This is a genomic window from Pseudomonas sp. xss_2 (genome assembly GCF_043104195.1).
GTDB lineage: Bacteria > Pseudomonadota > Gammaproteobacteria > Pseudomonadales > Pseudomonadaceae > Aquipseudomonas > Aquipseudomonas urmiensis.
Map to the genome: position 1 here is coordinate 1 of NZ_JBICKL010000102.1, position 42,829 is coordinate 42,829.

At 62.7% G+C, this 42,829-nt stretch carries 32 protein-coding genes; 20 read left to right on the forward strand and 12 right to left on the reverse strand.

Going from position 1 to position 42,829, the window contains the following annotated elements; genetic code table 11:
* Nucleotides 1-43: 43 nt before the first annotated feature.
* A complete protein-coding gene (locus tag ACF8K2_RS24145) occupies nt 44-1,084 on the reverse strand; it encodes a low specificity L-threonine aldolase (RefSeq protein WP_392468133.1) in 1,041 nt (346 codons plus the stop codon).
* Between the two features lie 328 nt (nt 1,085-1,412).
* Here ACF8K2_RS24145 and ACF8K2_RS24150 point away from each other — a divergent pair, with 328 nt between their 5' ends.
* From ACF8K2_RS24150 to fdhA, 7 genes are all read left to right on the forward strand, one after another.
* Nucleotides 1,413-2,666: a serine hydroxymethyltransferase gene (locus ACF8K2_RS24150; RefSeq protein WP_186552759.1), complete on the forward strand. Its 1,254-nt coding sequence runs from the start codon at nt 1,413-1,415 to the stop codon at nt 2,664-2,666.
* Between the two features lie 15 nt (nt 2,667-2,681).
* Nucleotides 2,682-3,932: a sarcosine oxidase subunit beta family protein gene (locus ACF8K2_RS24155; protein ID WP_186552758.1), complete on the forward strand. Its 1,251-nt coding sequence runs from the start codon at nt 2,682-2,684 to the stop codon at nt 3,930-3,932.
* A 15-nt stretch (nt 3,933-3,947) separates the two neighbouring features.
* On the forward strand, nt 3,948-4,283 hold the full coding sequence (locus tag ACF8K2_RS24160; protein ID WP_392468137.1) for a sarcosine oxidase subunit delta: 336 nt from the start codon (nt 3,948-3,950) through the stop codon (nt 4,281-4,283).
* A complete protein-coding gene (locus tag ACF8K2_RS24165) occupies nt 4,280-7,294 on the forward strand; it encodes a sarcosine oxidase subunit alpha (RefSeq protein WP_392468140.1) in 3,015 nt (1,004 codons plus the stop codon). Before ACF8K2_RS24160 ends, ACF8K2_RS24165 begins: the two co-directional genes overlap by 4 nt.
* Before the next feature lie 130 nt (nt 7,295-7,424).
* Complete coding sequence (locus tag ACF8K2_RS24170) at nt 7,425-8,057, forward strand: sarcosine oxidase subunit gamma (RefSeq protein ID WP_392468143.1); 633 nt, start codon at nt 7,425-7,427, stop codon at nt 8,055-8,057.
* Nucleotides 8,058-8,067: 10 nt separating this feature from the next.
* Entirely contained in the window at nt 8,068-8,925 is an 858-nt protein-coding gene (gene purU / locus ACF8K2_RS24175; RefSeq protein ID WP_264235296.1) for a formyltetrahydrofolate deformylase, read from the forward strand.
* A gap of 280 nt (nt 8,926-9,205) precedes the next feature.
* Nucleotides 9,206-10,405 carry a formaldehyde dehydrogenase, glutathione-independent gene (gene fdhA, locus ACF8K2_RS24180; RefSeq protein ID WP_368972245.1) on the forward strand — a complete coding sequence of 400 codons (1,200 nt, stop codon included), beginning with the start codon at nt 9,206-9,208 and terminating at the stop codon, nt 10,403-10,405.
* A 54-nt stretch (nt 10,406-10,459) separates the two neighbouring features.
* On the opposite strand, the gene ACF8K2_RS24185 is transcribed toward fdhA, so the two are convergent.
* Nucleotides 10,460-11,353, reverse strand: coding sequence for an RHS repeat-associated core domain-containing protein (locus tag ACF8K2_RS24185; protein WP_392468149.1), 894 nt, complete (start codon nt 11,351-11,353; stop codon nt 10,460-10,462).
* A gap of 240 nt (nt 11,354-11,593) precedes the next feature.
* Here ACF8K2_RS24185 and ACF8K2_RS24190 point away from each other — a divergent pair, with 240 nt between their 5' ends.
* Nucleotides 11,594-12,169, forward strand: a complete 576-nt coding sequence (locus ACF8K2_RS24190) for a DUF2780 domain-containing protein (RefSeq protein ID WP_392468152.1) — start codon at nt 11,594-11,596, stop codon at nt 12,167-12,169.
* A 120-nt stretch (nt 12,170-12,289) separates the two neighbouring features.
* Here the strand turns inward: ACF8K2_RS24190 and ACF8K2_RS24195 are convergent, their stop codons facing one another.
* Together ACF8K2_RS24195 and ACF8K2_RS24200 are read right to left on the reverse strand one after the other, a co-directional pair.
* Nucleotides 12,290-13,654, reverse strand: coding sequence for an APC family permease (locus ACF8K2_RS24195; RefSeq protein WP_392468155.1), 1,365 nt, complete (start codon nt 13,652-13,654; stop codon nt 12,290-12,292).
* A 232-nt stretch (nt 13,655-13,886) separates the two neighbouring features.
* The gene (locus tag ACF8K2_RS24200) at nt 13,887-14,774 is read right to left on the reverse strand and encodes an acyltransferase (RefSeq protein ID WP_392468158.1); all 888 of its coding nucleotides are present in this window, start codon (nt 14,772-14,774) and stop codon (nt 13,887-13,889) included.
* Between the two features lie 181 nt (nt 14,775-14,955).
* Between ACF8K2_RS24200 and ACF8K2_RS24205 the strand changes: the two genes are divergently transcribed.
* The 4 genes from ACF8K2_RS24205 (at nt 14,956) to creD (ending at nt 19,116) form a co-directional block, all read left to right on the forward strand.
* Nucleotides 14,956-15,462 carry an ATP-dependent zinc protease gene (locus ACF8K2_RS24205; RefSeq protein ID WP_186552749.1) on the forward strand — a complete coding sequence of 169 codons (507 nt, stop codon included), beginning with the start codon at nt 14,956-14,958 and terminating at the stop codon, nt 15,460-15,462.
* A gap of 109 nt (nt 15,463-15,571) precedes the next feature.
* On the forward strand, nt 15,572-16,252 hold the full coding sequence (creB, locus tag ACF8K2_RS24210; protein ID WP_392468162.1) for a two-component system response regulator CreB: 681 nt from the start codon (nt 15,572-15,574) through the stop codon (nt 16,250-16,252).
* A complete protein-coding gene (gene creC / locus ACF8K2_RS24215; protein ID WP_392468165.1) occupies nt 16,252-17,685 on the forward strand; it encodes a two-component system sensor histidine kinase CreC in 1,434 nt (477 codons plus the stop codon). Before creB ends, creC begins: the two co-directional genes overlap by 1 nt.
* A gap of 102 nt (nt 17,686-17,787) precedes the next feature.
* Entirely contained in the window at nt 17,788-19,116 is a 1,329-nt protein-coding gene (creD, locus tag ACF8K2_RS24220) for a cell envelope integrity protein CreD (protein ID WP_392468168.1), read from the forward strand.
* 137 nt (nt 19,117-19,253) lie between these two features.
* Here creD and ACF8K2_RS24225 read toward each other — a convergent pair whose 3' ends face one another.
* The 5 genes from ACF8K2_RS24225 to aceE form a co-directional block, all read right to left on the reverse strand.
* Nucleotides 19,254-19,877 (reverse strand): glutathione S-transferase, encoded by a 624-nt coding sequence (locus ACF8K2_RS24225; RefSeq protein ID WP_392468171.1) that lies wholly within the window; start codon nt 19,875-19,877, stop codon nt 19,254-19,256.
* A 9-nt stretch (nt 19,878-19,886) separates the two neighbouring features.
* On the reverse strand, nt 19,887-20,552 hold the full coding sequence (msrA, locus tag ACF8K2_RS24230) for a peptide-methionine (S)-S-oxide reductase MsrA (protein ID WP_392468174.1): 666 nt from the start codon (nt 20,550-20,552) through the stop codon (nt 19,887-19,889).
* 148 nt (nt 20,553-20,700) lie between these two features.
* Nucleotides 20,701-23,394: a bifunctional diguanylate cyclase/phosphodiesterase gene (locus ACF8K2_RS24235; protein ID WP_186552743.1), complete on the reverse strand. Its 2,694-nt coding sequence runs from the start codon at nt 23,392-23,394 to the stop codon at nt 20,701-20,703.
* Between the two features lie 274 nt (nt 23,395-23,668).
* Complete coding sequence (aceF, locus tag ACF8K2_RS24240; protein ID WP_392468177.1) at nt 23,669-25,312, reverse strand: dihydrolipoyllysine-residue acetyltransferase; 1,644 nt, start codon at nt 25,310-25,312, stop codon at nt 23,669-23,671.
* A 12-nt stretch (nt 25,313-25,324) separates the two neighbouring features.
* Nucleotides 25,325-27,970, reverse strand: coding sequence for a pyruvate dehydrogenase (acetyl-transferring), homodimeric type (aceE, locus tag ACF8K2_RS24245; RefSeq protein ID WP_186552741.1), 2,646 nt, complete (start codon nt 27,968-27,970; stop codon nt 25,325-25,327).
* A gap of 383 nt (nt 27,971-28,353) precedes the next feature.
* On the opposite strand from aceE, the gene glnE reads away from it, so the two are divergent.
* From glnE to ACF8K2_RS24285, 8 genes are all read left to right on the forward strand, one after another.
* The gene (gene glnE / locus ACF8K2_RS24250; RefSeq protein ID WP_392468180.1) at nt 28,354-31,287 is read left to right on the forward strand and encodes a bifunctional [glutamate--ammonia ligase]-adenylyl-L-tyrosine phosphorylase/[glutamate--ammonia-ligase] adenylyltransferase; all 2,934 of its coding nucleotides are present in this window, start codon (nt 28,354-28,356) and stop codon (nt 31,285-31,287) included.
* A 222-nt stretch (nt 31,288-31,509) separates the two neighbouring features.
* Entirely contained in the window at nt 31,510-32,559 is a 1,050-nt protein-coding gene (waaF, locus tag ACF8K2_RS24255; protein ID WP_392468182.1) for a lipopolysaccharide heptosyltransferase II, read from the forward strand.
* A complete protein-coding gene (waaC, locus tag ACF8K2_RS24260; RefSeq protein ID WP_392468184.1) occupies nt 32,560-33,618 on the forward strand; it encodes a lipopolysaccharide heptosyltransferase I in 1,059 nt (352 codons plus the stop codon). It begins immediately after the preceding gene.
* Nucleotides 33,618-34,742 (forward strand): glycosyltransferase family 4 protein, encoded by a 1,125-nt coding sequence (locus tag ACF8K2_RS24265; RefSeq protein WP_392468186.1) that lies wholly within the window; start codon nt 33,618-33,620, stop codon nt 34,740-34,742. Before waaC ends, ACF8K2_RS24265 begins: the two co-directional genes overlap by 1 nt.
* Nucleotides 34,739-35,545: a lipopolysaccharide core heptose(I) kinase RfaP gene (rfaP, locus tag ACF8K2_RS24270; RefSeq protein WP_392468188.1), complete on the forward strand. Its 807-nt coding sequence runs from the start codon at nt 34,739-34,741 to the stop codon at nt 35,543-35,545. The genes ACF8K2_RS24265 and rfaP overlap by 4 nt, the downstream gene beginning before the upstream one ends.
* Entirely contained in the window at nt 35,545-36,279 is a 735-nt protein-coding gene (locus ACF8K2_RS24275) for a lipopolysaccharide kinase InaA family protein (protein WP_392468190.1), read from the forward strand. The genes rfaP and ACF8K2_RS24275 overlap by 1 nt, the downstream gene beginning before the upstream one ends.
* The gene (locus ACF8K2_RS24280; protein WP_186552734.1) at nt 36,276-37,028 is read left to right on the forward strand and encodes a lipopolysaccharide kinase InaA family protein; all 753 of its coding nucleotides are present in this window, start codon (nt 36,276-36,278) and stop codon (nt 37,026-37,028) included. Before ACF8K2_RS24275 ends, ACF8K2_RS24280 begins: the two co-directional genes overlap by 4 nt.
* Nucleotides 37,028-38,470 (forward strand): lipopolysaccharide kinase InaA family protein, encoded by a 1,443-nt coding sequence (locus tag ACF8K2_RS24285; protein ID WP_392468193.1) that lies wholly within the window; start codon nt 37,028-37,030, stop codon nt 38,468-38,470. Before ACF8K2_RS24280 ends, ACF8K2_RS24285 begins: the two co-directional genes overlap by 1 nt.
* Here ACF8K2_RS24285 and ACF8K2_RS24290 read toward each other — a convergent pair.
* The 3 genes from ACF8K2_RS24290 to ACF8K2_RS24300 all read right to left on the reverse strand — a co-directional run bounded on the left by ACF8K2_RS24290 (nt 38,443) and on the right by ACF8K2_RS24300 (nt 42,805).
* On the reverse strand, nt 38,443-41,448 hold the full coding sequence (locus tag ACF8K2_RS24290; protein ID WP_392468194.1) for a dermonecrotic toxin domain-containing protein: 3,006 nt from the start codon (nt 41,446-41,448) through the stop codon (nt 38,443-38,445). The genes ACF8K2_RS24285 and ACF8K2_RS24290 overlap by 28 nt on opposite strands.
* A 71-nt stretch (nt 41,449-41,519) precedes the next feature.
* Nucleotides 41,520-41,696, reverse strand: coding sequence for a hypothetical protein (locus ACF8K2_RS24295; RefSeq protein ID WP_392468197.1), 177 nt, complete (start codon nt 41,694-41,696; stop codon nt 41,520-41,522).
* Entirely contained in the window at nt 41,693-42,805 is a 1,113-nt protein-coding gene (locus ACF8K2_RS24300; RefSeq protein WP_392468200.1) for a PepSY-associated TM helix domain-containing protein, read from the reverse strand. Before ACF8K2_RS24300 ends, ACF8K2_RS24295 begins: the two co-directional genes overlap by 4 nt.
* Nucleotides 42,806-42,829: the final 24 nt, after the last annotated feature.

Sequence of the window (42,829 nt, forward strand, 5' to 3'; positions counted from 1 at the left end):
GTTGGCAGGCGTGGGAGCGGGCTTGCCCCGCGATAGCGGTCGATCAACCAGCGATGATCGCGCGGATATCCGCTGCCAGTTCACGCACCCGCGCTTCCTGGGTATCCCACGAACACATGAACCGCGCGCCACCGCTGCCAATGAAGGTATAGAAACGCCAGCCCTTGTTACGCAGCGCTTCCAGCGCAGGTTCCGGCATCTGCAGGAACACGCCGTTGGCTTCCACCGGGAACATCAACTCTACGCCCGGCAGATCACTCACCAGCGACGCCAGCAACTGCGCGCAGTGGTTGGCGTGGTTGCCATGGCGCAGCCAGGCGCCATCTTCCAGCAAGCCCACCCACGGCGCTGACAAGAAGCGCATCTTAGACGCCAGTTGGCCGGCCTGTTTGCAGCGGTAATCGAAGTCTTCTGCCAGCTGGCGATTGAAGAACAGAATCGCCTCACCCACCGCCATGCCGTTCTTGGTGCCGCCAAAGCACAGCACATCGACGCCAGCCTTCCAGGTCAGCTCGGCTGGCGAGCAGCCGAGGAACGAACAGGCATTGGTGAAGCGGGCGCCGTCCATGTGCAGGTTCAGGCCCAACTCCTTGCAGGTGGCGCTGATTGCCTTGAGCTCGTCGGGGCGGTACACGGTGCCGACTTCGGTGGCCTGGGTCAGGGTCACCACGCGCGGCTTGGGGTAGTGGATGTCCTGGCGCTTGAGCGCGACTTCGCGGATCGACTCCGGGGTCAGCTTGCCATTGACGCTAGGCGCGGTGAGCAGCTTGGAGCCGTTGGAGAAGAACTCCGGCGCGCCGCATTCGTCGGTTTCGACGTGGGCGGTCTCCGAGCAGATCACGCTGTGGTAGCTCTGGCACAACGAGGCCAGGGCCAGCGAGTTGGCGGCGGTGCCGTTGAAGGCGAAGAACACTTCGCAGTCGGTTTCGAACAACTTGCGAAAGTATTCCGAGGCGCGCTCGGTCCACTGGTCGTCGCCGTAGGCGCGTTCGTGGCCCTGGTTGGCCTTGGCCATAGCGGCCCAGGCTTCGGGGCAGATACCGGAATAGTTGTCGCTGGCGAATTGTTGGCTGTTATCTGACATGACACGGTCCTGTGAACGACGCAGAGCAGCACTCTAAACCATGAGCCGAGGGGTTGCCTATACAACCGAGTAGCCCGAGCGCGGAGGCTACGTGGGAGCGGGCTTGCCCCGCGATAGCGCAAGCAAGACAGCCAGCGTTGGGCACGCCAACGCTATCGCGGGGCAAGCCCGCTCCCACGTTCCCACTCAACACCGTTTTCGCCAATGTCGTAAACGCGCCATTGCAAGGCGTGCGCAGGCATCTGACCGGCCCTTGCCAGTCATACCATCGCCACAAAGGGTCATCGAACCCTACTGACAAAAAATGATCGCTGCCGGGAGATACATGATGTTCAGCAAGCAAGACCAGATCCAGGGTTATGACGACGCACTGCTGGCGGCGATGAATGCCGAGGAACAGCGCCAGGAAGATCACATCGAGCTGATCGCCTCGGAGAACTACACCAGCAAGCGCGTGATGCAGGCCCAGGGCAGCGGCCTGACCAACAAATACGCCGAAGGCTATCCGGGCAAGCGCTACTACGGTGGCTGCGAGCACGTCGACAAGGTCGAGGCACTGGCTATCGAGCGCGCCAAGCAGCTGTTCGGCGCCGATTACGCCAACGTTCAGCCGCACTCCGGCTCTTCGGCCAACAGCGCCGTGTACCTGGCACTGCTGCAGGCCGGTGACACCATCCTGGGCATGAGCCTGGCCCATGGTGGTCACCTGACCCACGGCGCCAAGGTGTCGTCCTCGGGCAAGCTGTACAACGCTGTGCAATACGGTATCGACACCACGACCGGCCTGATCGACTACGACGAAGTCGAGCGCCTGGCGGTCGAGCACAAGCCGAAGATGATCGTCGCTGGCTTCTCGGCCTACTCCAAGACCCTCGACTTCCCGCGTTTTCGCGCCATTGCCGACAAGGTCGGGGCGCTGCTGTTCGTCGACATGGCCCACGTCGCCGGCCTGGTGGCTGCTGGCCTGTACCCTAACCCGATCCCCTTCGCTGACGTGGTCACCACCACCACCCACAAGACCCTGCGCGGTCCGCGTGGCGGCCTGATCCTGGCCAAGTCCAATGAAGAGATCGAGAAGAAACTCAACGCCGCGGTGTTCCCCGGCGCCCAGGGTGGCCCGCTGATGCACGTCATCGCTGGCAAGGCGGTGTGCTTCAAGGAAGCCCAGGAGCCGGAGTTCAAGAGCTACCAGAAGCAAGTCATCGAAAACGCCCAGGCTATGGCGCAGGTGTTCATCGAGCGGGGCTACGACGTGGTCTCCGGCGGCACCGACAACCACCTGTTCCTGGTCAGCCTGATCCGCCAGGGCCTGACCGGCAAGGACGCCGACGCAGCCCTGGGCCGCGCGCACATCACCGTCAACAAGAACGCCGTGCCTAACGACCCGCAGTCGCCGTTCGTCACCTCGGGCCTGCGCATCGGCACCCCGGCTGTCACCACGCGTGGTTTCAAGGTTGCCCAGTGCGTGGCACTGGCTGGCTGGATCTGCGATGTGCTGGACAACCTGGGCGACGCCGACGTCGAAGCCGACGTTGCCAAGAATGTCGCCGCGCTGTGCGCCGACTTCCCGGTCTACCGCTGAGTGGAGTAACACACCATGCAACGCTATTCGGGCTTCGGCCTCTTCAAACACTCCCTCAGCCACCACGAAAACTGGCAGCGCATGTGGCGCACGCCGACCCCTAAGAAGGTCTATGACGTGGTCATCGTTGGCGGTGGCGGCCACGGCCTGGCCACCGCTTACTACCTGGCCAAGGTCCACGGTATCACCAACGTGGCCGTGGTCGAGAAGGGCTGGCTGGGCGGCGGCAACACCGCCCGTAACACCACCATCGTGCGTTCCAACTACCTGTGGGACGAATCGGCCAAGCTCTACGAACACGCCATGAAGTTGTGGGAAGGCCTGTCGCAGGACATCAACTACAACGTGATGTTCTCCCAGCGCGGGGTCTACAACCTGTGCCACACCTTGCAGGACATTCGTGATTCCGAGCGTCGGGTCAGCGCCAACCGCCTCAATGGCGTCGATGGCGAGTTGCTCAACACCGACCAGGTCGCGGCCGAGATTCCGTACCTGGACTGCTCGAAGAACACCCGCTACCCGATCCTCGGCGCGACCGTTCAGCGCCGTGGCGGCGTGGCCCGTCACGATGCCGTGGCCTGGGGTTTCGCCCGTGCTGCTGACGCCCTCGGCGTCGACCTGATCCAGCAGACCGAAGTCATTGGTTTTCGCAAGGAAAACGGTGCAGTCATCGGCGTCGAGACCAACAAAGGCTTCATCGGCGCCAAGCGCGTTGGCGTGGTCACTGCCGGTAACTCCGGGCACATGGCGCGCCTGGCGGGCTTCCGCCTGCCGCTCGAATCGCACCCGCTGCAAGCGCTGGTGTCCGAGCCGATCAAGCCGATCATCGACAGCGTGATCATGTCCAACGCCGTACACGGCTACATCAGCCAGTCGGACAAAGGCGACCTGGTCATCGGTGCCGGTATCGACGGCTGGGTCGGCTACGGCCAGCGCGGTTCGTACCCGGTGATCGAACACACCCTGCAAGCGATCGTCGAGATGTTCCCGATCCTCTCGCGGGTGCGCATGAACCGCCAATGGGGCGGCATCGTCGACACCTGCCCGGACGCCTGCCCGATCATCTCCAAGACCCCGGTGAAGAACCTGTTCTTCAACTGCGGCTGGGGCACCGGCGGCTTCAAGGCCACCCCAGGTTCGGGCAACGTGTTCGCCGCGAGCCTGGCCAAAGGCGAGATGCACCCGCTGGCCGCGCCTTTCTCCATCGACCGTTTCTACAACGGTGCGCTGATCGACGAACACGGCGCCGCGGCCGTCGCCCACTAATCGGAGACAATCGTCATGTTGCATATTTTCTGTCCCCACTGCGGCGAGCTGCGCTCCGAAGAAGAGTTCCACGCCTCCGGTCAGGCGCACATCGCCCGCCCGCTCGACCCGGCTGCCTGCTCCGACGAGGAGTGGGGTACCTACATGTTCTTCCGCGACAACCCACGCGGCATTCACCACGAGCTGTGGGACCACGTTGCCGGTTGCCGCCAGTACTTCAACGTCACCCGTGACACGGTGACCTACGAGATTCTGGAAACCTACAAGATCGGCGAGAAGCCGCAGATCACCGCCGCTGGCAAGCAAAGCGCCGCGCCGTCGACCGTCAAAGGCCAGGGGGAAAAAGTATGAGCCAGACCTATCGCCTCGCCAGCGGCGGCCGTATCGACCGCAGCAAGGTCCTGAACTTCACCTTCAACGGCAAGACCTACCAGGGTTATGCCGGTGACAGCCTGGCCGCCGCATTGCTGGCCAACGGTGTCGATATTGTCGGGCGCAGCTTCAAGTACTCGCGTCCGCGCGGCATCGTTGCCGCTGGCACCGAAGAGCCGAATGCGATCCTGCAGATCGGTTCCAGCGAAGCCACCCAGATCCCTAACGTGCGGGCCACGCAACAGGCGCTGTACGCGGGCCTGGTCGCCACCAGCACCAACGGTTGGCCGAACGTCAACAACGACGTCATGGGCATCCTGGGCAAGGTGGGCGGCAGCATGATGCCGCCGGGCTTCTACTACAAAACCTTCATGTATCCCAAGTCGTTCTGGATGACCTACGAGAAGTACATCCGTAAAGCCGCAGGCCTGGGCCGTGCGCCGCTGCAGAACGATCCGGACAGCTACGACTACATGAACCAGCACTGCGACGTGCTGATCGTCGGTGCTGGTCCTGCCGGCCTGGCTGCTGCTTTGGCCGCTGGCCGCAGCGGCGCGCGGGTGATACTCGCCGACGAACAGGAAGAGTTCGGCGGCAGCCTGCTCGACAGCCGCGAGACCCTCGATGGCAAGCCAGCCGCTGACTGGGTTGCCGCGACCATCGCCGAGCTCAAGGGCCTGGCGGAAGTCACCCTGCTGCCACGCGCCACGGTCAACGGTTACCACGACCACAACTTCCTGACCATTCACGAGCGCCTGACCGACCACCTCGGTGACCGCGCGCCCATCGGCCAGGTTCGCCACCGCGTGCACCGCGTGCGCGCCAAGCAGGTGGTGCTGGCTGCGGGCGCCCACGAGCGGCCGCTGGTGTATGGCAACAACGACGTGCCGGGCAACATGCTCGCTGGCGCTGTGTCCACGTACGTTCGCCGCTATGGCGTGGCGCCTGGGCGCAAGCTGGTGCTGTCGACCAACAACGACCACGCCTACCGCACTGCGCTGGACTGGCACGATGCTGGCCTGCAAGTGGTGGCCATCGCCGACGCCCGCCACAACCCACGTGGCTCGCTGGTCGAGGAAGCGCGTGCCAAGGGCATTCGCATCCTCACCTCCAGCGCTGTGGTCGAGGCCCGTGGCAGCAAGCACGTGACCGGCGCCCGCGTGGCGGCGATCGATGTGCAGGCATTCAAAGTCACCAGCCCCGGCGAAGTGCTCGACTGCGACCTGATTGCCAGCTCCGGCGGTTACAGCCCGATCGTTCACCTGGCTTCGCACCTGGGCGGTCGCCCGGTGTGGCGTGAAGACATCCTCGGCTTCGTGCCTGGCGATGCGCCGCAGAAACGCGTCTGTGTCGGTGGCGTGAATGGCGTCTACCCGCTGGGTGATGTCCTTGCCGATGGTTTCGAAGGCGGCGTGCGCGCAGCCACCGAGGCCGGCTTCAAGGCCACTACCGGCACTCTGCCGAAAACCGTCCAGCGCAAGGAAGAGGCCACCGTGGCGCTGTTCCAGGTGCCGCACGACAAAGGCACGCGTGGCCCGAAACAGTTCGTCGACCAGCAGAACGACGTCACCGCCGCCGGTATCGAGCTGGCCACCCGCGAAGGCTTCGAGTCGGTCGAGCACGTCAAGCGCTACACCGCGCTGGGCTTCGGTACTGACCAAGGCAAACTGGGCAACATCAATGGCCTGGCCATCGCTGCTCGCTCGCTGGGTATCACCATCCCGGAAATGGGCACCACCATGTTCCGCCCCAACTACACCCCGGTGACCTTCGGCGCGGTCGCCGGTCGTCACTGTGGTCACTTGTTCGAGCCGGTGCGCTTCACCGCCCTGCATGCCTGGCACGTGAAAAACGGCGCCGAGTTCGAGGATGTCGGCCAGTGGAAGCGTCCGTGGTACTTCCCTAAACCCGGCGAAGACATCCATGCCGCGGTTGAGCGTGAGTGCAAGGCGGTGCGCGACAGCGTCGGCCTGCTCGATGCCTCGACCCTGGGCAAAATCGACATCCAAGGCCCGGATGCGCGGGAGTTCCTCAACCGCGTCTACACCAACGCCTGGACCAAGCTTGACGTGGGCAAGGCCCGCTACGGCCTGATGTGCAAGGAAGACGGCATGGTCTTCGACGACGGCGTGACCGCCTGCGTCGCCGACAACCACTTCATCATGACTACCACCACTGGCGGCGCCGCGCGCGTGCTGCAATGGCTGGAGCTGTACCACCAGACCGAATGGCCGGAACTGAAGGTGTACTTCACCTCGGTCACCGACCACTGGGCGACCATGACCCTGTCCGGCCCCAACAGCCGCAAGCTGCTCGAAGAGATCAGCGACATCGACCTGGACAAAGAAAACTTCCCGTTCATGAGCTGGAAGGAAGGCAATGTTGGCGGCGTGCCGGCGCGGGTGTTCCGGATCTCGTTCACCGGCGAGCTGTCGTACGAAGTCAACGTCCAGGCCAACTACGCCATGGGTGTGCTGGAGAAGATCGTCGAGGCCGGCAAGCCATTCAACCTGACCCCGTACGGCACCGAGACCATGCACGTACTGCGTGCCGAGAAGGGCTTCATCATCGTCGGCCAGGATACCGATGGCTCGATGAACGCCGACGACTTGAACATGAGCTGGTGCGTAGGGCGCAACAAGCCGTACTCGTGGATCGGCCTGCGTGGCATGAACCGCGAAGACTGCCTGCGCGAAGACCGCAAGCAGCTGGTTGGCCTGAAACCGGTCGATCCCAAGCAGTGGCTGCCGGAAGGCGCACAGCTGGTGTTCGACCCCAAGCAGCCGATCCCGATGGACATGGTTGGCCACGTGACCTCCAGCTACGCCTCCAACTCCCTGGGCTATTCGTTCGCCATGGGTGTGGTCAAGGGCGGCCTCAAGCGCATGGGCGAGCGGGTGTTCTCGCCGCAGGCCGATGGCAGCGTGATCGAGGCCGAGATCGTGTCTTCGGTGTTCTTCGATCCGAAGGGTGAGCGGCAGAACGTCTAAGGCCATCTCGATGCTGGACTCTCGTGGGAGCGGGCTTGCCCCGCGATAGCGATGGCGGCCCCAGCGCCGCCATCGCGGGGCGAGCCCGCTCCCACGGAGCCTGATCACAAGAATTCAAGGCAGGTAACAAATGAGCGCTATCAACGTCTTCCAGCAAAACCCCGGCGCTGAGGCCAAGGCCCAGTCGCCGTTGCACCACGCAGACCTGGCCAGCCTGGTCGGCAAGGGCCGCAAGAACGCAGGTGTGACCCTGCGGGAGAAGAAATTCCTCGGTCACCTGACCCTGCGCGGCGATGGCCACAACCCGGAATTCGCCGCAGGCGTGCACAAGGCCCTGGGCCTGGAACTGCCGGTGGCACTGACCGTGGTCGCCAACGCTGACAGCTCGCTGCAGTGGGTCGGCCCCGATGAGTGGCTGCTGATCGTGCCGGGCGGCCAGGAGTTGGCCGTCGAGCAGAAACTGCGTGAGGCCCTAGAAGGCCAGCACATCCAGGTGGTCAACGTCAGCGGTGGGCAAAGCCTGCTGGAGCTGCGCGGGCCGAACGTGCGCAACGTGCTGATGAAATCCACCAGCTATGATGTGCATCCCAACAACTTCCCGGTCGGCAAGGCCGTGGGCACTGTGTTCGCCAAGTCGCAACTGGTGATCCGGCGTACCGCCGAAGACACCTGGGAGCTGGTGATTCGCCGCAGCTTTGCCGATTACTGGTGGCTGTGGCTGCAGGACGCTTCGGCCGAATACGGCCTGAGCATCGAAGCCTAAGGAGAGCAGTATGAGTCGGGCACCGGATACCTGGATTCTCACCGCCGACTGCCCGAGCATGCTCGGCACTGTCGATGTGGTTACGCGTTTTCTCTACGAGCAGCGCTGCTATGTCACCGAACACCACTCCTTCGATGACCGGCTGTCGGGGCGCTTCTTCATTCGCGTCGAATTCCGCCAGCCGGATGACTTCGACGAAGTCGGCTTCAGGGCCGGTCTTGCCGAACGCAGCGAAAAGTTCGGCATGGCTTTCGAGCTGACCGCCCCCAATCACCGCCCCAAGGTAGTGATCATGGTGTCCAAGGCCGACCATTGCCTGAACGACCTGCTGTATCGCCAGCGCATCGGTCAACTGGGCATGGACGTGGTCGCGGTGATCTCCAACCACCCAGACCTGGAACCCTTGGCCCATTGGCACAAGATCCCCTATTACCACTTCGCCCTCGACCCCAAGGACAAGCCGGCGCAAGAGCGCAAGGTGCTGCAGGTGATCGAGGACAGTGGCGCCGAGCTGGTGATTCTTGCCCGCTACATGCAGGTGCTGTCGCCTGAGCTGTGCCGCCGTCTGGATGGCTGGGCGATCAACATTCACCACTCGTTGCTACCAGGGTTCAAAGGCGCCAAGCCTTATCACCAGGCGTACAACAAGGGCGTGAAGATGGTCGGTGCCACCGCGCACTACATCAACAACGACCTCGATGAAGGGCCGATCATTGCCCAGGGCGTCGAGGTGGTCGATCACAGCCACTATCCTGAGGACCTGATTGCCAAGGGGCGCGATATCGAGTGCCTGACCTTGGCGCGGGCAGTGGGTTATCACATCGAGCGCCGGGTGTTCTTGAACGCCAATCGCACCGTAGTGCTTTGATTTACGCCATCGCGGGGCAAGCCCGCTCCCACGCTATCGGAGTCAAACTCAAGGTGCGTGGGAGCGGGCTTGCCCCGCGATTGCGTTGGTGGCTACAGCACAAAAATCGCTTTCTGCAACCCAGGCTGGCTGACGCCCCCTGACAAGCCACTGTCGTTTCCAGTCACGGCATCCTCCCGCCACAAGCCCACAATTCCCCTCATTCCAGTAACACATGCCGCCCATGGAAGGCGGCGCTTCAACCAACGCTGCATAAGTACAATTCAAGCGAGGTAAGAGCATGTCTGGTAATCGTGGAGTGGTATATCTGGGCGCCGGCAAGGTCGAGGTGCGCAATATCGACTACCCCAAAATGCAGGACCCACGCGGCAAGAAGATCGAGCACGGGGTGATCCTCAAGGTGGTTTCCACCAACATCTGCGGCTCCGACCAGCACATGGTGCGTGGTCGTACCACCGCCCAGGTCGGCCTGGTGCTGGGCCACGAGATCACCGGCGAAGTCATCGAGAAAGGCCGTGACGTCGAAAACCTACAAATCGGCGACCTGGTCTCGGTGCCGTTCAACGTCGCCTGCGGCCGCTGCCGCTCGTGCAAAGAGATGCACACCGGCGTCTGCCTGACCGTCAACCCAGCCCGCGCCGGTGGCGCCTACGGCTACGTCGACATGGGCGACTGGACCGGTGGCCAAGCCGAATACGTGCTGGTGCCGTACGCTGACTTCAACCTGCTGAAGCTGCCTAATCGCGACAAGGCCATGGAAAAAATCCGTGACCTGACCTGCCTCTCCGACATCCTGCCAACCGGCTACCACGGCGCTGTAACTGCGGGCGTCGGCCCAGGCAGCACCGTCTACGTCGCCGGTGCCGGCCCGGTCGGCCTGGCTGCAGCTGCGTCGGCGCGCCTGCTTGGTGCGGCGGTAGTCATTGTCGGTGACCTCAATCCCGCCCGTCTGGCCCATGCCAAGGCGCAGGGCTTCGAAGTGGTCGACCTGTCCAAGGACACCCCGCTGCATGAGCAGATCGTCGATATCCTCGGCGAGCCGGAAGTGGATTGCGCCGTTGACGCGGTAGGCTTCGAGGCCCGTGGCCATGGCCATGAAGGCGCCAAGCACGAGGCCCCGGCCACTGTGCTCAACTCGCTGATGCAAGTCACTCGCGTCGCCGGCAAGATCGGCATCCCGGGCCTGTATGTCACCGAGGACCCGGGCGCCTCGGATGCCGCCGCCAAAATCGGCGCGCTGAGCATTCGCTTCGGCCTGGGCTGGGCCAAGTCGCACAGCTTCCACACTGGCCAGACTCCAGTGATGAAGTACAACCGCGCCTTGATGCAGGCGATCATGTGGGACCGGATCAATATCGCCGAAGTGGTCGGCGTGCAGGTGATCAGCCTGGATCAAGCGCCGGAAGGCTACGGCGAGTTCGATGCCGGTGTGCCGAAGAAGTTTGTCATCGATCCGCACAAAACCTTCAGCGCGGCGTAATTCAGTAATACAACGCAAGGCCCCAGTTCAAGGGGCCTTACTCAAAATCAGACGTTAAACATCCTGTCCGTAAGTTTCCCTGATATCAATTGTTTCTATTGACGGGGGTTCAAGCTTAGAGGGGCGATCAAAAATCGCTTGCACTATATGGGAGTCAGGGCCTGCCATATTTGCCATGTCGTACAGTGTGGCTTTTATGTCATTGGTAATTGTTGGGTTTTTATTATATTTGAATGTGTATTCTTTCCACTTTCGGCTAACAAATATTTCAAGACTTTCCCTGCGGCTATAGTGGAAAACCGTTTTGGTGTTATCCCATGTTACCTTTTTGGTGCGGGTGAGATTATTATTCTCGTCCTGCTGAACGGGTTTTGAATACTGGCTATTGGTCTTAAGAATTCCACCAGTAGTGGCCGATGTCACTCGTGTCCCATTTTTGTGAGTCAGTTTGGTTTGGGTGGGGAGGTCGGATTTGGCCAGGTGTGTGCTTACATGCCCGGAGCTATCCTCCCAGTTCACCGGGTCCCCACCACAATACGCATATCCATTTATTCCTCCTTTGCCGAACGGGCTCAAACTATCAGGCGAATGAAAGCGCATCAGTATAGGGTTGTAGGCCCGGTATCCATTGCCAAGCAGATAGCAACCCGTTTGCGGATCTCGTCGTTGTTGATTGAACCCCAATAGAGACAGCGCCTCGTGGCCTCTAGGCGCACTGCCGAAAACGGAGTATGCAAACGCTGATGCCTGCAGACCGTTTTGTAAGCTCAGAACCGAACCTTGCCTGTCGGTTGCAAGCAGGCCAACGCTGGCTTGGCCATTTAGTTGTTGGACTTGAGCCAAGGGGCCATGCACGGTGCGAAGCAAGCTTCGCGACTGCTCAGCGCCCAACTCCAGATAGAGTTGATCGCCTTGATAGAAGTAGTGAACCTGATTGATCGGGCACATTTGCTCTGTTCTCTCGTGGTGCGAGCGATGCTCTGAACAGGTCCAGTCTCGGCAGGTTAGAGCTCTGGCACAACTGGCAGAAATACTAGGTGAGCGGGCAGCGCTCCACCTGATCGCTCCACGCTCCCCACCCACATGCTGACGCTACTAACGCCGCCGACGGTTGGCCGGAACAAACCTGCAGCCTCCCAGTCGAATGCCTCGTTTCCCCGGCCATCCCGGCCGACGAGGTCCATTGCGATGAAAGCTCTCACCCTGGCAACCCTGATGACCCTGGCCGCAAGCCCGGTGTTCGCCTTCAACCTCAGCGATGCCGCCAACGCCGTGTCGTCCGTGCACAATCAAAACCAGCAGGGCAAAGTGCAGGCGCCAGCCGAGTCGGCCAATCTGCTCAATACCTTGGGCAGCCAGCTGAACATCACCCCCGAACAAGCGGTCGGCGGGGCAGGGGCCATGCTTGGGCTGGCGCGCAACAACCTGAGCACCGATGACTACGGTCAGTTGACCAAGGCGGTACCGGGCCTCGACCTGCTGGCGGGCGCCAATGCGCTGGGTGGCCTGAGCGGCCTGGGTGAGTTGCTGGGCAACAACAGCGAGAAGTCGTCTGCCCTGAGCAACGCCCTGGGCAACAACGTCGAGGATCGCAACGACCTGGACAGCGCCTTCAAGGCGCTGGGCATGGATACCGGAATGATCGGCCAGTTCGCTCCGCTGATCCTGCAGTACCTGGGTCAACAAGGTTTGGCAGGGTCGTTGCTGCAGAATCTGGGCAGCCTGTGGGGCGCTCCGGCTGCGCCCGTCATCCCATCGGTGTAACCCATTGGATTACACCGGCCCCTGTAGGAGCGGGCTTGCCCGCGATGGCGTCAGCAGGTTCAACATCATCGCCTGATCTGACGCCATCGCCGGGCAAGCCCGCTCAGAGCAATCGCAGACTCAACCGGCTTCGGAGAAGTCCACCAGGCGTACCGGGCGGCGGAAGCCGGCCGTGAGCACGCCCAGGTAGGCCAGGCCCAGGGCAAACCAGCTCAGGCCGATCACCAGGGTCAGCGCCGAGAGACTGGTCCACAGCCACAAGGTCAGGCTCAGGCCCACCAGCGGTACCACGCCATAGCGCAGCAGCCCAAGCAAATTGCGTTGGCTGCTATCCATCAGCAAATGGGTGCGCACCACAGCAAGGTTGACCGCCGAGAACGCGACCAGGGCGCCAAAGCTGATCAGCGAGGCGAGGGTGCCCAGGTTGATCACCAGTGCCAGCAGCGAGAACGCCGAGACCACCAGTGTGGCGAACACTGGGGTGCCGAAGCGTGGCGACAGCCGACCGAAGCTACGCTGGGGCAGCATCCTGTCGCGACCCATGGTGTAGAGAATCCGCGACACCGCCGCTTGGGAGGCCAGCGCCGAACCCAGGCTGCCGGCCACGTAGGCGGCCGTGAAGAAGTTGGCCAGGAACTGCCCACCGGCCTTGAACATCACTTCATTGGCCGCCGCATCGGCGTTGGCGAAGGTGCTGCCGGGCAGCACCAGCTGGCTGATGTAGGCCAGCAGGGTGAACAACAGGCCGGCGCCGAGGGTGGTGAGGATGATCGCCCGTGGTACGTCGCGGCGTGCGTCGCGGCTCTCTTCGGCCAGGGTCGACACCGCGTCGAAGCCCAAGAACGACAGGCACAGCACCGCAGCGCCGGCCATCAGGTGGCCAAATCCGGGTGCCGAACCATCGCCAAGCAGTGGCGAGAGGAAGTCGACCGACTGGCCGTTGCCCAAAGTCTGCCACGACAAGGCGACAAACACCCCGATGAACACGATCTGTGCGCCAACGATCAGGTTGCTGGCCTTGGCTACCGAGTGGATACCGATCACATTCAGCACCGTCACCAGGGCGATCGACGCCAGGACGATGGTCCATGCGGGAATGGCCGGGAAGGCGATATTCAGGAACAGCCCGATCAACAAGTAATTGATCATCGGAATGAACAGGTAATCGAGCAGCAGCGACCAGCCGGCAAGAAAGCCGACATTGGGCCCAAAGGCCATGTTGGTGTAGGAGTACGCCGAGCCTGCGACCGGATAGCGCTTGACCATGAAGCTGTAGGAGGTGGCGGTGAACAACATCGCCAGCAGAGTTACCAGGTAGGCGCCGGCCGTACGGCCACCGGTGATTTCGGTGACGATGCCATAGGTGGTGAAGATGGTCAGCGGGACCATGTACACCAGGCCGAAGAACACCAGCGCGGGTAGGCCCAGGACGCGGCGCAGTTGAGCGGAGGCTGCCTCGGCAGCAGAGCAAGGTTGGTTTGCCATCAATCGATCCCGGCGTTTTTGTAGTTGTTTGTTGATCGATTTTTATCCATCTAGATGGATGATGACAAACAAAGAGTTCCTTATCTCAATTATAAGTGTGGGTTTTAATCGACCTTCGCTGCTGAATGTGCCGGCCTCTTTGCGGGCAAGCACGCTCCCAGGTTTTTGCAGCGCTGCCCAACCCTGTGGGAGCGGGCTTGCCCGCGAAGAGGCCGGACCAGCCACCGAAATCTCAGCGCATCTCAGCGCGCAACTGCTCGATCCGCTGATCCTTCTCGACCCACAGCTGATTCACCCAAGCCTGAACAGACTGGCGGAACGCCGGATCATTCTCGTAATCCCCTTCACTCAACCCCGGGTCCAACTCACGCACGCGAATGTCGATAATCACCCGACTAATGCTGCCATTGAGCAAATCCCAGAACCCCGGCGCTTTATCGCCTGGATAAACGATGGTGACATCCAGCAACGCATCGAGCTGCTCACCCAATGCCGCCAAAACGAACGCCACACCACCGGCCTTGGGCTTGAGCAGGTAGTTGTACGGAGACTGCTGCTCCAAGCGCTTGGCCTGGCTGAAGCGGGTGCCTTCCAGGTAATTGACCACGGTCACCGGCTGGCGCTTGAACAGCTCGCAGGCGGCCTTGGTGATTTCCAGGTCCTTGCCCTTGAGCTCTGGATGTTTCTCCAAAAACGCCTTGCTGTAACGCTTCATGAACGGGTAATCCAGCCCCCACCAGGCCAAGCCCAGCAGCGGCACCCAGATCAGCTCCTTCTTGAGGAAGAACTTGAAGAACGGCACCCGGCGATTGAGGCTCTCGATCAAGGCGGGGATATCGACCCAGGTCTGGTGGTTGCTCACACACAGGTAGGAGGTGTCCTGGCGCAGTTTGTCGACGCCGCGGATATCCCACTGGGTGGGGATGCACAGGGCGAAGATGAGCTTGTCGATTTCCGACCAGGATTCGGCGATCCACATCACCGCCGCAGAGGCATAGTCACGGCCCCGGCCTGGCAGGACCAGTTTGAGCAGGGCAAAGACCATCAGCGGGCAGATCATCACCAGCGTATTGAGCAGCAGCAGGAAGGTGGTGAGGATGCCGGTCAGCAGGCGACGCATAAAAAGACTCTTGTTGTGTGGAATAAGCGGTTGGCAATGATAAGTGCGGCAAAGTCCTACGCCAAATGTCCAATGCCCAACGGATGGGACAAATGTTTCACATTATGTTGGATAAGCTTTGGCGACGAACCTCTCGCGCTTGTGCAGTCTAAGCACTGTCTCGTCTCAAGGAAGCTAGCCTGTGAAACCATTGCTTGCCCTGTTATCGCTGCTCGCCCTGCCGGTCATGGCGGCCGAGCCGACCCTGTATGGTCGCTACGAGTACATCACGTTGCCGGAAATTGGCGGCGAAACGCTCAAGGCCAAGATGGATACCGGCGCGTTGACTGCGTCGCTGTCGGCCAAGGATATCGAGCGCTTCACCCGTGATGGCGAGGACTGGGTGCGTTTTCGCCTGGCCACCAAAGATGCCGACGGCAAGGTCTATGAACACAAGATCGCGCGGATCAGCAAGATCAAGACCCGCGCCGATGAAGACGATGAAGAGGGCGAAACGGCTGAGGCGGCGCGCCGGCCGGTGGTCGACCTGGAGCTGTGCCTTGGCGATGTGAAACGCACGGTCGAGGTCAACCTGACCGACCGCAGCAGCTTCAACTACCCGCTGCTGATCGGCGCCAAGGCATTGCGTGAGTTCAAGGCAGCGGTGAATCCAGCGCGCAGGTTCACCGCAGGCAAGCCTGACTGCTGACGCAGTAGCTACAAGCTTTGAGCTTCAAGCTGCAAGAACAAGCGCAACGGTGTAATTTCACGCCATCCGCTTCTACTTGGAGCTTGCCGCTTGAGGCTTGTCGCTAACAATGCCCCACATCCTCATCGTCGAAGACGAATCCGCCATCGCCGACACCCTGATCTACGCCCTGCAAGCCGATGGCCACAGCACCGACTGGGTCAGCCTCGGTAGCGCTGCGGTCGAGCGCCAGCGCCTGCAACCGGCGGACCTGGTCATTCTCGACATTGGCCTGCCCGACATCAGTGGCTTTGAAACCTGCCGCCAGTTGCGCCGCTTCAGCGAAGTCCCGGTGATGTTTCTCAGCGCCCGCGATGCCGAGATCGATCGGGTGCTGGGCCTGGAAATCGGCGCCGACGACTACGTGGTCAAGCCGTTCAGTCCACGCGAAGTGGCCGCGCGGGTGCGGGCCATCCTCAAGCGCATGGCGCCGCGTGCTGAAGTGGCCAGTGCCGCTACCCCGTTTCAGCTCGACACCCTGCGCATGCAGATCGTCTACCGCGGCGAGACGCTCGTGCTGACTCGCCACGAATTTCGCCTGCTGCAATGCCTGCTCGAACAACCGCAACGGGTGTTCAGCCGCGAGCAACTGCTCGATGCCTTGGGTGTGGCTGGCGACTCTGGCTACGAGCGCACCATCGACAGCCATATCAAGAGCCTGCGCGCCAAGCTGCGCCTGGTCGCCGCCGATGCCGAACCGATCCAGACCCACCGTGGCCTGGGTTACAGCTACAGCCCGGATAACGCCTGATGCGCTTGGGGATCCGGATCTTCCTGGTGTATTTCCTGTTCGTGGGGCTGTCGGGTTATTTCCTGCTCAATACCGTGCGCGAACAGATCCGCCCGGTGGTGCGCCAGTCCTCCGAGGAAACCCTGGTCGACACGGCCAACCTGCTGGCCGAGATCCTGCGCGATGACGTCAAGGCCGGCACCCTTGCGCAAAGCCGCCTGTCGCAATTGCTCGAATCCTATGGCCAGCGCCGTCCAGGTGCCGAGATCTGGGGGCTGGCGAAAAATCAGGTCAGCCACCGCATCTATGTCACCGATGCCAAGGGCACGGTACTGCTCGACTCTTCCGGTAACGACCTGGGCAAGGACTATTCGCGCTGGAACGACGTCTACCTGACCTTGCAGGGCCAGTACGGCGCGCGCTCCACCCGCAGTGACCCAGACGACGAAAGCACCTCGGTGATGCACGTGGCGGCGCCGATCATGGACGCGGGCAAGATCATTGGCGTGGTCACCGTGGCCAAGCCCAACAGCTCGCTGCAGCCGTATATCGATCGCGCCGAGCGGCGCTTGCTCAACCTGGGCTTGGGCTTGATCGGCCTGGGCCTGTTGGTCGGCGCGCTGCTGTCGTGGTGGCTGGCGCGCTCGTTGCGGCGCCTGACCCACTATGCCCAGGCGGTCAGCGAGGGCCAGCGCGCGGCGCTGCCGCATTACAAAGGCGGAGAGCTGGGGCAGTTGGCGACAGCGGTTGAGCGGATGCGCACAGAGCTGGCGGGCAAGGCCTATGTCGAGCGTTATGTGCATACCCTGACCCATGAGCTGAAAAGCCCGCTGGCAGCGATACGCGGCGCCTCTGAGCTGCTCCAGGGTGAGATGCCGGCTGAGCAGCGCGTGCGCTTTGCCAGCAACATCGAACGCGAAAGCGGGCGCTTGCAGCAGATGATCGAGCGCCTGCTCAACCTTGCCCAGGTCGAGCAGATGCAGGCCTTGGAAGATGAGCAGGACGTGGCCTTGGCGCCGATGGTCGATGAACTGCTGCTGGCACATGCGGCGCGGATTGAAAGCGCAGGCTTGCAAGTGCGTCAGCGCGTGCCGGTGGGGGTGCGGCTACGCTGTGATCCGTTCTTGATGCGTCAGGCGCTGGCCAATCTGCTGGAGAATGCGCTGGATTTCACCCCCCAGGGCGGCGCGCTGTTGTTCGAGCTGGAACAGGCCGGGGAGCGAATGGCGTTGAGCCTGTTCAACCAGGGCGAGGCCATTCCGCACTATGCCATTGGCCGGGTCAGTGAACGCTTCTACTCCCTGCCGCGGCCGGGCAGCGGGCGCAAGAGCACCGGCTTGGGACTCAACTTCGTGGCTGAGGTGATGCAGCTGCATGGCGGGGCATTGGCAGTGGATAACGTCGAAGGTGGCGTGCGGGTCAGGTTGTGGCTGCCGGCGCGGCGTATCGCCTAGCGCCGCGCTACCACACAATCTTCACAGACTCTCCACACACCCTCCCTAAGGGCTCCACGGACGCAGCACACACTGCGCCCATCGCAAACGGAGCCCTTGCCCATGAACAAAACCCTGAGTTTCAAGCTCGGCATGATCGCCTTGCTGATGTTGCTGCTGTTGATCCCGCTGCTGATGATCGGCGGCCTTATCGAGGAGCGGCAGATCCTGCGTGACAGCGTGCTGGCAGATATCGCCCAGAGCTCAAGCTTCGAGCAGCAGATATCTGGCCCCTTGCTGGTGGTGCCTTACCGCAAGTACGAGCGGCGCTGGATCGACAAGGACGGCCACAGCGTGCAGGAGACCACCACCGTCAACGGTCACCTGTACTTCTTGCCGGAAACCTTCGACGCCGAGATTGGCATCGACACCGAGCTGCGCTCGCGGGGCATTTATCAGGCGCGCTTGTTCCACGCCCAAAGCCAGATCTCCGGGCGCTTCAAGCTGCCAGAGCGTTGGGGCATCGACAAAGACTACGAAGACTACCGCTTCGACAAACCCTTCCTGGCTGTTGGCATCAGCGATATCCGCGGCATCGAGAGCAACCTGGAGCTGACCCTGGATGACCAGCGCCTGCCGTTCGAGGCCGGTACAGGGCTGGACTGGATGCGCGGCGGGGTACACGTCGCCCTGCCTGGGCTGGATGGGCAGAGCGCTCGCGAGTTCAGCTACGCCTTCGACCTCGCGCTGCAGGGCACTGGCCAACTGCATGTGCTGCCGATTGGCCGTACCAGCAGTGTCGACATGCACGCCAACTGGCCGCACCCAAGCTTCGTCGGCAGCTACCTGCCGAGCCGCCGCGAGATCAACGCCGAGGGCTTCAAGGCGCACTGGCAGACCTCGTTCTTCGCCACCAACCTGGAAGATGCCCTGCGCCAGTGCGCCACAGTTGCCCAGTGCGCGGACTACAAGGAGCGGACCTTCGGCGTGAGCTTTGTCGACCCGGTTGACCAGTACCTCAAGAGCGAACGGGCGATCAAATATGCGCTGTTGTTCATTGCCCTGACCTTCGCCGGCTTCTTCCTGTTCGAAGTGTTGAAGAACCTCAGCGTGCATCCGGTGCAGTACGTGTTGGTCGGGGTGGCCTTGGCGTTCTTCTACCTGCTGCTGTTGTCGCTGTCCGAGCATCTGGGCTTTGGCCCGGCGTATGGCTTGTCTGCTTCGGCGTGTGTGTTGCTGATCGGTTTTTACCTGAGCCATGTGCTGCACAGCCTGTGGCGTGGGGTCGGCTTTGCGGCCGGGCTGGCGGTGCTGTATGCGATGTTGTTTGGGCTGCTGAGCGCCGAAGACTATGCGCTGCTGATGGGCTCGTTGCTGTGCTTTGGCTTGCTGGGTGTGTTCATGGTGCTGACCCGCCGGCTGGACTGGTCGCGGGTGGGGAGGTCGGCATGAGGGAGGATCGCGAAGTTGGGCGCTGGTTGGCCTGGAAGATTGGGCTGTTGTTCGCAGTGACAGCCAGATGAGCCAAGCCCGCTTCCACATGCTCTGAGACAGCGCGTGGGAGCGGGCTTGCCCCGCGATAGCGTCAGTCAGGCCACAGGCGCGGTGGCAACCATCGAAGGACGCAAAGCCACCTCGGCATACCAGGCAGCCAACCCCGGTTGCTGCTCGCGCCAGCCAAAATCGGGCTGGCGCAGGTCCAGATAGCCCAACGCACAAGCCACGCCAATGGCAACGATATCGAAGCCTGAAACCAGCTCCGCCAGATGCTCGTGCTCAAGGTTCGTCAGGCTCCGGCAGATCTTCTGCGACTGCGCCTCGACCCAGCCGTCCCAGCGTTTTTCTGCCGGGCGCAGGAACGTCTCGTAACGCAGCGAAACAGCCGCATCCATGATCGCATCAGCCTGCGAGGCCAGCGTCAGCCGGCGCCAGCGCGCCGAGCCCTCGCGGGGGATCAATGGAATGCCCACATGCTGCGTGTCGAGGTACTCGCAGATCACCCGGCTGTCATGCAGCACGCTGCCATCTTCCAGGCGCAATGCAGGGATCTTGCCGATCGGGTTGCCTTGGTTGAGCTGCTCGTCGCCGGCCACCGGGCTGACGTTGACCGCTTGCAGTTGCACCCGATCCAACTGCCCGGTTTCATGCAGCACTACCATCACCTTGCGCACGAACGGCGACAGCGGTGAGTGGAACAGGGTCATCGTCGCCATGGCTTACCCTCAGTTGCCTTGAAGGCTAGGGGGCAGGCACACACCGGTACCACCGATGCCGCAGTAGCCATCGGGGTTCTTGGCCAGGTACTGCTGGTGATAGGCCTCGGCGAAGTACACGGTAGGCGCCTGGGCGATCTCGGTGGTGATCGGGCCGAAACCGGCCTTGTCCAGCTCGGCCTGGTAGGCCGCTTTGCTGGCTTGTGCCTGTTCCAGCTGCTCAGGGCTGGTGCAGAAGATCGCCGAGCGGTATTGGGTGCCGATGTCGTTGCCCTGGCGCATACCTTGGGTGGGGTTGTGTAGCTCCCAGAACATCGCCAGCAGTTCGCCGTAGCTGACCTTGGCCTTGTCGAACACCACCAGCACCACTTCGGTGTGGCCGGTCAGGCCCGAGCAGACTTCTTCGTAAGTCGGGTGCGGGGTGAAGCCACCGGCATAACCGACCACGGTGCTGACCACACCTTCACGCTGCCAGAAGCGGCGCTCGGCGCCCCAGAAGCAGCCCAGGCCAAAGATGGCGAAGTCGACGTCGTCGAAGAACGGGCCCAACAGGGGCGTGTCTTCGAAGACGAAGTGCTTCTCCGGCAAGGTCATCGGCGTTTCGCGGCCAGGCAGGGCCTGTTCAGCGGTGGGCAGGACGTTTTTGTTCACCAGGATTTCCGAACGCAGGACCATGGCCGTTCCTCTGTTGATAGCTAGGCAGTTGTGGCCTCATCGCGGGGCAAGCCCGCTCCCACGCGTATTTAGAGGGAATTCGTGGGAGCGGGCTTGCCCCGCGATGAGGCCCGAATGGTTCCTATATTGCCCGAGACTGGCCTTGCTGTCAGGCCATCGGTCCGCGCGGATAGCGCTTGAGTTTATCGACCAGCTCACGCCCTGGGATTGGCCGGTCGAACAGGTAGCCCTGACCGACGTCGCAGCGGTGGCGACGCAGGAACGCCAGCTGTTCGGCGGTCTCGATGCCCTCGGCAACCACCTTCAACTTGAGGTTGTGGGCCATGGCCACCACCGCTGAGGTGATCTCCATGTCGTCCTGGTTGTCGGGGATCTCGTTGATGAAGCTGCGGTCGATCTTGATGATGTCGATGGGAAACTTCTTCAGGTAACTCAGCGACGAGTAACCGGTGCCGAAGTCGTCCATCGCCAGGGTCAGGCCCAGCGCCTTGAGCTCGTCGAGCTGGCGGTGGGTGTCCTCGGTGGCTTCCAGCAGCAGGCCTTCGGTCAGCTCCAGCTCCAGCAGGTGCGGCGGCAGGGCCTCTTCCTTGATGATGTTGCCAATCGAGCTGACCAGCTCAGGGTCGGAAAACTGCTTGGGCGAGAGGTTGATCGCCACATGCAGGTTGCCCATGCCCGCGTCGCGCAGTTGCTGGCTCATCCGGCAGGACTGGCGCACCACCCACTTGCCGATCGGAATGATCAAGCCGGTTTCCTCAGCCACGCTGATGAACTGGTCGGGGCGAATCATGCCGCGCTCTGGGTGGTTCCAGCGCAGCAGCGCTTCCAGGCCCAGCAAACGCCCGCTGCGCAGGCACAGCTTGGGCTGGTAGAACACCTCCAGCTCATTCTGGGTCAGGGCGCGCCGCAGGTTGTTCTCGACGAACAGCTTGTAGCTGGCCTCGGCGTTGAGCACCTCGGTGAACACCTGGACCTGGTGCTTGCCGTTGGCTTTGGCCTTGTGCAGGGCAAGCCCGGCGTTTTTCATCAGCGTTTGCGGGTCGCTGCCATGCAGCGGCGCGCAGGCCAGGCCTACCGAGGCGGTGACGTTGATCAGCTGATTGTCGACGAACATCGGTTTATCGAGAGTACGCAACAGCTGTTGCGCCACCGCCTGGCCGTCTTCCAGGCCGATATCATCGAGCAGCACGGCGAATTCGTTACTGGCAAAGCGCGCCAGGATGCCGCCAGCGTGCAGGCTATTGCGCAAGCGTCGGGCGAGGCTGACCAGCAGCTTGTCACCGGTCTGGTGGCCGAGGCTGTCGTTGATCCGCTTGAAGTTGTCGATGTCGACCAGCAGCAGGCAGATCGAGGTTTCTTGGTCGCGCGCGAAACGTTCGTCGAGGTTGCGGATGAACGCCGGGCGGTTGCCCAGGTTGGTCAGGTTGTCGGTATAGGCCAGGCGCTCGATGCGCTGCTGGGCCAGCTTGCTCTGGGTGATGTCTTCGTAGATGCCGATGTAATGAGTCAACTCGCGGTTGTCGCCATACACCTTGGAAATCGACAGCTGGCCCCAGTAGGGCTCAAGGTTCTTGCGCCGGCTCTTGAACTCGCCTTGCCAGCTGTTGCCCATGGCCAGGCTCGAAGGCGAGTCGAACAACAGTTCACTGAGGTTTTCCAGGGCGGGCAATTCCGACAGGCGGTGGCCTTGGACCTCATCGGTGCTGTATTGGGTAATGGCGGTGAAGCTCGGGTTGACGTACTCCACCACGCCGTCACGGTTGACCAGCAAGAATGCGCTGGCGCTCTGTTCCACCGCACGCTGGAACAGGTGCAGGGCGCTGGCGGCGGTGCGCCGGTTGTGGTTGGTGATGACCTGGGCGAACTGGTCGGCCAACTCGCCGGCAAAGGCGATTTCATCGGACTGCCAGGCCCGCGGGGTGCCGGTTTGCTCCAGGCACAACACGCCGACCACCTGGCCATCGACGCGGATGCTGGCATCGAGCATGGCGTTGTTGGCGCTGGGGTAGAGGGTCTCGGCCATGTCGCGGGTGCGCGGGTCGTGGCTGGCATTGTGTGCGTCGATGGCGCGGCTGGCGTGCAGGGCGTCGAGGTAATCGGGGAAGCGGCTGGCGTCGATGGGCTCGGGCAATCGGTGCTGCTGCTCCAGGCGATACCAGGCGCTGATCGGCTCCAGGCGCTGGTCATCGAGGTACCAGATGCTGGCGCAGTCGACCTTGTAGATTTCGCAGGCGCTCTGGGTAATCAGCTCGGCAGCTTCGAGCAACGAGTTGTCGGCGCTGTAGCGCTGGCGTGCCAGGCGCAGGATCAGATCCTGCTGGGCGCGTACCCGCTCCAGGTGTTCGAGCTGCTCCTGCTGGGCGCGCTGGTTCAGTTGCAGGGCGATTTGCAGACGGTTGTTACGCGTTTCCAGGTCGCTGGCGGCGAGGTCCGGTGCGTCTTCTGCAGCGTCGTCGAGCACAGTCAGGTAGCCGCGCAGCAGTTGCCGGCCATGCTGCTTGTAGGCTTCGCCGACTTCCAGCAAGCGCAGTGGCTCGGGGCTGGCGTGCAGGGTGTAGCGCACCCGGTAGTGGCCGCGCCGGGTCAACTGCAGCTGGATCTCGTCGTGCAACCGGTAGCGCGCTTCTGGCTCCATCAGGCTGGCATAGGGCGAGCCGATCAAGGCGCAGAGGTCGGCGGCAGGCAGGCCGAACTGACGGTCGCAGGCGGGGTCGAGGTACAGCATGGCCCAATTGGCTTCGTTGAGCCTTTCGAAACGCAGCATGCCGAGCCGCGAGGGCACGGGGAGCTGCGTGACGACCTCGGCCGCCACACGGCTGGCGGCATCGGGTTGGCTTTTCATCGAAGACTCGCTTGAAGAGGGTGGCGCAGGCCTGGTCGGTCGCGCATCTGGCAAGGTTGCATCATGTCCCGGAGGCTGGCAAGCGGCCATAAGGGATGCTGTGAACAGGTTGTCGGCAGGCTGAGTGAAGTCTGAAGGTTGCTAGGGCGGGTTGAGGGCTAAAGCCGCTCTGGCCTGGGCAAAAAAAAGCCCCGCCAAGGGCGGGGTTGAGGTACGAGCGTGGCAGCTCGAAAGGGGGCCTGCCTTCGCGCATGGGAAGGCAGGTTGCAGCGCGTTACAGCAGCATGGTGCGGATGTCCGCCAGCAGGTCGCTCAGGCGCTTGGTGAAGCGCGCAGCTGCGGCGCCGTTGATCACACGGTGATCGTACGACAGCGACAGCGGCAGCATCAGCTTGGGCTGGAAGGCTTTGCCATCCCAGACCGGCTGCATGGTGGCCTTGGATACACCGAGGATCGCCACCTCAGGCGCGTTGACGATCGGCGTGAAGCCGGTGCCGCCAATGTGGCCGAGGCTGGAGATGGTGAAGCAAGCGCCTTGCATGTCGTCGGCCGACAGCTTCTTGGTGCGGGCTTTTTCGGCCAGCGCCGCAGCTTCGCCAGCCAGTTGCAGCAGGCTCTTCTGGTCGACGTTCTTGATCACCGGGACCAGCAGACCATCCGGGGTGTCCACGGCAAAGCCGATGTTCACGTACTTCTTGCGGATGATCGCCTTGCCGCTTGGTGCCAGCGAGCTGTTGAAGTCCGGCAGTTCCTTGAGCAGGTGGGCACAGGCCTTGAGCAGCAGTGGCAGCACGGTCAGCTTGACGCCAGCCTTCTCGGCCACCGCTTTCTGGGCAACGCGGAAGGCTTCCAGCTCGGTGATGTCGGCGGAGTCGAACTGGGTCACGTGCGGCACGTTCAGCCAGCTGCGGTGCAGGTTGGCGGCACCGACCTGCATCAGGCGGGTCAGGGCGACTTCTTCGACTTCACCGAACTTGCTGAAGTCCACCACCGGGATCGGCGGGATGCCTGCGCCACTGGTTGCACCCGCTGCTGCCGGTGCTTCCTTGGCCTTCTGCATCATGGCCTTGACGTAGACCTGCACGTCTTCCTTGAGGATGCGACCGTGCGGACCGGTGGCTGCTACTGCACCCAGGTCGACGCCGAACTCGCGGGCCAGCTGACGCACTGCCGGGCCGGCATGGACCTTGGCGTTGCTGCCAGCCGCTGGAGCGGTGGCGGCCGGTGCTGGAGCGGCAGCAGGGGCAGCGGCAGGTGCGGCGGCTGGAGCCGCGTCAGCCTTGGCCGGCGCAGCAGCGGCTGGCGCTGGAGCCGGTGCGGCAGCAGCCGCGCCTGCGACTTTCAGCTTGAAGATCAGGTCGCCAGTGCCGACTTCGTCGTCCAGCTTGCAGATCACTTCTTCGATCACGCCAGCGGCAGGCGAAGGGATCTCCATGGAGGCCTTGTCGGACTCCAGGGTGATCAGCGACTGGTCGGCTTCGACGCTGTCGCCAACCTTGACCAGCACTTCGATGATCTTGGCCTTGCCCGACGAGCCGATGTCCGGCACGTGGATGTCCTGCACGCTGGCTGCAGCTGGAGCTGCGGCCTGGGCAGGTGCTGCAGCCGGGGCGGCAGCGGGTTTTTCTTCGGCGGCAGGCGCAGCAGGGGCGGCTGCGGCCGGAGCCTCGGACGCCGCAGCGGCGCCCTCGACTTCCAGCACCAGCAGCTCGTCGCCTTCTTTCAGGCGATCGCCCAGCTTGACCTTCAGCTCTTTGATCACGCCTGCCTTGGGGGCAGGGATCTCCATGGAGGCCTTGTCGGACTCCAGGGTCAGCAGGCTCTGGTCAGCCTCGATGCGGTCGCCAACCTTGACGAACAGCTCGATGATTTCACCTTCACCGCTGCCGATGTCAGGTACGCGAATGAGTTCGCTCACTTAAAATACTCCTCAGCAGTCCAGTGGGTTGCGCTTGTCCGGGTCGATGCCGAACTTGACGATGGCGTCAGCCACCACCTTAGGTTCGATCTCGCCACGGTCAGCCAAGGCTTCCAGGGCAGCCAGCACCACGAAGTGACGGTCGACTTCGAAGAAGTGACGCAGCTTCTTGCGGCTGTCGCTGCGACCGAAGCCATCGGTACCCAGGACTTTGAACTCTTTGCTCGGCACCCACTGGCGGATCTGCTCGGCAAAGATCTTCATGTAGTCGGTCGATGCGATAACCGGACCCTTGCGACCGTTCAGGCACTGCTCGACGTAAGTCTGCTGTGGCTTCTGGCCAGGCTTGAGGCGGTTGGCGCGTTCTACGGCGAGGCCGTCGCGACGCAGTTCGTTGAAGCTGGTGACGCTCCACACGTCGGCGCCGACGTTGAACTCTTCACGCAGGATCTTCGCTGCTTCACGGACTTCACGCAGGATGGTGCCGGAGCCCATCAGCTGAACGTGGTGGGCCGCGTCCTTGGTGTCTTCCTCGAGCAGGTACATACCCTTGACGATGCCTTCCTCGACACCGGCCGGCATGGCTGGCTGCTGGTAGGATTCGTTCATCACGGTGATGTAGTAGAAGATGTCCTGTTGCTCTTCGGTCATCTTCTTCATGCCGTCCTGGATGATCACCGCCAGCTCGTAGCCGTAGGTTGGATCATAGGTGCGGCAGTTCGGGATGGTCCCGGCCAGCAGGTGGCTGTGACCGTCTTCGTGCTGCAGGCCTTCACCGTTGAGGGTGGTACGGCCGGCGGTACCGCCGATCAGGAAGCCACGGGTGCGGCTGTCGCCAGCGGCCCAGGCCAGGTCACCGATACGCTGGAAGCCGAACATCGAGTAGAAGATGTAGAACGGCAGCATCGGCTGGTTGTGGTTCGAATAGGAAGTGCCCGCAGCAATGAACGACGACATGGCGCCGGCTTCGTTGATGCCCTCTTCGAGGATCTGGCCCTTCTTGTCTTCGCGGTAGAACATCACCTGGTCTTTATCGACTGGCTCGTAGAGCTGGCCGACCGAGGAGTAGATGCCCAGCTGGCGGAACATGCCTTCCATACCGAAGGTACGGGCTTCGTCCGGGATGATCGGAACGATGCGCTGACCGATCTCTTTGTCCTTGACCAGCTGCGCCAGAATCCGCACGAAGGCCATGGTGGTGGAGATTTCGCGGTCGCCCGAGCCGTCCAGGATCGCCTTCAGGGTTTCCAGTGGCGGGGTTGGGATGCTGATGCTCTTCTCGCGGCGCTGTGGCACGAAACCACCCAGGGCGCTGCGGCGCTCGGCCAGGTAACGGGCCTCGGCGCTGCCTTCTTCAGGCTTGAAGAACGGCAGGTTTTCCAGCTCTTCGTCCTTGACCGGGATGTCGAAACGATCGCGGAAGTGACGCAGGCTCTCGACGTCGACCTTCTTGGTGTTGTGCGCGGTGTTCTTGGCTTCGCCAGCACCGGTGCCGTAACCCTTGATGGTCTTGGCCAGGATGACAGTCGGCTGCTCTTTGTGGTTGACCGCCTGGTGGTAGGCCGCATAGACCTTGTACGGGTCGTGACCGCCACGGTTGAGCTTCCAGATCTCTTCGTCGGACAGGTCTTCGACCATGGCCTTGAGTTCTGGGGTGTTGAAGAAGTGCTCACGGACGAACGCGCCGTCCTTGGCCTTGTAGTTCTGGTACTCGCCGTCGATGACTTCGTCCATGCGACGTTGCAGGATGCCGTCGACGTCCTTGGCCAGCAGTGGGTCCCAGAAACGGCCCCAGACCACTTTGTTGACGTTCCAGCCACCGCCACGGAACACGCCTTCGAGTTCCTGGATGATCTTGCCGTTGCCGCGAACCGGGCCGTCGAGGCGCTGCAGGTTGCAGTTGATGACGAAGATCAGGTTGTCCAGCTTCTCGCGGCCAGCCAGGGAGATCGCGCCCAAAGATTCCGGCTCGTCGCACTCGCCGTCGCCCATGAAGCACCAGACTTTCTGCTTGCCAGCCGGGATGTAGCCGCGCGCTTCGAGGTACTTCATGAAGCGTGCCTGGTAGATCGCCTGGATCGGACCCAGACCCATCGAAACGGTCGGGAACTGCCAGAAGTCAGGCATCAGCCATGGGTGCGGGTACGAGGACAGACCCTTGCCATCGACTTCCTGACGGAAGTTGTTCATCTGGTCTTCGCTGATCCGGCCTTCCATGAAGGCGCGGGCGTAGACGCCAGGCGAGGCGTGGCCCTGGAAGAAGATCAGGTCGCCGCCGTGTTCTTCGGTCGGGGCCTGGAAGAAGTAGTTGAAGCCGATGTCGTACAGGGTGGCACTGGAGGCGAAGCTCGAGATGTGTCCGCCCAGGTCCGAATCCTTCAGGTTGGTACGCATGACCATGGCCAGGGCGTTCCAACGCACCAACGAGCGAATGCGGCGTTCCATGAACAGGTCGCCAGGCATGCGTGCTTCGTGGGTGACAGGGATGGTGTTGCGGTATGGCGTGGTGATGGCATACGGCAGCTGCGAACCACTGCGGGTGGCCAGCTCGCCCATACGGGTCATCAGGTAATGAGCGCGGTCTTCGCCTTCTTTGTCGAGGACCGACTCCAGGGCATCCAGCCATTCCTGGGTTTCGATTGGATCGAGGTCTTGCATGGCTTGCTCCAGGGCGGAAAGGCCACCAGAATCGGGGGCCTGAGTTTGCGACTGGCCTTATGGGCAGACGTCGTGAATTCTTGGATTACCGGAGTGTGATCCGGCGCCGTGTAGTTTTACTACAAAAGCTTTCGCATTTCATGCTTTTAGACGGTCGGGGTAGTAGTAATACTACAGAAATGCGACGTTTGGTCGCACCCCGGGTTGTGAGGAAAAACGTTCATGTTGGTTGGCGGTGTGTTCGAGGCGGGTGATTCGTGATGTTTCTTGCCAATGATTCGACTATTTCAGCTATTTCCAACTTTTGTATGACAGTCCAACCGTGGTCCCGCATCGCCGCGACCGCATTTACCCCTCTGATTCACGCCGATCAAGGATAGTCCATGCGCCTGCCTTTGCCGCTCGATCTGCCTGCCGCCCTGCAACCACTGGTCGTTCGCAACCAGCTGTTGCTCACCGATGCCGTCGCTGGCCACGATCAATTGCACCTGGACGCTTTGAGCGCCACTCATCGGCAACAGTTCGATCAGGTTGCCGCCGCCAGTGATTTCGTCCTCGGCCAGGTGCAGCGTGAGCCCGGCATGTTCTTCGAGCTGCTGGGCAGCGGCGAACTGGAGCAGGCCTTCGGCCCGGGCCAGCTCTGTGCGCGGATCGCCAGCGTGGCCCAGGCGGCGCAAAGCGAAGATGAGCTGGCGCGTAATCTGCGCCGCGAGCGCAACCGCCAGCAATTGCGCATCATCTGGCGCGACATCACCCGCCAGGCCGCCCTGGGCGAGACTTGCCGCGACCTGTCGGACCTTGCCGATGCCTGTATCGACCAAGCCTATCAATGGTTGTACCCACGCCACTGCCAGCAGTTCGGCACACCGATCGGTAACCGCAGTGGCGAGCCGCAGCACATGGTGGTGCTGGGCATGGGCAAACTTGGCGCGGTGGAGCTGAACCTGTCATCGGACATCGACCTGATCTTCGCCTTCCCCGAAGGCGGCGAGACCGAAGGGGTCAAACGCTCGCTGGATAACCAGGAGTTCTTCACCCGCCTGGGCCAGCGCCTGATCAAGGCACTCGACCCGGTGACCGTCGATGGTTTCGTGTTCCGCGTCGACATGCGCCTGCGCCCCTATGGCTCGGCGGGTGCCTTGGTGCTGTCGTTCAATGCACTGGAGCAGTACTACCAGGACCAGGGCCGTGACTGGGAGCGCTACGCCATGATCAAGGCGCGGGTGGTGGCGGGCGACCAGACGGCCGGTGCCCAACTGCAGGAGATGCTGCGCCCGTTCGTCTACCGCCGTTACCTGGATTTCTCGGCGATCGAAGCGCTGCGCACCATGAAGCAGCTGATCCAGCAGGAAGTGCGCCGCAAAGGCATGGCCGAGAACATCAAGCTCGGCGCGGGCGGCATCCGCGAGGTGGAGTTCATCGCCCAGGCGTTCCAGTTGATCCACGGCGGGCGTGACCTGAGCCTGCAGCAGCGGCCACTGCTTAAAGTCTTGGCAACCTTGGAGGGCCAGGGTTACCTGCCGCCGGCGGTGGTTGCCGAGCTGCGCGAAGGCTACCAATTCCTGCGGTATACCGAACATGCCATCCAGGCTATCGCCGACCGCCAGACGCAGATGCTCCCCGAAGACGATACCGACCGCGCGCGGGTGGCCTTCATCCTCGGTTTTGCCGACTGGCACAGCTTCCACGAACAGCTCATGTACTGGCGCGGGCGCATCGACTGGCATTTCCGCCAGGTGATCGCCGACCCGGATGAAGACGAAGGCGAGGGCGAGTTGGTGGTGGGCGGTGAGTGGTCGCCGCTGTGGGAGCAGGCCCAGGACGAAGAAGCCGCTTGCAGACAGCTGGAGGAAGCTGGTTTCCGCCAGCCCGCCGAAGCCCTGCGGCGTTTGGCTGGGTTGCGCGCCAGCCCGCAGCTGCGCTCGATGCAGCGTTTGGGGCGCGAACGCCTGGATGCCTTCATTCCGCGCCTGCTGGCCCAGGCCGTCGAGCACGACAACCCGGACCTGGTACTGGAGCGGGTGCTGCCGCTGGTCGAAGCGGTGGCGCGGCGTTCGGCTTACCTGGTTCTGCTTACCGAAAACCCAGGCGCTCTACGCCGCCTGCTGACGCTTTGCGCCGCCAGCCCATGGATTGCCGAGCAGATCGCCCGCTATCCGCTGCTGCTCGACGAACTGCTCAATGAAGGCCGCCTGTTCAGCCCGCCACTGGCGCCGGAGCTGGCTTCGGAGCTGCGTGAGCGGCTGACGCGCATCCCCGAAGATGACCTGGAACAGCAGATGGAGGCCCTGCGTCACTTCAAGCTAGCGCACAGCCTGCGCGTGGCGGCTTCGGAAATCAGCGGCAACCTGCCGTTGATGAAAGTCAGCGACTACCTCACCTGGCTCGCCGAAGCCATTCTCGACCAGGTGCTGGCCCTGGCCTGGCGCCAGACCGTGGCGCGCCATGGCCAGCCCAAGCGCAGCGATGGCAGCTTGTGCGACCCGGGCTTCATCATCGTCGGGTATGGCAAGGTCGGGGGGCTGGAGCTGGGCCATGGCTCGGACCTGGACCTGGTATTCATTCACGATGGCGACCTGCATGCCGAGACTGACGGCGCCAAGCCGATCGACAGCGCGCAGTTCTTCACCCGCCTGGGCCAGCGCATCATTCACCTGCTGACCACCCAGACCAACTCCGGCCAGCTGTACGACGTCGACATGCGCCTGCGGCCATCGGGCGCTTCCGGGCTGCTGGTCAGCTCGCTCGGTGCCTTCGAGCGTTATCAACAAGGCGAAGCCTGGACCTGGGAGCATCAGGCCCTGGTCCGGGCACGGGTGCTGGTAGGCTGCAAGCAAGTGACCACGGCCTTCGAGGCGGTACGCGCCAAGGTGCTGGGCCAGGCCCGTGACCTCGACAAGCTGCGCGTCGAGGTCAGCGAGATGCGCGCCAAGATGCGTGACAACCTCGGCACCAAGCTCACCGCCGCCGGCACTGCCAGCAACGCCTTCGATGCGGGCGTGCCGTTCGATATCAAGCAGGATGCCGGCGGTATCGTGGATATCGAATTCATGGTCCAGTACGCAGCATTGGCCTGGTCCCACGACCACCCGGCGTTACTGCGCTGGACCGACAATATCCGCATTCTCGAAGAGCTCGAACAGGCCGGCCTGGTACCCGCCAGCGATGCGGTGTTGCTGCGTGAGGTGTACAAGGCCTTCCGTTCGGCCTCGCATCGCCAGGCCTTGCAGAAGCAGGCCGGGGTCATCGATGCCGCCCAGTTCGCCGACGAGCGCCGCGAAGTGCGGCGAATCTGGGGTGAGCTTGGCCTGAGTTGAGCGTTCAGGGCGACGACAGGGCACCAGTGGTACACTGCACGCCATATAGCCTGAATATAAAGAGGGATGGCTCGCCTCGAAGCCCGCGCGAGCGGTTTGCGTGGGAGCGGGCTTGACCGGCGATGGCGTCGTCACACAACGATGCTATCGCCGGGCAAGCCCGTTGCCATGTCAGCCGTTGCCGCAAGGTATGGGTTATCCCCGAGCGTTTCTGGACAAAGCATGAGAATACTGATCATTGGCCCCAGCTGGGTCGGCGACATGGTAATGGCGCAAACGCTGTTCCACTGCCTGAAGCAGCAGCACCCCGAATGCGTGATCGACGTGCTGGCGCCCGAGTGGAGCCGGCCGATCCTTGAGCGTATGCCTGAAGTACGCCAGGCCCTGAGCTTCCCGCTTGGCCACGGCGCACTTGAGCTGGCGACGCGCCGGCGCATCGGCAAATCCCTGGCTGGCCAGTACGACCAGGCGATCCTGTTGCCCAACTCGCTCAAGTCGGCGCTGGTGCCGTACTTCGCGGGTATCCCCAAGCGCACCGGCTGGCGCGGGGAGATGCGCTACCTGCTACTCAACGATGTGCGCAAGCTCGATAAAGAGCGTTATCCGCTGATGATCGAGCGCTTCATGGCCCTGGCCTATACGCCGGGCGCCGAGTTGCCTCAACCGTACCCGCGACCGACCTTGCAGATCGAAGCCGCCAGCCGTGAAGCCGCCCTGGCCAAATTCGGCTTGAGCCTGGATCGCCCGGTGCTGGCGTTGTGCCCAGGTGCCGAGTTTGGCGAAGCCAAGCGCTGGCCGGCCGAGCATTACGCTGAAGTTGCCGATGCGATGATTCGCCAAGGCTGGCAAGTCTGGCTGTTCGGCTCGAAGAACGACCACCCGGTGGGTGAGTCGATCCGCGACCGGTTGATTCCGGGGCTGCGTGAAGAATCGAGCAACCTGGCAGGCGAAACTTCGCTGGCCGAAGCCATCGATTTGATGTCCTGCGCCGACGCGGTGGTGTCCAACGATTCGGGCCTGATGCACGTGGCCGCTGCGTTGAACCGCCCGCTGGTGGCAGTCTACGGCTCGACCTCGCCGGGCTTCACCCCGCCGTTGGCCGAGCAGGTCGAGGTGGTGCGCCTGGGCCTGGATTGCAGCCCATGCTTCGACCGGACCTGCCGGTTCGGCCACTACAACTGCCTGCGCCTGTTGGAGCCTGGCAAGGTCATCGCTGCCTTGCAGCACCTGGCCGGGCCGAACCTGATCGATACCGTGGCTGAGGTCGACTAAGTGCGGGTGCTGATCATCAAGACATCTTCGCTGGGGGATGTCATCCATACCTTGCCAGCGCTCACCGATGCCGCCCACGCCATCCCCGGGATTCGTTTCGACTGGGTGGTGGAGGAGGGCTTCGCCGAGATCCCCAGCTGGCACCCGGCGGTCGACCAGGTCATCCCGGTGGCGATCCGTCGCTGGCGCAAGAATATCTGGCAGACCCTCAAGAGCGGCGAGTGGAAGGCCTTCAAGCAGCGCGTGCGTGAGCGCAAATACGACCTGGTGATCGATGCCCAGGGCCTGGTCAAGTCGGCCTGGCTGACCCGCTACGTCAAGGCGCCGGTGGCAGGGCTCGATCGCTTCTCTGCGCGCGAAGGCTGGGCCAGTCGTTTCTATGACCGGCCGCTGTCGGTCGCGGTTGGCCAGCACGCCGTCGAGCGTGTGCGCCAGCTGTTCGCCCTGGCCTTGGCCTATGACTTGCCGGAAGGCATCGGCAACTACGGCCTGGACCTCGATCGTCTGCAATTGCCGCCGGCAGCCCCCTACGTGGTGTTCCTGCATGGCACCACCTGGGCCACCAAGCACTGGCCGGAAGCCTATTGGCGCGAATTGGCCGAGCGCATGGGCCGGCGCAACCTCAAGGTGTGCCTGCCCTGGGGTAACCCAGCCGAGAAGGCGCGCGCCGAGCGCATCGCCCAGGGCTTGAATAACTGCCAGGTACTGCCCAAGTTGAACCTGGTCGGCGTGGCCCGCGTACTGGCGGCCGCCAAGGCCTGCGTGGCAGTGGACACCGGCCTGGGCCATCTGGCCGCGGCGCTGGATGTGCCGACCATCTCGCTGTTTGGCCCCACCAACCCTGGTTTGACCGGCGCCTATGGACGTGTCCAGGTCCACCAGGCGAGCGACTTCCCCTGCGCGCCTTGCCTGCAGAAGAAGTGCACCTACAAACCGAGCGCCGAGGATCTGCGCCGGTTCGATCTCAAACGCGAGTGGCCGCTGTGCTTCACTCGCCTGAATCCCGAGCATGTGGCGAGCCGCTTGAGCGCGTTGCTGCTGGCTGAGGATGTTCGTTGATGCAACTGGCTTTCGTGCTTTACAAATACTTCCCCTTCGGCGGGCTGCAGCGTGACTTCATGCGCATTGCCCTTGAGTGCCAGAAGCGTGGCCATCAGATCCGGGTCTACACCCTGATCTGGGAAGGGGACATTCCACCAGGCTTCGAAGTACTGGTGGCGCCGGTCAAGGCGCTGTTCAACCATCGGCGCAACGAGAAGCTAAGCGCCTGGATGCAAGCTGACCTGGCCAAGCGCCCGGTCGATCGCCTGATTGGCTTCAACAAGATGCCGGGCCTGGACGTCTACTACGCCGCCGACGGCTGCTTCGAAGACAAGGCGCAGACCCTGCGCGGTGGCCTGTACCGGCGCTGGGGCCGCTACCGGCATTTTGCCGAATACGAGCGAGCGGTGTTCGCCCGCGATGCACGCACCGAGATCCTGATGATTTCCGAGGTGCAGCAACCGCTGTTCATCAAGCATTACGACACCCCGGTGGAGCGTTTCCACCTGCTGCCGCCGGGTATCTCCCAGGACCGCCGCGCGCCAGACAACGCCGCTGAGATTCGCGCGCAGTTTCGCCAGGAGTTCAACCTGGGCGCTGACGACTTGTTGCTGGTACAGATCGGCTCGGGGTTCAAGACCAAGGGCGTCGACCGCAGTCTCAAGGCGCTGGCCTCGTTGCCTTCGGCCCTGCGCAAGCGCACCCGGCTGATGGTCATCGGCCAGGACGACCCCAAGGTGTTCCAGCTGCAAAGTGCGACCCTGGGCCTGGGCGAGCAAGTGCAGTTCCTCAAGGGGCGCAGCGACATTCCGCGCTTCCTGCTCGGCGCCGATATGCTGATCCACCCGGCCTACAACGAGAACACTGGCACGGTGCTGCTCGAAGCGCTGGTCGCCGGGCTGCCGGTGCTGGTCTCGAAAGTATGCGGTTATGCCCATTACATCGCCGAGGCCGATAGCGGCCTGGTGCTGGATGAGCCGTTCGAGCAGGAGCAGCTCAACCGCTACCTGCAACGCATGCTCGAAGATCCCGAGGCCCGCGCCGCCTGGTCGCGCAATGGCCTGGCATTTGCCGACAGCGCCGACCTCTACAGCATGCCGCAGCACGCTGCCGATGTGATCCTCAACCAGGAGCACGCATGAAGCTGATACTGGCTGAACCGTTCAAACGCCTGTGGGCCGGGCGCGATGCCTTCGAGGCCGTCGAAGGCCTGCAAGGTGAAGTGTTCCGCGAGCTCGAAGGGCGCCGCACGCTGCGCACCGAAGTCGAAGGCGAGGGCTATTTCGTCAAGATCCACCGCGGCATCGGCTGGGGCGAGATCTTCAAGAACCTGTTCAGCGCCAAGCTGCCGGTGTTGGGTGCCGGCCAGGAATGGCGGGCCATCCAGCGCCTGCACGAAGTCGGCGTGCCGACCATGACCGCCGTCGCCTATGGCGAGCGCGGCAGCAATCCTGCCACCCAGCATTCGTTCATCGTCACCCAAGAGCTGGCGCCGACCATCAGCCTGGAAGATTTCAGCCTGGACTGGGTCAAGCAGCCGCCGCTGCCGCGCCTCAAGCATGCGCTGATCGCCGAAGTGGCGAAGATGACCGGCGGCATGCACCGCGCCGGGGTCAACCACCGCGACTGCTACATCTGCCACTTTCTGTTGCACACCGATCGCCCGGTCACGCCAGAAGATCTGAAGTTGTCGGTGATCGACCTGCACCGTGCCCAGACCCGGGCCAGCATCAGCCGCCGTTGGCGCGACAAGGACCTGGCCGCGCTGTACTTCTCGGCGCTGGACATCGGCCTGACCCACCGCGACAAGCTGCGCTTTTTGCGCGGCTATTTCCAGCGCCCGTTACGCCAGATTCTGGCTGACGAGGCCGCGCTGCTCGCCTGGCTCGAACGCAAGGCGCAGAAACTCTACGATCGCAAACAACGCTATGGGGATGCGCTCTGATGGCGGGTTGGACACTGGCGCCGGGCTATGAATCGCTGGCGGCGGATTTTGGCAGTATCGAGGCGGTGTTCGCGCTGCAGGGCGAACGCCTGACCAGCGACCCACTCAGTGAAGTGGTGCGCATCGAGCGTGGCGGGGTCAATTACTACGTCAAACGCTACACTGGGGCCGGCAAGCACATGCGCCGCTACCTGGGGCGGCCGCGAATCAAGGCCGAGTGGCAGAACCTCAAGCAGTTCGCCAAGTGGGGCATCCCCACTGCCGAGGTGGTGGCCTGGGGCCTGGAGCGCAAGGGCCTGGCCTTTGGCCGTGGGGCGATGATCACCCGTGAGTTGCCGCGTACCGAGGATTTGTCGGAGCTGGCCAAACACAATGATCCGCGCCTGGCCGATCGCGCCTGGGTCGATCACGTCAGCCGGCAGCTGGCGCGGCACACCCGGGTGATGCACGATCACCACTTCACCCATAACGACCTGAAGTGGCGCAATCTGTTGGTAGATGACCAGGGCACGCTATTCTTCATCGATTGTCCGACCGGTGACTTCTGGCGTGGCTTCATGCTCCGCCATCGGGTCATCAAGGACCTGGCCTGCCTGGACAAGGTTGCCAAGTACCACCTTTCGGCCACCCAGCGCCTGCGTTTCTATCTGCAGTACCGCGGGCATCAACGGCTCAATGCCCGCGACAAGCAACGGGTGCGCGAAGTGGTGCGCTTTTTCGAGGGAAGGGAATGACCGATTACCTGGCCAGCGGCGATCTTGCGCTGCTGCAGCGCCACGGCCTGAACGATTTCGAAGCGCTGTGGGCGCTGCAACTGGACGCCGTGGACGAACCCAATACCGGCCGTGGCGGCTGGAGCAGCGTGTTTCGCCTGGAGCTCGAGGGCAAGGGCTACTACCTCAAGCGCCAGTGCGATTACCTCACGCGGACCCTGCACCGGCCGTTCGGCGAGCCGACCTTCGCCCGCGAATTTCGCAATATCAGCCGCTACCAAAAGCTCAAGATCCCGGCCTTGCAAGCGGTGTTCTATGGCGAGCGCAAGAGCAAGGGCCAGCACCGCGCGATTCTCATGACCCGTGCCCTGGACGAGTGGAGCGACCTGGACAGCTTGCTCGAGCAATGGCCGCTGCTGGCTGCCGAGAAGCGCCTAGGAATTCTCCAGGCCTGTGGTCAGCTGGCGCGCACCCTGCACGCCGCGGGGCAGGTGCATGGCTGCTTCTATCCCAAGCACATCTTCCTGCGTGAGCGCCGCGAAGGCTGGCAAGCGCAGCTGATCGACCTGGAAAAGACCCGCCCACTGCTGCTGGGCATGCGTGACCGGCTCAAGGACCTGGAGCCACTGCTGCGTCGCACCCGCGCCTGGAGCGAGGGTGATGTGCGCAGCATGCTGGCCGCCTATCTTGAGCAGCCCGCCGACAGCCCGTTGGTGGCGACCTGGCTGCAGCGCCTGGTGCGCCGCCGTCGTGAAAAAGAGGCACGTTGATGCGTTTGTCTGAATTGAAAGCGGCCGGGCGCAGCCCGGCTTTGCCGCTGAGCGTGACCCTGGCCGACGCCGCAGGCAGTGCCGAGCTGCAACTGCTCAGCTTGTTGCGCGTGCTGCCCGGCCAGCGTTACGTCGGTGCAGGTATCTGGCGCGGCACTCCGGTGCTGGCCAAGCTGTTGGTCGGCAACAACGCTGCCCGGCATTTCCAGCGTGAGCTCGAAGGCGTCAAGCTGATGGCTGCACAGGGCCTGACCACCCCGCAACTGCTGGCCGACGGCCTTAAGGAAGGCGAGGGCGGCTGGTTGCTGTTCGAGTTCCTCGAAGGCGCCGAGAGCTTGGGCGATGCCTGGGCCGAAGTCGAAGCGCTGCCGCCGTTGGCCGACGAGCAGCACCTGGTGCTCGGCGAGGCACTGACTGCGGTGGCGCAGATGCATGCCAAAGGCCTCTGGCAAACGGACTTGCACCTGGACAACTTGTTGCGTCACAACGGCCGCCTGTACCTGATCGACGGCGCCGGGATCAAAGCCGAGACGCCAGGGCAAAACCTCTCGCGCCAGCGCGTGCTGGAAAACCTTGGGGTGTTCTTCGCCCAGTTGCCCAAGCGCCTGGAGCCGTTTATCGAAGAGTTGCTGGTGCACTATCTGCTGGCTAACGGCGAGCATGCGCTGCCCTTGGAAGCCCTGCAAAAGCAGGTCGACAAGGTCCGTGCCTGGCGCCTGAAGGATTACCTGGATAAGGCCGGTCGCGAGTGCACCCTGTTCAGCGTGCAGCGTACCCTGTCTGGCCTGCGGGCGATCCGCCGGCCGGAAGTCGAGGCCATGCTACCGGTGCTGGAGCAGGCCGACGCCTTGATCGACCAGGGCCATCTGTACAAAACCGGCGGCGCGGCCAGTGTCGCCCGGGTCGAGGTAGAGGGGCGCAAGTTGGTGCTCAAACGCTACAACATCAAGAACACCGCGCACTGGTTCAAGCGCTTCTGGCGTCCGAGCCGGGCCTGGCATTCGTGGATCGAGGCGCATCGCCTGACATTTCTCGACATCGCCACGCCCAAGCCGCTGGCGGTGCTCGAACAACGGGTCATGGGCCTGCGCAGTCGTGCCTACCTGGTGACCGAATATGCCGATGGGCCAGACCTGATCGAGTGCTTCAAGCCCTATATCGACAGTGGTGATGCACCCCAAGAGCAGCTGCAGGCACTGGTCCACCTCATGCAGCAACTGATCCGCGAGCGCATCAGCCATGGCGACATGAAGGGCCACAACCTGTTCTGGCAGAACGGCCAGTGGTCGCTGATCGATCTCGACGCCATGTGCCAGCACGCCACCCAGCTCAGCTTCGCTGCGGCCTACTCCCGCGATCGAGCGCGGATGCTGCGCAACTGGCCCAGTGGCAGTGCCCTGCATCAACGTATCGATCAGCTGCTGCCAAGGCTTGCCGAGTAAGCTGCCGGAAGCGCCAGCCAGTCGCTGCTGCGGCCGGTTTGGCGCACCCGGATGCGCCACTGGTCATCTTGCCAGCGCAGTACCGCCCAAGCGGCAACGCTGCCTCGCAGGCTTTCAGGCATTACCAGGTGGTAGTGGCTTTTGAGCAGATGGCGGCGCACGGAAAACTGATTCGCTCCCAGCTGCACATAGAGCTGAGAATTCTCTTCAAACAGGTTTTCATCGTCTGCGTCAGCAACACCGTGCAGGGCAGATGTCAGGCGGCAGTCGTCCAGTAGTTGCTGGAGATCAGGCAGCCCGTCGTGCCAGAGCAGCGGTGAATCAACCACCCAACTGCCATCCAGACAGCGCTTGATCGGCAGCCGCAGATAGGCGTTGGGCAAGTCTGGATCGATGGCGCGCCAGCGCGTCCCGTCGAAGGTGACGTTGAAGTAGCGTCCAAGGTTGTCTTTCACGAAGTACTGAGACAGACCTGGGCTTGTCGATCTCTTCTCATAGACGGCTTCGCCGTGAGGTGCATCGATGCGGTAGCGTAAGCTGGCAACTTCGGGTGTCGCTTCGTAATGGGTGGGTATTGGCACCGGCGGTGGCTTTGGCAGACCGCGCATTGCGCGACGCATCAGCCCTGAGCCCGTCATGTCGTTAAGGCCCGACGTTGCGTGCCCAAGCGCAGCGACGGCGTGATGCAGTGCGCCGCTATGGTCATCTGCTTCGAACGCTTCAAACCCGTCCCAGATGGAAATGCTCATACGTCCGAACGCCAGCGCGATCGAGCCCGCTTGCGGCAGCACAAGAGTGACGATATCCAGCAGAAGCCTGAGCAGATTGACCGAGTACTCACCCAGCAACTCCTGGTTGCTGCGGGTCACCCGGTCAGTTTCAGCCATCATGTAGTTCACCTCGGCCCGGTAGCTGGCCTGGTAAAGGTCGCCGGTGATGGTCTGAAGCTTGATATGCGAGCCCAGACGCCCTTTTAGCAGCAGGTTTTCCAAGGCTTTGCCGTTGCCCAAGGGCAAACGCTGCAAGACATAGCGACGCAGCCCTGCATCATTGCGCACGGCACGGATCATCGCCCGGGCATTGGTGTATTCACGCCATGGGCGACGGTCCGGTGCGTCGGGGCAGTAGACCACGATGCGGTTCGAGTTCTCGGGAGAGACCAGTAACAGCACGCCCTGCAGGGTCTGCTCCTGAATCAGCATCTGACGCACGATCACTTGTTGCTCGTTGTAATGTGGGCGGGTATGGCTATCGGGTGCGTGGACCACAGTGCTCGCCCAGCCATACCCTTGTTCGAACGTATCGCGCTGAAAGTGGCCTGCGTAGCGTGCCTTTACCGCCTCGGCATTCATCCGCGCGCGGTTGAGTTGGCCATGGGCTTGCTGGCGCCATCGACCCTGCGGCGAATCGAGCAGTTGGGTACGCAGATAAGCCTGATAACCGCTGCCAGCGTTCAAGTGTCGAATGATCTGTTTGACCCTCAGCGGGGTAAGCGCCGGTAAGACCTGGTCGGTGTCCAGGTGCACCCGGGCGGTCAGCCAGTAATCGACATCGAACCAAGCGATATTGAGCAGTGCCAGCTCGTCCAGCCGATAGGTGTGGTTGACCAGTTCGACGGTGCTGCCTGCCTGCGGGCGACTGACCACAGGAATGTAGCCACTGCTGTCGAGCGGATTGGGCAGAGGGCCGACTCGGCGCGCCAGGGTCACGCTAATGCGAACATCTTGTGGGTCAGTATCGATGCCAGGGTCGCGTCGCAAGAACTCGCGCAGACGCGCCCGCACCCAGGCCATCAACGAGTGGCGCTGGTTGAACTGCTCCAGGGTGAGGATGCCCGGCGCGGCGGCTGCCTGAATGGCTGCGACTTGTTCCTGCATCGCTTGCATGATGTGCGCAACACCTTGTTGGCTGGTAGTGCGCAACCAGTTGGGCAAGTGTTGTTCCAGCAGCAGCCCGTAGCGAGTGGCCAGAGGGCCCTGGCTGCTCAGCTCATGGCGCAGATCCAGGCTGGTGGCCAGTTCGGCGTCGAGCCGCTCGATGTCACGCTGCAGGCCGCGTCCGAACGCGTTCTGCCAGGCCAGTGTCAAACGCTGTGCATGGGCGTTGCGAATAGCCAATGCCTGTGACTGTGCAAGGTCTTCGCTATACCAGTCATAACGCAGGCGCTCAGCTCGGTAAGTACGCCGCTGTTGCTCAGGCTCGACCAGCAGTTTGCACAGGGGGGCGTTCTGTTGTTGATCTTCGAGACGTTCGCATAGCTCCACATGCAGCTCGGCAAGGCTGTCGAATGCCTCGATGCCATGCGCGATACTACACAGAATCACGCGACCGACCGGCTCTTGATCATCGAGCAAGCGCCCCTCCGGACCTTGTTCAGTCAGGATCAATACACCTGGTAAATGGCTGCGCCAGTGCGGCGCTGTGCCGCAAAGCAGCGGGCGATACAGCTGAGGGCGGCGGGTGGCTGGCAGGTGACGGCGTTGCCAGGGCAGCGCCAACTCAAGGCAAGTGGTGAGCACCTGAGCATGTTCTGGCGAGAGGGTCTGGTCACTGAGGCGTAAGCGTACTTCGGTGAATAATTGTTCGCGGCGCAAAGAGGCCACGCGGACTTCACGGCTCAGCCCCTTGCTGTCGCGTTCCAGCCAATAGCTTGCCAGATCGGCATGCAGTGTCTGGCGAATTGTTGTGCAAAAGCTACCGATCCGCGTACTGAAATCGCCCGGCAGGCGCAGCTGCGGGTAGGCATCATGCCGGGCTTGAGTGGCGACTGGCAGCGTGAAGGTACCGCCGTCGAACAAGTGCAAACCAACCAGGTCCAGTAGCCGCCAACGGCCAAAGTGGAGGGTGCGGGCGGTGATACTCAGCGCTGGAAAGAGGCTCGCCAGACACTGGTTGAGGTGGTGTTCAACACCAGGTAATGGCGGCACTAGGGCGGGCAGTTTGGCGTCGAGTGCCTGGAGCAGCAGCAGCGGCGTCACGCGGTATCTCCATGGGTGAGGGTGACCCATGTTGCCGCGAAGTTACCAGGTCTTGGCGTTACCCAGATACCTCAGCGCCGCAGCAGAGCACGTATGCCCAGCCATGCAGGAACGCCCAGCCCAACCCAGGACAGCCCATCCCACCAGCCGTCACCGAGCAACGCGGCGAACAATCCTAGGGCGCCGAGCAAGCCAATCAGAGCCGGCCAGGCGAAGATCCGTGCGGTCGCTTGCGACTTGTGGCTCATGCCTTGGCCTCACGGGGTTTGCGCTGCTTGGCGAGCCACAGGTACAGGCCGCTGCCGAGAACGATGATGGTCAGGACATCGAGCAGCGCCCAGAGGACTTGCATCGGTCGTCCGCCATAGTCGCCAAAGTGCAGTGGCTGCGACAGACCGAGGGCATCCATGTACCACGGTCGGTCGCCGACTGCGGTGACCTCAAGGGTCTTGGCGTCGATCAGTACTGGGGTGAACAGGTGCGAGGTCAGGTGGCTGGCACCTTTCATGAACACCGCATAGTGGTGCTCACTGGAGAAGCGCGTGCCGGGAAAGGCAATGAAGTCGGGGTGCATGCCAGGCGCTGCGTGTTCGGCGATTTCCAGCAGGCGACTGGCGGGGGCACGTTCTGTCAGCGCTGGCGCATTGCGGTAGGGCGCGACCATGGCCGTCAAACTTTCGTTGCGCCAGGCAGCGATCACCAGGTCGGCGCAGGCGCTGATCACACCGGTGACTCCGACCACCAGCGCCCAGGTCAGGGTGACCACGCCGATCAGGTTATGCAGGTCGAGCCAACGCAGCCGGCGTGACTTGTCCCGGCGCACCGTGGCGAACTCCAGGCGACGCATGAAGGGCGCGTAGAGCACGGTGCCGGAGATGATCGCCAAGACGAACAGCACGCCCATGAACGCTAGCCAGAGTTTGCCGGGCAGGCCGGCGAACATGTCCACGTGCAGGCGCAGCAGGGTCATCATCAAGCCGCCATTGGCCGCAGGCATGGCAACCGCCTCGCCGGTACGGGCGTCGAGCATGAAGGTGTGCGAGTCGTTAGGGTCGCTGGCCGCGCTGGCGGCGGTGATGGCGATCACGCCGTTGGGCTCGTCCTCGTCATAGCCGAAATACTGCATGACCTCGCCGGGACGATGTTGCTCGGCTTTGAGCACCAACTGCTGTAGATCCAGGTGCGGGGTGTCGGCGGGCATTTGCCGCAGCTCAGGGGCATCGCCGAGCAGGTGTTCCAGCTCGTGGTGGAAGATCAGTGGCAGGCCGGTGAGTGCCAGCAACAGCAAGAACAGCGTACAGATCAGGCTGCTCCAGGTGTGGATCGCGGACCAGCGGCGGATGGTTTGGCTTTTCATCACGGAGGCTCTTGTGTCGCCTGC

Coding starts and splice junctions, on each gene's coding strand:
- ACF8K2_RS24145 (WP_392468133.1), bottom strand. CDS start 1,084: ATGTCAGATAACAGCCAACAATTCGCCAGCGACAACTATTCCGGTATC.
- ACF8K2_RS24150 (WP_186552759.1), top strand. CDS start 1,413: ATGTTCAGCAAGCAAGACCAGATCCAGGGTTATGACGACGCACTGCTG.
- ACF8K2_RS24155 (WP_186552758.1), top strand. CDS start 2,682: ATGCAACGCTATTCGGGCTTCGGCCTCTTCAAACACTCCCTCAGCCAC.
- ACF8K2_RS24160 (WP_392468137.1), top strand. CDS start 3,948: ATGTTGCATATTTTCTGTCCCCACTGCGGCGAGCTGCGCTCCGAAGAA.
- ACF8K2_RS24165 (WP_392468140.1), top strand. CDS start 4,280: ATGAGCCAGACCTATCGCCTCGCCAGCGGCGGCCGTATCGACCGCAGC.
- ACF8K2_RS24170 (WP_392468143.1), top strand. CDS start 7,425: ATGAGCGCTATCAACGTCTTCCAGCAAAACCCCGGCGCTGAGGCCAAG.
- purU (WP_264235296.1), top strand. CDS start 8,068: ATGAGTCGGGCACCGGATACCTGGATTCTCACCGCCGACTGCCCGAGC.
- fdhA (WP_368972245.1), top strand. CDS start 9,206: ATGTCTGGTAATCGTGGAGTGGTATATCTGGGCGCCGGCAAGGTCGAG.
- ACF8K2_RS24185 (WP_392468149.1), bottom strand. CDS start 11,353: ATGTGCCCGATCAATCAGGTTCACTACTTCTATCAAGGCGATCAACTC.
- ACF8K2_RS24190 (WP_392468152.1), top strand. CDS start 11,594: ATGAAAGCTCTCACCCTGGCAACCCTGATGACCCTGGCCGCAAGCCCG.
- ACF8K2_RS24195 (WP_392468155.1), bottom strand. CDS start 13,654: ATGGCAAACCAACCTTGCTCTGCTGCCGAGGCAGCCTCCGCTCAACTG.
- ACF8K2_RS24200 (WP_392468158.1), bottom strand. CDS start 14,774: ATGCGTCGCCTGCTGACCGGCATCCTCACCACCTTCCTGCTGCTGCTC.
- creB (WP_392468162.1), top strand. CDS start 15,572: ATGCCCCACATCCTCATCGTCGAAGACGAATCCGCCATCGCCGACACC.
- creC (WP_392468165.1), top strand. CDS start 16,252: ATGCGCTTGGGGATCCGGATCTTCCTGGTGTATTTCCTGTTCGTGGGG.
- creD (WP_392468168.1), top strand. CDS start 17,788: ATGAACAAAACCCTGAGTTTCAAGCTCGGCATGATCGCCTTGCTGATG.
- ACF8K2_RS24225 (WP_392468171.1), bottom strand. CDS start 19,877: ATGGCGACGATGACCCTGTTCCACTCACCGCTGTCGCCGTTCGTGCGC.
- msrA (WP_392468174.1), bottom strand. CDS start 20,552: ATGGTCCTGCGTTCGGAAATCCTGGTGAACAAAAACGTCCTGCCCACC.
- ACF8K2_RS24235 (WP_186552743.1), bottom strand. CDS start 23,394: ATGAAAAGCCAACCCGATGCCGCCAGCCGTGTGGCGGCCGAGGTCGTC.
- aceE (WP_186552741.1), bottom strand. CDS start 27,970: ATGCAAGACCTCGATCCAATCGAAACCCAGGAATGGCTGGATGCCCTG.
- glnE (WP_392468180.1), top strand. CDS start 28,354: ATGCGCCTGCCTTTGCCGCTCGATCTGCCTGCCGCCCTGCAACCACTG.
- waaF (WP_392468182.1), top strand. CDS start 31,510: ATGAGAATACTGATCATTGGCCCCAGCTGGGTCGGCGACATGGTAATG.
- ACF8K2_RS24265 (WP_392468186.1), top strand. CDS start 33,618: ATGCAACTGGCTTTCGTGCTTTACAAATACTTCCCCTTCGGCGGGCTG.
- rfaP (WP_392468188.1), top strand. CDS start 34,739: ATGAAGCTGATACTGGCTGAACCGTTCAAACGCCTGTGGGCCGGGCGC.
- ACF8K2_RS24275 (WP_392468190.1), top strand. CDS start 35,545: ATGGCGGGTTGGACACTGGCGCCGGGCTATGAATCGCTGGCGGCGGAT.
- ACF8K2_RS24280 (WP_186552734.1), top strand. CDS start 36,276: ATGACCGATTACCTGGCCAGCGGCGATCTTGCGCTGCTGCAGCGCCAC.
- ACF8K2_RS24285 (WP_392468193.1), top strand. CDS start 37,028: ATGCGTTTGTCTGAATTGAAAGCGGCCGGGCGCAGCCCGGCTTTGCCG.
- ACF8K2_RS24295 (WP_392468197.1), bottom strand. CDS start 41,696: ATGAGCCACAAGTCGCAAGCGACCGCACGGATCTTCGCCTGGCCGGCT.
- ACF8K2_RS24300 (WP_392468200.1), bottom strand. CDS start 42,805: ATGAAAAGCCAAACCATCCGCCGCTGGTCCGCGATCCACACCTGGAGC.